49 protein-coding genes, 1 pseudogene and 1 riboswitch (1 of these 51 cut by a window edge) are annotated in these 57532 nt (G+C 71.1%); of the genes and pseudogenes, 29 read left to right on the forward strand and 21 right to left on the reverse strand.

The annotated features are described in order from the left end of the window. Positions 1-257: 257 nt before the first annotated feature. Together mmuM and OOZ19_RS22795 are read right to left on the reverse strand one after the other, a co-directional pair. Positions 258-1199 (reverse strand): homocysteine S-methyltransferase, encoded by a 942-nt coding sequence (gene mmuM / locus OOZ19_RS22790; RefSeq protein WP_266092194.1) that lies wholly within the window; start codon positions 1197-1199, stop codon positions 258-260. 73 nt (positions 1200-1272) lie between these two features. Next, entirely contained in the window at positions 1273-1497 is a 225-nt protein-coding gene (locus OOZ19_RS22795) for a hypothetical protein (RefSeq protein WP_266092195.1), read from the reverse strand. A 155-nt stretch (positions 1498-1652) separates the two neighbouring features. On the opposite strand from OOZ19_RS22795, the gene OOZ19_RS22800 reads away from it, so the two are divergent. The 5 genes from OOZ19_RS22800 (at position 1653) to OOZ19_RS22820 (ending at position 5925) form a co-directional block, all read left to right on the forward strand. Continuing rightward, a complete protein-coding gene (locus OOZ19_RS22800; RefSeq protein WP_266092196.1) occupies positions 1653-2486 on the forward strand; it encodes a helix-turn-helix domain-containing protein in 834 nt (277 codons plus the stop codon). Then, entirely contained in the window at positions 2479-2664 is a 186-nt protein-coding gene (locus tag OOZ19_RS22805; protein ID WP_266092197.1) for a DUF397 domain-containing protein, read from the forward strand. The genes OOZ19_RS22800 and OOZ19_RS22805 overlap by 8 nt, the downstream gene beginning before the upstream one ends. 143 nt (positions 2665-2807) lie before the next feature. After that, positions 2808-3803, forward strand: coding sequence for a phosphatidylinositol-specific phospholipase C (locus tag OOZ19_RS22810; RefSeq protein WP_266092198.1), 996 nt, complete (start codon positions 2808-2810; stop codon positions 3801-3803). A 185-nt stretch (positions 3804-3988) separates the two neighbouring features. Beyond that, positions 3989-4195, forward strand: coding sequence for a DUF397 domain-containing protein (locus OOZ19_RS22815; RefSeq protein ID WP_266092199.1), 207 nt, complete (start codon positions 3989-3991; stop codon positions 4193-4195). A gap of 266 nt (positions 4196-4461) precedes the next feature. Next, positions 4462-5925 (forward strand): FAD-binding oxidoreductase, encoded by a 1464-nt coding sequence (locus tag OOZ19_RS22820; RefSeq protein WP_266092200.1) that lies wholly within the window; start codon positions 4462-4464, stop codon positions 5923-5925. 71 nt (positions 5926-5996) lie between these two features. On the opposite strand, the gene OOZ19_RS22825 is transcribed toward OOZ19_RS22820, so the two are convergent. The 6 genes from OOZ19_RS22825 to OOZ19_RS22850 form a co-directional block, all read right to left on the reverse strand. After that, complete coding sequence (locus OOZ19_RS22825) at positions 5997-6542, reverse strand: GNAT family N-acetyltransferase (protein ID WP_266092201.1); 546 nt, start codon at positions 6540-6542, stop codon at positions 5997-5999. A 57-nt stretch (positions 6543-6599) separates the two neighbouring features. Then, entirely contained in the window at positions 6600-8849 is a 2250-nt protein-coding gene (locus tag OOZ19_RS22830; protein WP_266092202.1) for a thiamine pyrophosphate-dependent enzyme, read from the reverse strand. Next, positions 8846-9895, reverse strand: coding sequence for a LysR family transcriptional regulator (locus OOZ19_RS22835; RefSeq protein WP_266092203.1), 1050 nt, complete (start codon positions 9893-9895; stop codon positions 8846-8848). Before OOZ19_RS22835 ends, OOZ19_RS22830 begins: the two co-directional genes overlap by 4 nt. A gap of 4 nt (positions 9896-9899) precedes the next feature. Then, positions 9900-11075 carry a Glu/Leu/Phe/Val family dehydrogenase gene (locus tag OOZ19_RS22840; protein WP_266092204.1) on the reverse strand — a complete coding sequence of 392 codons (1176 nt, stop codon included), beginning with the start codon at positions 11073-11075 and terminating at the stop codon, positions 9900-9902. A 242-nt stretch (positions 11076-11317) separates the two neighbouring features. Further along, complete coding sequence (locus tag OOZ19_RS22845; RefSeq protein ID WP_266092205.1) at positions 11318-12460, reverse strand: NAD(P)/FAD-dependent oxidoreductase; 1143 nt, start codon at positions 12458-12460, stop codon at positions 11318-11320. Beyond that, a complete protein-coding gene (locus OOZ19_RS22850) occupies positions 12457-14055 on the reverse strand; it encodes an aldehyde dehydrogenase family protein (protein WP_266092206.1) in 1599 nt (532 codons plus the stop codon). The genes OOZ19_RS22845 and OOZ19_RS22850 overlap by 4 nt, the downstream gene beginning before the upstream one ends. A 382-nt stretch (positions 14056-14437) precedes the next feature. On the opposite strand from OOZ19_RS22850, the gene OOZ19_RS22855 reads away from it, so the two are divergent. Then, complete coding sequence (locus OOZ19_RS22855; protein WP_266092207.1) at positions 14438-15382, forward strand: ornithine cyclodeaminase family protein; 945 nt, start codon at positions 14438-14440, stop codon at positions 15380-15382. Between the two features lie 14 nt (positions 15383-15396). Then, entirely contained in the window at positions 15397-16194 is a 798-nt protein-coding gene (locus OOZ19_RS22860) for a serine hydrolase (RefSeq protein ID WP_266092208.1), read from the forward strand. Positions 16195-16289: 95 nt separating this feature from the next. Here OOZ19_RS22860 and OOZ19_RS22865 read toward each other — a convergent pair whose 3' ends face one another. Together OOZ19_RS22865 and OOZ19_RS22870 are read right to left on the reverse strand one after the other, a co-directional pair. After that, the gene (locus OOZ19_RS22865) at positions 16290-17840 is read right to left on the reverse strand and encodes an amidohydrolase (RefSeq protein WP_266092255.1); all 1551 of its coding nucleotides are present in this window, start codon (positions 17838-17840) and stop codon (positions 16290-16292) included. Positions 17841-17881: 41 nt separating this feature from the next. Further along, positions 17882-18769, reverse strand: coding sequence for a hypothetical protein (locus OOZ19_RS22870; RefSeq protein ID WP_266092209.1), 888 nt, complete (start codon positions 18767-18769; stop codon positions 17882-17884). A gap of 630 nt (positions 18770-19399) precedes the next feature. Between OOZ19_RS22870 and OOZ19_RS22875 the strand changes: the two genes are divergently transcribed. From OOZ19_RS22875 to OOZ19_RS22885, 3 genes are all read left to right on the forward strand, one after another. Beyond that, on the forward strand, positions 19400-20566 hold the full coding sequence (locus OOZ19_RS22875; protein WP_266092256.1) for a Glu/Leu/Phe/Val dehydrogenase dimerization domain-containing protein: 1167 nt from the start codon (positions 19400-19402) through the stop codon (positions 20564-20566). A 331-nt stretch (positions 20567-20897) separates the two neighbouring features. Continuing rightward, a complete protein-coding gene (locus OOZ19_RS22880; protein WP_243787886.1) occupies positions 20898-21101 on the forward strand; it encodes a cold-shock protein in 204 nt (67 codons plus the stop codon). A 123-nt stretch (positions 21102-21224) separates the two neighbouring features. Further along, positions 21225-22166, forward strand: coding sequence for an NAD-dependent epimerase/dehydratase family protein (locus OOZ19_RS22885; RefSeq protein WP_266092210.1), 942 nt, complete (start codon positions 21225-21227; stop codon positions 22164-22166). Between the two features lie 347 nt (positions 22167-22513). Here OOZ19_RS22885 and OOZ19_RS22890 read toward each other — a convergent pair whose 3' ends face one another. From OOZ19_RS22890 to OOZ19_RS22900, 3 genes are all read right to left on the reverse strand, one after another. Beyond that, positions 22514-22684, reverse strand: a complete 171-nt coding sequence (locus tag OOZ19_RS22890; RefSeq protein WP_266092211.1) for an Rv3202a family protein — start codon at positions 22682-22684, stop codon at positions 22514-22516. Positions 22685-22743: 59 nt separating this feature from the next. Beyond that, positions 22744-23517 (reverse strand): enoyl-CoA hydratase-related protein, encoded by a 774-nt coding sequence (locus OOZ19_RS22895; RefSeq protein ID WP_266092212.1) that lies wholly within the window; start codon positions 23515-23517, stop codon positions 22744-22746. 94 nt (positions 23518-23611) lie between these two features. Then, positions 23612-24538 (reverse strand): TetR family transcriptional regulator C-terminal domain-containing protein, encoded by a 927-nt coding sequence (locus tag OOZ19_RS22900; protein ID WP_266092213.1) that lies wholly within the window; start codon positions 24536-24538, stop codon positions 23612-23614. Positions 24539-24865: 327 nt separating this feature from the next. Between OOZ19_RS22900 and OOZ19_RS22905 the strand changes: the two genes are divergently transcribed. Then, the gene (locus OOZ19_RS22905; protein ID WP_266092214.1) at positions 24866-26284 is read left to right on the forward strand and encodes an MFS transporter; all 1419 of its coding nucleotides are present in this window, start codon (positions 24866-24868) and stop codon (positions 26282-26284) included. Here the strand turns inward: OOZ19_RS22905 and OOZ19_RS22910 are convergent. The 4 genes from OOZ19_RS22910 to OOZ19_RS22925 all read right to left on the reverse strand — a co-directional run bounded on the left by OOZ19_RS22910 (position 26262) and on the right by OOZ19_RS22925 (position 31728). Further along, positions 26262-27725, reverse strand: coding sequence for an amino acid permease (locus OOZ19_RS22910; protein ID WP_266092215.1), 1464 nt, complete (start codon positions 27723-27725; stop codon positions 26262-26264). The two genes, OOZ19_RS22905 and OOZ19_RS22910, sit on opposite strands and share 23 nt — an antisense overlap. A gap of 137 nt (positions 27726-27862) precedes the next feature. After that, entirely contained in the window at positions 27863-29977 is a 2115-nt protein-coding gene (locus tag OOZ19_RS22915) for a catalase (protein ID WP_266092216.1), read from the reverse strand. 309 nt (positions 29978-30286) lie between these two features. Next, positions 30287-30775, reverse strand: coding sequence for a VTT domain-containing protein (locus OOZ19_RS22920; protein WP_266092217.1), 489 nt, complete (start codon positions 30773-30775; stop codon positions 30287-30289). Between the two features lie 239 nt (positions 30776-31014). Further along, positions 31015-31728: a FadR/GntR family transcriptional regulator gene (locus OOZ19_RS22925; protein ID WP_266092218.1), complete on the reverse strand. Its 714-nt coding sequence runs from the start codon at positions 31726-31728 to the stop codon at positions 31015-31017. A gap of 182 nt (positions 31729-31910) precedes the next feature. Between OOZ19_RS22925 and OOZ19_RS22930 the strand changes: the two genes are divergently transcribed. From OOZ19_RS22930 to OOZ19_RS22965, 8 genes are all read left to right on the forward strand, one after another. Then, positions 31911-33167, forward strand: coding sequence for an SLC13 family permease (locus OOZ19_RS22930; protein ID WP_266092219.1), 1257 nt, complete (start codon positions 31911-31913; stop codon positions 33165-33167). 25 nt (positions 33168-33192) lie between these two features. Then, positions 33193-34644, forward strand: a complete 1452-nt coding sequence (locus OOZ19_RS22935; protein WP_266092220.1) for an acyl-CoA synthetase — start codon at positions 33193-33195, stop codon at positions 34642-34644. Beyond that, a complete protein-coding gene (locus OOZ19_RS22940; RefSeq protein WP_266092221.1) occupies positions 34637-36004 on the forward strand; it encodes a carboxyl transferase domain-containing protein in 1368 nt (455 codons plus the stop codon). Before OOZ19_RS22935 ends, OOZ19_RS22940 begins: the two co-directional genes overlap by 8 nt. Positions 36005-36383: 379 nt before the next feature. Next, a complete protein-coding gene (locus tag OOZ19_RS22945) occupies positions 36384-37166 on the forward strand; it encodes a 2,3-dihydro-2,3-dihydroxybenzoate dehydrogenase (protein WP_266092222.1) in 783 nt (260 codons plus the stop codon). A gap of 34 nt (positions 37167-37200) precedes the next feature. Continuing rightward, a complete protein-coding gene (gene dhbC / locus OOZ19_RS22950; protein ID WP_266092223.1) occupies positions 37201-38460 on the forward strand; it encodes an isochorismate synthase DhbC in 1260 nt (419 codons plus the stop codon). Positions 38461-38503: 43 nt separating this feature from the next. Then, positions 38504-40132 carry a (2,3-dihydroxybenzoyl)adenylate synthase gene (locus OOZ19_RS22955; protein WP_266092224.1) on the forward strand — a complete coding sequence of 543 codons (1629 nt, stop codon included), beginning with the start codon at positions 38504-38506 and terminating at the stop codon, positions 40130-40132. Positions 40133-40202: 70 nt separating this feature from the next. After that, entirely contained in the window at positions 40203-40856 is a 654-nt protein-coding gene (locus OOZ19_RS22960) for an isochorismatase family protein (RefSeq protein ID WP_266092225.1), read from the forward strand. A gap of 116 nt (positions 40857-40972) precedes the next feature. After that, positions 40973-41206 (forward strand): phosphopantetheine-binding protein, encoded by a 234-nt coding sequence (locus OOZ19_RS22965; RefSeq protein ID WP_266092226.1) that lies wholly within the window; start codon positions 40973-40975, stop codon positions 41204-41206. Positions 41207-41420: 214 nt separating this feature from the next. Here OOZ19_RS22965 and OOZ19_RS22970 read toward each other — a convergent pair whose 3' ends face one another. Beyond that, positions 41421-42923 carry a GAF domain-containing protein gene (locus OOZ19_RS22970; RefSeq protein ID WP_266092227.1) on the reverse strand — a complete coding sequence of 501 codons (1503 nt, stop codon included), beginning with the start codon at positions 42921-42923 and terminating at the stop codon, positions 41421-41423. 451 nt (positions 42924-43374) lie between these two features. Here OOZ19_RS22970 and exaC point away from each other — a divergent pair, with 451 nt between their 5' ends. After that, a complete protein-coding gene (gene exaC, locus OOZ19_RS22975; RefSeq protein WP_266092228.1) occupies positions 43375-44898 on the forward strand; it encodes an acetaldehyde dehydrogenase ExaC in 1524 nt (507 codons plus the stop codon). Then, positions 44898-45305 (forward strand): DUF779 domain-containing protein, encoded by a 408-nt coding sequence (locus tag OOZ19_RS22980; protein WP_266092229.1) that lies wholly within the window; start codon positions 44898-44900, stop codon positions 45303-45305. Before exaC ends, OOZ19_RS22980 begins: the two co-directional genes overlap by 1 nt. 78 nt (positions 45306-45383) lie before the next feature. On the opposite strand, the gene OOZ19_RS22985 is transcribed toward OOZ19_RS22980, so the two are convergent. Both OOZ19_RS22985 and OOZ19_RS22990 read right to left on the reverse strand, forming a co-directional pair. Next, the gene (locus tag OOZ19_RS22985) at positions 45384-46976 is read right to left on the reverse strand and encodes a beta-N-acetylhexosaminidase (protein ID WP_266092230.1); all 1593 of its coding nucleotides are present in this window, start codon (positions 46974-46976) and stop codon (positions 45384-45386) included. A 121-nt stretch (positions 46977-47097) separates the two neighbouring features. Beyond that, positions 47098-48981 (reverse strand): annotated as a pseudogene (locus OOZ19_RS22990) (propionyl-CoA synthetase); the annotation flags it as partial. A gap of 394 nt (positions 48982-49375) precedes the next feature. On the opposite strand from OOZ19_RS22990, the gene OOZ19_RS22995 reads away from it, so the two are divergent. From OOZ19_RS22995 to OOZ19_RS23030, 8 genes are all read left to right on the forward strand, one after another. Continuing rightward, a complete protein-coding gene (locus tag OOZ19_RS22995) occupies positions 49376-49594 on the forward strand; it encodes a hypothetical protein (protein WP_266092257.1) in 219 nt (72 codons plus the stop codon). A 368-nt stretch (positions 49595-49962) separates the two neighbouring features. Then, positions 49963-50568 carry a cardiolipin synthase ClsA gene (clsA, locus tag OOZ19_RS23000; RefSeq protein ID WP_266092258.1) on the forward strand — a complete coding sequence of 202 codons (606 nt, stop codon included), beginning with the start codon at positions 49963-49965 and terminating at the stop codon, positions 50566-50568. Between the two features lie 135 nt (positions 50569-50703). Further along, positions 50704-51138 (forward strand): glycine cleavage system protein GcvH, encoded by a 435-nt coding sequence (gene gcvH, locus OOZ19_RS23005; protein WP_416309486.1) that lies wholly within the window; start codon positions 50704-50706, stop codon positions 51136-51138. A gap of 115 nt (positions 51139-51253) precedes the next feature. Continuing rightward, positions 51254-51712, forward strand: a complete 459-nt coding sequence (garA, locus tag OOZ19_RS23010) for a glycogen accumulation regulator GarA (RefSeq protein ID WP_184479391.1) — start codon at positions 51254-51256, stop codon at positions 51710-51712. A gap of 550 nt (positions 51713-52262) precedes the next feature. Then, positions 52263-52739 (forward strand): bifunctional nuclease family protein, encoded by a 477-nt coding sequence (locus OOZ19_RS23015; RefSeq protein ID WP_184479390.1) that lies wholly within the window; start codon positions 52263-52265, stop codon positions 52737-52739. Positions 52740-53075: 336 nt separating this feature from the next. After that, positions 53076-53642, forward strand: a complete 567-nt coding sequence (locus OOZ19_RS23020; protein ID WP_266092231.1) for a MerR family transcriptional regulator — start codon at positions 53076-53078, stop codon at positions 53640-53642. A gap of 125 nt (positions 53643-53767) precedes the next feature. Continuing rightward, positions 53768-53870: riboswitch (glycine riboswitch) on the forward strand. 168 nt (positions 53871-54038) lie between these two features. Then, positions 54039-56936 (forward strand): aminomethyl-transferring glycine dehydrogenase, encoded by a 2898-nt coding sequence (gene gcvP, locus OOZ19_RS23025; RefSeq protein WP_266092232.1) that lies wholly within the window; start codon positions 54039-54041, stop codon positions 56934-56936. Positions 56937-57024: 88 nt separating this feature from the next. Beyond that, the gene (locus tag OOZ19_RS23030) at positions 57025-57309 is read left to right on the forward strand and encodes an iron-sulfur cluster assembly accessory protein (RefSeq protein WP_184479387.1); all 285 of its coding nucleotides are present in this window, start codon (positions 57025-57027) and stop codon (positions 57307-57309) included. Between the two features lie 147 nt (positions 57310-57456). Here OOZ19_RS23030 and OOZ19_RS23035 read toward each other — a convergent pair whose 3' ends face one another. Beyond that, positions 57457-57532 carry the end of a 3-methyladenine DNA glycosylase gene (locus tag OOZ19_RS23035; RefSeq protein ID WP_266092233.1) on the reverse strand. 803 nt of this gene lie beyond the right edge of the window, so only the last 76 of its 879 coding nucleotides appear in the window; its start codon lies off the right edge, out of view — the gene reads right to left on this strand; the stop codon is at positions 57457-57459.

Here is a 57532-nt window from a genome sequence, read left to right on the forward strand (position 1 = left end):
AACACGACTCCCAGCCCATCGAACCAGCCCAAGCCATCGCCAGATAACCAAGTCTCCGGCATCACGGGGGAACCTCAAACCCGCGGGTGACCAAGTTTTCGACGTGGGCTATGCGCTGGCGCGCATCCAGGCACGGCCTTCGGCCGCGAGGCAGGCGTGGCTTCGCCGCCTACTGCACGGCCTTCGGCCGCGAGGCATGGCTTTGCCGTGCGGCAGGGCTTTGCGTGTGTGGGCGGGTTGGGGCCTGGGGGAACTGGTTACTGGGCTTGGCGGGGCAGGTGGGCGGCTACTTCGGCGATGTCGGCGGGGGTGACTCGGCAGCAGCCGCCGACGAGGCCGGCGCCGTCGGTGACCCAGCGGCTGACGAGGGCGGCGTCGAAGCCGGAGCGGCCGGTCCACACCTGGTGCTCGGCGTCCCAGCCCTCACCGCTGTTGGGGTAGACGACCACCGGTTTGCCGCTGACCGCGCGCGCGATCGGCACGGCGCGCGTCGCGTCGGCGGGGGAGCAGCAGTTGATCCCGACGGCCAGCACGTCGTCCCGGTCGGCGGCGACGGCGAACGCCTCCTCCAGCGGCTGCCCGGCGCGGGTGCGCTCACCGGAGATCGTGTACGACAACCAGGCCGGAACGCCGAGCCCGTCGAGCGCATCGAGCAGCGCGGCGGCCTCGTCCACGTCGGGAACGGTCTCCAGCGCGAACAGGTCCGGCTCGGCCGCCGCGAACACCTCCAGCCGGGGCCGGTGGAACGCGACGAGTTCGCGGTGGCCGAGCCCGTAGCGCCCGCGGTACTCCGACCCGTCCGCGAGCACGGCGCCGTAGGGTCCGACGGAGGCGGCGACGAGCCGCCCGGTGCGGTGCGCCGCGGTCTTGGCGACCTGGTCCCGCACCGGCGCCAGGTGCGCCGCCTCCCCGGCGAGTTCGACGCTGCGGCGCATCAGCTCGGCCGCCTGCTCGCGGCCGACCCCGTGCTCGGCGAACCCTTCGAAGCTGGCCTGGTACCCGGCGGACTTCGCCACGTCCGCTCCCGCAGCGAAGAACGCCTCGTGCGCGTCGACGATCCTCTCCGGTGCCTCGAGCAGGTATCGGGCCGACCACAGGCCGCCGGAGAGATCTCCGCCCCGAGCCTCCAGTTCCGTGGCCAGCCCACCGTCCAGGATGCGCGGACCGTCCCGGAAGAGATCCTGCGCCGCGATGCTCATACCCGAACGGTAATCCCTCCGGAACGCTCGCTCACGCCGTCGACCGCGCACGACCGAGCAGGGCGTGGCTCGATCACCAACTCGGCTGCAGGCCTTCCGCGATGTCGGCGAGGTCGATCCGCAGCAGTTCGTGCAGGTAGAAGATCCGATCGCTGAGCTCGCCGAGCTGCTCGGTGGTCAGCTCGAGCACCGAGTCGCCTTGCCGGATCGCCACCGTCTGCGGCGTCGCCATGCCCAGCACCACTTCGCCCGTCGCCGGGTCCGCGCTCGCGGGAATGCGCCAGCCTTCCTGCCTCATGATTCCTCCAGTTCGTGATCAACCGATTGCGTGAAGCGGAGGTTAGAAGGCTTCCGGCAGGAACAGCAAGCGGTTACAAAAGCGACGGAGAAGTGCTTTGGAACGCTTGTAACGGAATCTGTGACAATTGTTCTCGGATGTTCGGAGGTCGGTGGGTGCGGCAGCGCAGCAAGGTGCGGCAGATGGGGCTCGGAGCGGATCTCCGGAAAGCCCGCGAGCAGTGCCGGATGTCCACCCGATCGGTGGCCGAACGGATCGGTGTCTCGCACACCTCGGTCGCGCGCACCGAATTGGGCACGCGGGTACCGGAGCCGGAGGAGGTCATCGCCCTGTGCGCCGTCTACGGCATCACCGGCAGGCGGCGGGACCAGATGGTCGAGCAGGTGGACGGCACGGATGCGAGCACGGCGTGGCTGGCCACCGGCCCCGCGACCGCGCAGCAGATCACGAGCCTCGTCGCCTTGGAAACGAAGGCCTCGGAGATCATCGACGTCTCACTCGGATTGGTGCCGGGATTGCTGCAAACCGCGGAATATGCCCGTGCGGTCATCGGTGCGGGCGGGGACGCGGAATGGTTGCTTTCCACGAGGTTGGCGCGCCAAGCCTTGTTGACGCGACCGGAAGCGCCGTTGGTGCGCTTCCTCATCGACGAATTCGCGTTGCGCAGGGTGATCGGCGACAGCACAGTGATGCGGCACCAGCTTGATCATCTGATCCGGATGCAAGAGCGTTCCCAGGTCAGGATCCAGGTCGTGCCCCGGTACGCCGGTGTCCACGCAGGCCTCGACGGCGCTTTCGTCGTCCTGACGTTCCCGGAGCGCGAGCCGCATGTGTACGTCGAAGCACGCCGAGTAGGACTGTTCCTGACTCGTCCCCAGGATGTTGAACCGTTCATCGAGGGCGTAGAAGATCTCGAGGTGAAGGCGCTGTGCGAAGCGCGTTCGGCGGAGCTCATCGGGCAAATCGGCGAGGAACTGGAAGATGACTGAGGTGTGGCGCAAGAGCACCCGAAGCGGGTCGAACGGCAATTGCGTGGAGGTGGCCGTCTCGACGGGTGAGGTGGACGTCCGGGACTCGAAAGCACCGCGAGAGGGTCGGCTGCGGGTCTCGCGCGAACGGTGGTGGAGCTTCCTGGACGCCGTGACCTCCGGCCGCTACGAAGGCTGATCTCGAACCACGCCGGTCCCGCCTCGGCCGTCACGAATCGGCCGGAGCGGGGCCGATCCGATGGCGGCCTGGAACATCCGGCGCCGTGGCGGGATCACGCCAGGGTGGCCCCGTCGTGACCTGCGGGTGGAGATCATGGGCGCATGACCGGAGTCGCCTCCTCCACCGCCCGGATCGCCGCCACCTTCGCCGCGGCGCTAGCGGTCACCCTCGTTCCCGCCGGGACCGCGCACGCCGCCACGGCCTACTGCGAAAGCCTCACCGAGGCCTCCAACCCGGACTGGATGGGTGGGCTGCCCGACGACACCAGCCTCGCCGCGCTGTCCATCCCAGGAACCCACGACACGTTGTCCCTGCACGGCGGGGACATCACGCAGACCCAGGAGAACCACGGCGACAGCGCGGAAACTCTCACCGCGCAGCTCGACGCGGGAGTCCGCGCGATCGACATCCGGGTTCGGAAGGTGGACAACCAGTTCACCATCCACCACGGCACCTTCTACCAGAACGCGAACTTCGCCGACGTGCTGGCGAAAGCGGACGACTTCCTCGCCGCTCACCCCGGAGAGACGATCGTGCTGCGGCTGAAGGCCGAATGCACCGGGGAGATCGGGTCCTGCACGGACGAGAACAGCGACCAGGACACCGCGACCATCCTCGACCGGTACCAGGACGAGGACCCCAACGGCGGGCGGCTGCACAACCCCGCCTCCGGCGGCATGCCGACGCTCGGCGACGCCCGCGGCAAGATCGTGCTCGGATCGCTGCAGGAGGCGAAGGGCGGCTTGGTCGACGGCTACGGGCTCTCCCAGTTCACCAACGACAACTGGGGCGACTACGTGCAGGACGAGTACGAGGTGCCCACGATCGGCGACATCGACGACAAGTGGAACCACGTGCGCGACCACTGGGACAAGACGAACTCCGCCGACTCCGGTGAGATGTTTTGGAACTTCACCAGCGGTTCGAGCCTCGGCGCCAACCCGAAGACCGTGTCCTGCGGCACCGGAGGCACCCGAGGCGTCAACGACTACGCGCTGGAGCACCTGACGGGCAACGACGTGCCCCGCACCGGTGTGGTGCTGATGGACTTCCCCGGCGGCGACCTCATCGACGAGGTGATCTCCCGGAATTCCTGACTCGGCGAGAACCCGCCGCGCGGATCACTCCGGCTCGTGGGCGAACGGGGCAGTGCGAGCGGGTGTCGATCGGACGGTCTCGCGTGCGCGTTGAGCGCAGGGTGTTACGACAGCTGACCACTGGAATCCGTTCCGGGAGCAAGAAAGATGGGCAGGGTCCCTGACGCCACGAGAGAGGGGCCGCCATGTCCGAGGAGTGGCACAGAAGCACCCGCAGCGGGTCCGTGGGCAACTGCGTCGAGGTTGCCCGGCGTGCGGGGGTGACGCTGATCCGGGATTCCAAGCAGCCGCACGGCGCTCGGCTGTGCGTGTCGCGGGAGCGGTGGCGCGGGTTCCTCCTCCTGGTCGGCTCCGACCAGTGGCGTCGGCAGCGCGACGCCTCGGCGCGCTGACCACGGCCGTGCGGCGTCGTTCGCGGCCGGTCGGCGCGACATCGATCTGAGCTCGGAGCAGGGGTGCGCCGTCGGTTCCGGTGGCCGCTGAGCTCGCCGGGCCGGCGCCAGCGGAGTCATCGCCACGCTAGGTGGGGTGGCGCTGACAGGGCGTCAGCACTCGCGAAACCCGTGGTGAAAGCCATGATCGCGTTTTCCGGAACGATGCTGGGTGCCGGCGCGGCAGCGGGTTAACGTGGTGTGCGGACAGGCGAAACGGAGGCGTGATGGACACGGAGAGCACGCTCGCGGCACTGCGGGCGCGGGTACCGGAACAGCTGTTGGTGACCGACCCGGACTCCGTCGGCCGCTACGCCCACGACGAAGCCGAATGGGCCCCGCACGGCACACCTGCCGCCGTCGTGCGACCGGTGCGCACTGAGGACGTCGTCGAGGTCGTGCGCGTCTGCGCCGAACTGGGGGTTCCGGTCGTGCCGCGCGGCGCGGGCACCGGCCTGTCCGGCGGGGCCAACGCCCTCGACGGCTGCGTGATGATCTCGTTCGAGCACATGAACTCGGTGCTGGAGATCAACCCGCGCGAACAGCTCGCCGTCACCCAGCCTGGAGTGATCAACGACGAGTTCCGGGCCGCCTGCCGGGAACACGGGGCCTGGTACCCGCCGGACCCCGCGAGCTCCCCGTGGTCGACCATTGGCGGCAACGTCGCCACGAACGCCGGTGGCGTGTGCTGCGTGAAGTACGGCGTGACCAGGGACTACGTCCTCGGGTTGGAAGCGGTGGTGGGCGACGGGGAGGTCGTGCGGCTCGGGCGGCGCACAGCGAAGGGAGTCACCGGCTACGACCTGTGCGGACTGTTCGTCGGCTCCGAAGGCACCCTCGGCATCATCACCGAGATCACGGTCAAGCTGCTGCCGGGCGTCCGCGCGCCGGAGCGGACCGTGGTCGGCTACTTCGACTCGCTGGTCGCCGCGGGCGAGGCCGTCGCCGCCGTCGCCGCGTCCGGTGTGGTGCCCTCCGCGCTGGAACTGCTCGACCGGCACTGCCTGCGGGCGGTCGACGAGTGGAAGAACATGGGGCTCAGCGACGAGGCCGAGGTGCTGCTGCTCGGTCGCTCCGACACGCCCGGCGAAGCCGGTGAGCAGGAGGTCGCGACCCTCGTCGAATGCTTCGAGAAGGCCGGCGCCACGTTCAGCGCGGCCTCCACCGACCAGCACGAAGCCGATGCGCTGTTCGCCGCGCGCAGGTTGGCCTACCCGGCCCTGGAACGGCTCGGCCCGTTGCTGACCGAGGACGTGTGCGTGCCGCGAGCACTGGTGCCGGACATGCTCGCGAAGGTCGAGGCCGCCGCGGTCCGCCACGACACGCTGATCGCCAACATCGCGCACGCGGGCGACGGCAACCTGCACCCGCTGATCATCACCCCGGCTGGGGACGACGCCGCCCGGGAACGGGCGCAGCGCGCGTTCGACGACATCGTCGCCGACGCCATCGCGCTGGGCGGCACGGTCAGCGGCGAGCACGGCATCGGCCTGCTCAAGCGGGCAGGCCTGCACGACGAGCTCGGGCCCACCGTCGTGGGCATGCACCACGCGGTGAAGAACGGGCTCGACCCGGCCGGGATCTTCAACCCGGGGAAGGTCTTCGGCACGCCCACGAGCTGCGCTGCGACAGGATCAAGTCGCAGGTCAGCGCCTCATGAACAACATGATCCGCGCGGGTTCGGCACCTAGCATGGCGAGTGCCGGCGGCGCAGGGGAGTGCGTCGTCGGCCCTTCTCTTCCGGGGTGCGGCGGGCTGCGGGTCAGGAACCGGCCGGTGGGCGGACCGCCTCGTAGACGTAGTGGTCCCGGTCGTCGAGCGGGTTGTCCGGGGTCATCTCGCCCTCGGCGACCCGGCGCAGTCCCGCTTTCTCCAGCGCGCGCCAGGACCCCCGGTTGGCGGCGGACACCGGTACCACGATCGACGGCGCGTTCGGGTAGTCGTTCCAGGTCGCCTCTACTATCGAGCGGATCACGCGGGTGCCCAGACCGGTCCCGATCAGCTGCGGATCGCCGATCAAGTAGTCGATGCACACCGCCTCCGCGGGAACCTCGATGATCGGCGCGAGCTCGGCCGCGTGATCGGGGTAGTCGGCGTACCGGCTGCGTTGCAGCAGCCCGACCGGCCGCCCGTCGAGGAGCACGAGCAGGTCGTCCGAGGGCTCCTCGCCGCGTGCCGCCGCACCGAAATCGCGCGCGACCGCCGTGGCGGAGGTCTCGTGCTGCCACCACCGGGCCACGTGCGGTTCCGCGAGCCACCGCCCCAGCATCGGGAAGTCCTGCTCGGTGAGCGTGCGCCAGCTGATCATCCGGCTACCTCGTGCCGGCGCGGCAGCCGTTCCGGCGGGGTGGCGTGGTTCATGGGGTCACCTCGCGCGTCGGCGGAGGAGTTCGCGGGCGGCGCCCTCGATGGAATCCTCGCTCAGCAGCACGTGCTGCGCCGCGCCCCCGAGTGGGATGAAGCTGTCTGCGCTGGTGACCCGGGCGATCGCGCCCGTGAAACCGGAGTCGACCAGCGCGGTCACCACCGGTTCGGACACGCCGCCGGAGCGTCGGGTCTCATCGACCACCAGCACCCGTCCGGTCGCCATCGCCGCGGCGAGCAGGTCCTCGGTCGGCAGCGGGCTCAGCCAGCGCAGGTCCAGCACCCGGACCCCGACGCCTTCGCGTTCCAGCCGCCGCGCCACCCGCAGGCAGCGCGGTACGCCGTTGCCGAATGTCACCAAGGCCAACTCGTTCCCGGTGCCGTGCGTGCGGGCGCTCCCGATCGGCACGTGCCCGTCGCCGGGCGCCGGGTAGCGCGCGGACCACGCGTTGTCGCCCGGCTCGTGGAGGTCCCGCTCGTGGTAGAGCGCGATGGGCTCCAGGAACACGCACACCCGGCCGTCCACCCGCGCCGCGGCGACGCAGGTGCGCAGCATCGCGGCGGCGTCGTCCGGGCAGGACGGGGAGGCGACCACCAGGCCGGGGATGTCGCGCAGCGCGGCCACCGAGTTGTCGTTGTGGAAGTGCCCGCCGAAGCCCTTCTGGTAGCCGTAACCGGCGATGCGCACCACCATCGGATTGCGGAACCGGCCGTTGGAGAAGAACCCCAGCGTGGCGGCCTCGCCGCGCAGCTGGTCGGCCGCGTTGTGCAGGTACGCCAGGTACTGGATCTCCGGGACGGGCACCATCCCGGCGAGACCCGCGCCGAGAGCCGTGCCGAGGATGCTCTGCTCGTCGAGCAGCGTGTCGAACACGCGGAGTCCGCCGAACGCGCGGCGCAAGCCCCGCGTCACCCCGTACACGCCGCCCTTGCCCGCGACGTCCTCGCCGAAGACCAGCGTGCCCGGATCGGTGGCCAGCGCGTCGGCCAAGCCGCGGTTGATCGACTCGGCCAGGGTGAGCGGTCCGGCCGATTCCGGTGCGTTCTCGCCGAAGTGCCGTGCGCGCTGCGCGGTCCGGTGGGCCGCCCGATCCCGCACCGCCCCGGGATCGGCGGGGGCGATGGCGGCCATCACCTCGGCCCGGTCGGCGAGCTTGGGGCGGGACAGCACCTCGTCGGCGATCCGCGTGACCTCGGCGCGGAACGACTCGTACCGTTCGAGGACGTCGGCAGGGGAGCGGATGCCGCGGTCGATCAGAGCCGCGGCGGTGGCCAGCAGCGGATCCCGGTCGTAGTCGGCGAGGATCTCCGATCGCGTCCGGTAGCCGGATTCCACATCGGATCCCGCGTGCCCCATCAGGCGGACGGTGCGCAGGTGCAGCAGCGCGGGCCTGCGGTGCTCGCGCACCCAATCCGCGAGCTCCGCCGCCATCTCCAGGCACCGAGCCGGATCGTCACCGTCCACTGCGGAATAGTTGATCCCCGGGTGCCGGGAGTGCGCCGACGTCACCCAGTCCGGCGGGGTGCGCACGCTGATGCCGAGTCCGTTGTCCTCGCAGATCAGCAGCAGCGGCATCGGCAATCCTTGGTGCGCGCAGTGCGCGGCGGCGTTGATCGCGCCGAGCGCGGTGGAGTGGTTCGCCGAGGCATCGCCGAAACTGCTCACCACGACCGCATCAGCGGGCCACTCTGACGCGACGTCCAACCGTTCGGCCCGGCCCAACGAGAACGCCAGCCCCATCGCCCGAGGCAGGTGGGAGGCGATGGTGGAGGTCTGCGGGATGATCCCGAGCTCGCCGTGGCCGAAGACCTTGTGCCTTCCCGCGGAGATCGGCTCTTCGGCTGAAGCGACCACCCCGAGCAGCACGTCCCGCAACGGATCCCGCCCCGGGACCTGCTGCGCCCGGCGCAGGTAGAACCCACCGGAGCGGTAGTGCAACAGCGCCGGATCGGTGGGGCGCAGGGCCGCGGCCACTGCCGCGTTCGACTCGTGGCCCGAGGAGCCGATGCTGTAGTAGCCCAGCTTGCGGCGACCCAACTCGCGCGCGGCGAAGTCCAGGTGCCTGCTGCCCGCTTGCGCGTCGAACAGCGCGAGCAGCTGCGCCGACGAGCTCGCGCCCGATTCGCCCGTGACGCCGGGACGAGCCGATCCTGCGCCGGACGAGACGGCGGAACTCGCCGAGGCGAGTCCGCGCACCGCCGACAGGAAGTGCTCGTCGATCTGCTCGATCCGATCGCTGCCCTGGGTCATGACCGCTCCGTTCCGCTGTGCCGAGTTCCCGAGGCGCCGGAACCGGTGCCGTGCCACCGCAGATCAGCCGTCCCGCCGGGCAGCGACGTCACCGGCAGGTCCCGCGGATCCGGTTCGGGGTGGTGCGCCGCGGTGTCCGGCCCCCAGAGCACGGCGAGCTCGGAGCCCGCCCGGTGCAGGCAGTCCAGCGCGAGGGGCAGCAGCGGGTTGGTGTTCTCCTTGCGGTACAAGGCGCGCACTCGACGCTGCGGCTGCCGCCCGGCGATGCGGGTCACCCGGACCGACCCCGCCCCGAGCGCCAATCCGGGCAGCATCGCGACCCCCATCCCGCGGGCCACCAGGTCCCGGATGACCGAGTAGTCGTTGCTGCGGAAGGTGATGCGCGGGACGAAGCCGCTGGCCGCGGCGAGCCGGACCAGCGAGCGCGCCCCGGCGGTGTCGCGGCGGGTGCAGATCCACGGCTCGTCGGCGAGCTCGTGCAGCGAGATCTCCGCGGCCCCGGCCAGCCGGTGCGCGCCCGGCAGCACGAGGCGCAGCGGCTCGGACACCACCTCGTCCACCCGCAGGTCCGTCGGCCATTGCCGCGGGTCCAGGTCGTACTCGAACACGACCGCCGCGTCGAGCACTCCGTCGAGCACGCTGTCGACGACCTCGTCCGGTTCGCCTTCGTCCAGCTGCAGCTCGGCGTGCGGGCGCTGCTCGATCACGGAGGCCAGCACGCCCGGCAGGATGCGGGCGTTGGCGGTGGCGAACCCGGCCAGCCGCAGGCTGCCTTCCTCACCGCTGACCATCGCGCGCACCTCGCGTTCCAAGGATTGCAGCGCGCCCAGCGCGTCCCGGCTGCGCTCCGCCAGCCGGGACGCGAGTGCGGTGCACCGGGCGCTTCGCGCGGAGCGCTCGAACAGCGCTGCCCCGACGGCACGTTCGAGCAGCGCCATCTGCTGCGACACCGCGGACGCGGTGTATCCCAGTGCTCGTCCCGCCTCCGCGAAGGAGCCGGTGCGCACGCATTCCTGCAAGGTGCGCAGGTGGATCGGGTTGAGCATGCGATCAGCCGCCCGCGCCGACCGGTTCGGCCTCGACCGTCGTGAGCCGTCCGCGCAGCTCCATCGCGGCGCGCACCCGGCTCTTCGCGATGTCCAGAGCCGCGGTGTGCGGATCGACCCCGTGCTCCATCGCGGAGCGCAGCACCAGCCTGGTGTTGTCGCGGCACCGCTCGGCGACCTCGTCGAGGATGCGGCCCGGTGCCGGGCGGAACGCGGAACGACGTGCGTCCATGGCGAAACCGGCGGCGATGGCTCCGCCCGCGTTGGCGATGAAGTCCGGCACGACGGTGACCCCGCGCGCCGCCAGCGCGGCACGCGCGTCCGGTGTGGTCGGGAGGTTCGCGCCTTCCACGACGACCTCGGCCCGGACCTCCGCGGCGACGCCTTCCCCGAGCACGTCTTGACCTGCCGCGGGGATCAGCACGTCGCAGTCGACCACCAGCTCCTCGCCCCGGTCGAGGCGCTTGGCCGCCGGAGCGCCCTGCACGCACGCGTCGCCGTGCTCGGCGCGCCGCGCCAGCCACGACGGCACGTCGAGCCCGTCCGGATCGTGCACACCACCGTCCACCGTGGACAAGGCGACGACCTGGGCGCCCAGCTCGTGCAACCGGCGCACCGCCGCGGCGCCCACCGCGCCGAACCCCTGGACCGCGACGCGCACCCCCGCCATCGGCCGGTCCCGCAGTTCCAGCGCGGCGGCGAGTGCGGCGACCACGCCGTGCCCGGTCACGCCGAGCTCGTCGTAGGGGACCCCGCCCAGCACCTCCGGGACTCCGACCGCGGTGCCCCGGTCACCGAGTTCGTCCTGGATGATCGCCGCGTCCCGCTCGGTCATGCCCATGTCCAGGCCCGCGACGTAGCTGGCCGGGATCTGATCGGCGAGCTTCCGGGCGAAGGCGCGCACGATCCGCTCCTTGTCGGGTGCCGCCGGGTCGGCCACGATCCCCGCCTTGGCGCCACCGTGGAACAGGTCGGCCGCCGCCCACTTCCACGTCATCACCCTGGCTAGCCTGGCGATCTCGGCGACGCTCACCGTCGGGCTCATCCGGATCCCGCCCTTGCCGGTGCCGCGAGCCGTGTTGTCGACCACCAGCACGCCCCGCATCCCGCTGCGGGAATCGGAGACGCAGACGATCTTCTCGGGTCCCCATTCGTCGATCGACTGCAACAGGTCGTTCACGACTGCCTCCTGCGTGGTCTGTCCGAAGTGAGCTGCGTAGTGGCCGGTGGCGGAACCGCAACGGCGTCCTCGTCGGGAGGTCGCTTCCACGGTGGCTCCGCCGTACGAGGAGCCGTACGAGGAATCACCGCCCTCGTGCGGAAACCGCGCGACACCGCCGGTGGTCGTGCTGCTCCGGTGGCCGCCGGTCAGCGGCGTTGCGGCTGACCGGGCGCACCGGCGAATCGTGCTGGAACGAACCGTCAGACGAGATTGCGTTCCGGGCGGTGGGCGGCGCGGGCGAAGCGGTCGACGCTGAACCCTGCGACGTCCACCTCGGGTGGTCGGCCGAGGACGAGGTCGCGGACCACCTCGCCGACCGCCGGGCTCTGCAGGAATCCGTGCCCGGAAAAGCCCGTCGCGTAGAGGAATCCGTCCACTTCGGACGATGCCCCGATCAGGGCGTTGTGGTCCGGGCTCAACTCGTACAGCCCGGCCCAGCGATGCGCCGCACCGATCGAGGCCAGTGCCGGTGCCCGCCGAGCCACGGTGTCGGCGAGACCGTCGAGCCACCGGTCGTCGGTGCGCGATTCGGTGCTCTCGACCGGATCCGGCATGCCCATCAGCAGACCGGGTCCCTCGTCGTGGAAGTAGAACCCGGTGCTGAAGTCGATCGTGAACGGCAGCCGATCAGGCAGACCAGGGACCGGTTCGGTGACCAGGATCTGCCGCCGCAGCCGCCGCACGGGTAACTCCACCCCGGCCATCGCGCCCACCTCGGCCGACCAGGCGCCGGCCGCGCAGATCACGGTGGACGTCGCAACCGTGCCGGCATCGGTGCGCACGCCGGTGATCACACCGCCGGACACCTCGATGCCCTCGACCGCGCAGTGGCGCCGGAGGTCACCGCCGAACCGTCGTGCCCCGGCGGCGTAGCCCTGCACGACCGCGTCCGGCGTGCAGTGCCCGTCAGTGGGGGAGAAGGCACCGGCCAGGACGCCGTCGACGGACACCAGCGGCGCGAGTTGGCCCGCTTCCCGCGCGGTGAGCATCCGGCTGGGCACCCCGAGTTCGTTCTGCAACCGCACGGAATTCTCGAACTCCGCCACGTCCGCCGGGTCCGAGAGCAGGAACAGGTAGCCGTGCCTGCGCAGGTCGATCTCCCCGCCCGGTCGCTCGGCGAACCGCTCGAACGCGCGGAGGCTGCGGGCGCCCAGCGCGATGTTGACCGGATCGGAGAACTGCGCCCGCACTCCGCCCGCGGCCTTGCCGGTGCTACCCGACCCGAGCTCGTCGCGTTCCAGCAGGAGCACGTGCGTCCCCGCCTCGGCGAGGTGGAAGGCGATGGACGTGCCCATCGCCCCGCCGCCGATCACGACCACCTCGGCCCGGCCAGGCAGGGTCACGAGGTGCCGCCCAGTTCGGGCGGCAGCCGGTATCCCCGGTCCGGTTCGACGGTGGCGACGTCCATCTGCGCCTTCTGCAACTTTCCGGAGAAGTCCCAGTTCAGGGACTGCCAGCGGGTGAACTGGTCGAGCACCCAGATGCCGGACTGGCGGCTCCCGTTGCCCGAGCGGCCGTTCCCGCCGAACGGGAGGTGCGCCTCGGCTCCGGAGGTCGAGTTGTTCACGCTGACCATCCCCGCGCCGGTGCCCTGGCGGAACCGGAAAGCGGTGGCCGGGTCGGAGGTGTAGACGGCAGCGGAGAGCCCATAACCGGGCGCGTTGCCCAGTTCGATCGCCTCGTCCAGGCTGTCGAAGGTGCTCACCCCGACGATCGGGCCGAAGGTCTCCTGGGTGAACACGTGATCATCGGGACGCAGCCCGTCCAGCAGCACCGGGTGGTAGAATAACCCCGCTTCCGGATCGCCCTGGAAACCGGCGCGCGGGGCGGTGGCACCGATCCGGCCCACCGCCGAGGAGCCGAGCACCTTGTGGTGATCGGCGATGGTGCCCAGCACCGATTCGAAGCCGTCGGCGAACTTCTGGTCCAGCAGCGGTCCGTAGAGCACGTCCCCGGCCGGATCGCCGATCACCGCGGCCCGGAGCGCTTGGTCCAGCCGGCCGACGAACTCGTCGTGCACGTCGCGGTGCACGATCAGGTTGCCCAGCGAGGTGCAGCGCTGTCCGGCGGTGCCCCACCCGGAGAACAGCGCGCCTTCCACGGCGAGGTCGAGATCCGCGTCCGCGGCCACGATCATCGGGTTCTTCCCGCCGAGTTCCAGGCACGGGCTCTGCGTGTACTTGCCGCACAGCTCGCCGACCCGCGAGCCGACCGCGCTGGAACCGGTGAAGCCCACCTTGTCGACGAGGCCGTCCCGCAACGCGGACTCCAAGCCCGCGAAGGTGGCCTCCCCGTCGGCGTAGACCAGGTTCAGCACGCCCTGCGGGACTCCGGCTCGCCAGGCCAGTTCGGCCACCGCCCGCGCTGCCGCCGCCGCGTACTCGGCCGGCTTCCACACCACCGCGTTCCCGCACAGCAGAGCCGGAACCAGGTACCACGACGGCACCGCCACCGGGAAGTTGCCCGCCGTGATCACCATCGCGACGCCCACCGGAACCCGGAAGGTGAACAGCTGCTTGTCCGGCATCTCCGAGGGGACCGTCTGGCCGTAGAGCCTGCGCCCCTCACCCAGGAAGAAGTCGCAGGTGTCGACGATCTCCTGGACCTCGCCGAGAGCCTCCGCGTAGGGCTTGCCGATCTCGCGCGTCACCAGCCGGGCCAGCGATTCCTTGTTCGCCTCGACCAGCCTGCCGAGCTCGGCCACGACCCGTCCGCGCACCGGAGCGGGCACCTGCGCCCACTCGCGCTGCGCGGTGCGGGCGGCGCCGGCCGCCGCGTGCACCGCTTCCGGGCCGCTCAACTCGACCCGCGCGACCACGTCGTCCAGCCGGGCGGGGTTGCGGGACGCGTACTCCGCCGATCCTGACCCGGGGGCTCCGGATCCGGGGGCCGCCTCGCGCGGGGCTGCTCCGATCACCGAACTCACCGTCGTCGACACCGTGGTCCACCTCTTCCTCATCCGTGCGGGCGTGTGCAGTGCGGTCGTGCTGCCGGTCGAGACGTCGCGGAGATCGCGACGGTCAGTGCCGATGTCAGGGCCGGGCGGCCGGGTGGCCGCAGCGGTCGCGGGCTCGGGGGCCGGGCTGGCGTCTTCCGGAACAGGGCCGGAGCGCAGTCCGGACCCGGGGCGGACCGGTCGGCTTGCGTTGTGCCGCCGGTCACGAAACCCACCGTAACCGCGCAGGCGTTCGAACATCGAGCATCAGAAGAGTGATTTCCTGATTCTCTGAGCGACAGTGCTGCTGTCGCTCAGAACGATCACCACCGCTGCCCGCCTACCGTGTGCCGGTGGCGGGGGAGCGGCGAGCTTGGAGGCACGGATGACGGACATGATGTGGACCGACGCGGACGTGGCCGCCGCGCTGGACCTCGACACGGCGATCCGCTCGCAGCGCACGGCCTTCACGGCGCTGGGCGACGGCCGGGCGCGGCTCGCCCAGAAGGTCTCGGTCCCCAGCGGCACCGGTACCGCGCTGGGCTACCTCGGCACGGTCTCCGCGGAGCACGGCGCGGTGAGCAAGCTCGTCGCGGCGCACCCGGGCAACGCCGAGCGGGGACTGCCCGTGATCTCGGCGACCGTGCTGGTGCTCGACGCCGACGACGGCCGGGTCCGGGCGGTCATGGCGGGCACCGCACTGACCGAGCTGCGCACCGCCGCGGGCAGCGCGGTGGCCGTCGACGTGCTGGCACCGGAAGCGGCCGACGAGCTGGCGGTGCTCGGTTCCGGGGTGCAGGCCCGCGCGCACGTGCGCGCGATCGCCCGGGTGCGCGCGTTGCGGACGGTCCGAATCCACGGCCGGGACCGGGAGCGGCGGGAGGCCCTCGCGCGCGAACTCGCCGCCGAACTGGATTTGGACGTGCGCGCGGTGGACACCGCGCAGCAGGCGGTGCGCGGCGCTTCGCTCGTCGCAACCTGCACGCTCAGCGCCGAGCCGGTGATCACCGCGGACCAGGTCGAGCCCGGCGCGACGGTGGTGTCGGTGGGCAGCTTCGAACCGCACCGGCGGGAGGTCGACGAGGAACTCGTGCGGCGGGCCGGTCTGGTCGTCGTCGACGACGTGGACACCGCCGTCCACCACGCCGGACCGATCATGCGTGCGCTGGAACGCGGTGACCGCACCCGCGAGCGGCTGCACTCGCTGGGCGAGGTGCTGACCGGGCGTGCGCCGGGCAGGACCGACCCGGGGCAGCTGGTGTTCTACAACAGCGTCGGAATCGGCGTCCAGGACGCCGCCGCCGCGCACGCCGTGCTCGGAACGTTGTGAGGGGGAGCGGCCGGATGGGTTTCGCGGAACGGCTGGAGGCGTCGCTCGACGAGGCTTGGCGGGAATTCCCCGGCCGTGTCGGGTTCGCCGCGTGGGACTTGGACGAGCGCGTTCCGGTGCTGGTCGGAGCGCAGCGCGAAGTGCACCCGGCGAGCACCATCAAGGTGCTCGTCATGATCGCCGCTCTGCGGGAGGTCCAGGCTGGACGGTTCGCTTTGGACACCGAGGTCCCCCTCCCCGCGCAGCGGGCGGGCGGTTTCGGGGTGCTGCGCGAACTGTCCGGCGTGCACCGGCTCACGATCGCCGACCTGATCACGCTCATGATCGTCATCAGCGACAACGCGGCGACGAACGCGTTGGTCGACAACGTCGGATTCCCCGCGATCGCGAGCTGCGCCGCCGATCTCGGCTGCGTCGCCACCAAGGTCGAACGGCGGTTGATGGACGTGGACGCGCCAGGGTGCAACACCACCTGCGCGCTGGACCAGGCGCGGATCTTGGACCGGCTCGCGACCGGCCGGGCGCTGCCGGTGGAGCTCACCGTGCACGCACTGGGCGTGCTGTCCCGCCAGCAGATCAGGGACCGGCTGCCCGCCGCGCTGCCGGGGGAGGCGCGGTGCTGGAACAAGACCGGTGAGATCCAGGGATCCCGCCACGACGTGGCGTTGATCGGGGACGATCGGCCGCGCGCGGTGGTCGCGGTGCTGGTGGACGAGCTCACCGACGAACCGTCCCGCCGAGGCGCCGGACGCAGTCCGGTGTACGACCGGATCGCGGACCTGGGCCTGCGGGTGTTCCGCGCGCTCGGCTGAGAAAGTCCCCGCGGGGAAGGGGTCCCCGTCCGATCAGCGCCGGCGCCGACCACGATGCCTTGCGCGCCAGGGGCGAACGCGTCCGCGGTACCGGATCAGCGTCGGTGCACGACGGCTCCGTCCACGATGGTCAGATCGACCTTGGCGCGCCCGATTTCCGAGCGGGGCGCGGAGAACGGGTCGCGATCGAGCACCACGAGATCGGCGGCCTTGCCCACTTCCAGCGACCCCGTCTCGGCGGCGAACCCGTTCGCCCGGGCGCTGCCCCGCGTGTGCGCCGCGAGCGCCGTGCCGAGTTCGAGCGACTGCTCCGGCAGGAACGGAACCGTCCCGCCCGGTTCGCAGCGGTTGACCGCGGCGTGCACCGCGCCCAGCGGCGCCACATCGGAGACCGGCCAGTCGCTGCCCGCGGCCAGCGGCGCTCCCGCGTCGTGCAACGACCGGAACGGGTACTGCCGCGCGGCGCGTTCGGCGCCCAGCCGGGGAATCGTCAGCTCGGTCATGGCCGCGTCGTTGATCGCCCAGGCCTCCTGGACGTTCGCCGTGACCCCGAGCTCCCGGAAGCGGGGGAGGTCCTCGTCCCGGATCACCTGGAGGTGCGCGATCTGGTGGCGCAGGCCGGAGCCCGGCGCGGCGGCCACCGCGTCCAGCGCGTCGCGCACCGCGCGATCCCCCACGGCGTGGAAGTGCACCGCGAATCCCTCGGCGCTGAGCAGGCCGACCACCTCGCGAAGCGCGGTGGCCGACAGGTGCGAGAGCCCGCTGCGGTGCTCGCCGAGGTAGGGCCGCACCATCGACGCCGTCCGGTTCTCGCAGACGCCGTCGATCATGAGCTTCACGTGGTCCGCGCGGAACCGGGGACCGCGTGCCCGCGCCCGGCGTTCGACGAGCTCCGGCAGTTGTTCCCGACCGCGGCGGCGATCCCACCAGAGTGCTCCCTGCACCCGCCCGGTCAGCAGCCCCTGCTCGTCGAGCGCCCGGTAGGTGTCCAGGACGTCGGAGTGCCCTAGGTAGGCGCCGACGATCGCGTCCTGCCACCCGGTCACGCCGTGGGCGTGCAGCAGCCGCTGCCCCTCCAACAGCGCCGCCCGGTACTCGCCGGGATCCGGGGCGGGCAGCACGCGGCCGACGAGATCGGCGGCGCCCTCGTGCAAGGTTCCGGCGGGACGACCGCGGGAGTCCCGTTCGATCCACCCGTCCGGCGGGTCAGGGGTTCCCGCGTCCACTCCCGCGAGCCGCAGGGCTGCGGTGTTCACCCAGGCGCTGTGGTGATCGCGGTTGATCAGGTACGCCGGACGGGCACCTGTGACCTCGTCCAGCGCGGCGGCGGTCGGCGCGCCTCCGGGGAAGTGCGCCGAGTCCCAGCCGCCGCCCAGGAGCCACCCGCCGCCGGAGGCGTGTCCGGCGATCGTCCGGAGGCAGTCCGCGGCGTCCGCCGCCTCCATGAGGTCGCAGCGCAACCGGAGCAGCCCGCCGAACAGCGGATGCGCGTGCGCGTCCTGGAAACCGGGCAGCAGCAACCGCCCCCGCAGCGGGACGAGCTCGGTCCGGTCGGTGATCAGCGCACGCACGCCCGCCGACCCCAGCGCGGCGATGCGGCCCCCGCGCACGGCGACCGCGTCCGTCCGCGAACCGGCGGCGTCCATGGTGGCCACCGGGCCGTCCACGAACGCCAACTCGGCCCCCGTCAGCGATGCTCCTCTCCGGTGATCACCGATACCGCGAGTTCCCGCAGGTGCTCGTCGACCTCGGGCACCCGGAACCCCGCCCGGCGGATGTGCGAGACGAGCTCCGCGTCCGGCGCGACACCGTGGGTGCGCAGGTAGTAGCCCACCGCGCCGGGCCAGATCCACTGGCCGTCGGTGTGGAAGGTCAGCGGGACCGACGCGGGCGACGCGGGGTCGAGCTGATCGGTGTCGTAGCTGCGCGCGGCGAGCACGATCGGCGCGCGGTCGAGGTAGTCGACGAGACCGGTGAGCTCGTCCGCGGCGACCTCCGGGCGGTCCACCTGCGGGCGACCGTCCTCGTCGACGGCGTCGAAGACCTCCGCGGTGCGCAGTGCGGGCGCGCGCGTGGCGGTGCCGGTCGCGTCCGGCACCCCAGCGTTGCGCGCGAGCCAACCGGGGATGTTCACGCCCGCACGGGGGTAGGTGCGCAGCTCCGCGGCGAAGGCCTCGGCGGGCGGCGGGTGCTGCCAGGTCGGTTCGTAGTCGCCGTTGAAGTCCACGCTGTAGCTGCTGGGGCGCTGCAATCGGTACAGCGCGCTGATCCAGGTGCCCCGGTCCGGTTCGTGCATGCCGTGGCGGAGCCGGGCGAACAGCTCCCCGGACTCCGCGGGCACGGCCAGCGGGATCGGCGTGCCGTTGGGGGCCAGCAGCTGCGCGGAGATCTCCGAGTGCGCGCCGACCGCGCGGTACTCGACGGTCACCTCGCTCCACGCCGGCGGCATTGAGCGCAGCAGCACCCGGCCGACGTCTTGGATGAGGTTCTGCTGCGCCGCTTGGTCCAGCGCGCCCGGTGGACCAAGCGGGTCCGGTCGGTGGGGTCCCTGCTCGGGGAGTCCCGGTTGGCTCATGCCTGCATCCTCCCAGTCGCGCGCGGGGAGCGGAGCCGATTCCCCGAACTCATACCCGCGCGACGCCCTGCCCTTACCCGCGCGAAGCCTGGCCCCGACGCGGTGAACAACTGCCGCGCTCAGAGCTTAAGACCCCGGACGAGTGAGTGTCGGCGGCCAGTTGCCGGTATCCGCCGGATCTTCGATTAGCCTGGTCAGAGGCTTGTCGACAGATCACGCCGAGGTTTCGCCGTGAACTTCGGATGACGGCGTGAATGTCGGATACGACGATTGTTGACAATAAATCCAGCGCGGGTTTAGCTTCGATCCATCGCCAGCGAGACACGGAGGTGACCATGCGGGCCAACGAGTACGGCCTTCCCCGTCCCCTCCGCTGGCTGTCGTCTTCATCGCTCTGGCTGCGACATTAGAGGCTGGCCACCGCCTGCCGGCGGTGGTCACTCCGCAGCGCGTGCGGTCGGCCGAACCCGGGCCCCGTGGGTCTTCGACCCTGAGCGGTGCCTGGAATCCCTCGGCCGGAACACGCCCCTTCTGTAGGTAACTCTGGTGGGCGCCGACCTGTGCGCCCATTTCATGCACTGCACTTGGGAGGAGGTTCGGCCGGTGGCACTTGTCGACTGTGACCCGATGATGAGGGTGACCTGGACAGACCCGGTGACGGGAAAGCACGGATACCTCGTCGTGCACACTCTGGTGTCCGGCCTGGCGACCGGCGGAACCCGGATGCGCGCCGGATGCACGATGTCGGAAGTGGAGGACTTGGCGCGGGGCATGGCTCGCAAGACCGCTGTGTTCGACCTGCCCGTCGGTGGCGCCAAGGGCGGCATCGACTGCGACCCCAAGGACCCCCAGGCGCATGGTGTGCTGCGCCGGTTCGTCGAGGCCATGCGCCCGTGGATCGACGCGCACTGGGTCACGGCCGAAGACCTGGGCGTGCCGCAGCACCTGATCGACGAAGTCTTCGTCGAGGCCGGGCTGGAGCAGTCCTACCACGCCGCGATCCGCCGGGCGCCGGACGTCGAGCACACGCTGCGCCGGGTCCGCGCCGGGCTCAACGCCCCGGTTCCCGGCGGGTTGCTGCTCGGTGATGTCGTCGGCGGCTACGGCGTGGCGCAGTGCTGCCTCGGCGTGTTGCACGCCCGCGGCTGGGGCCACGACAGCACGACCGTCGCGGTGCAGGGCGTGGGCACCATGGGCGGTGGTGCCGCCTGGTACCTGCACGAGGCCGGGTTGAAGGTCGTCGCCGTCGCGGACGCGGCCGGCTCCCTCTACCACCCGGACGGGCTCGACATCCCGGCGCTGCTGGACGCCAGGGACCGGTTCGGGGAGATCGACCGCGATCAGGTTCCGGCCGACGTGCAGCGGTTGCCCAGGGACGCGGTGCTGGCGGTCGACGTCGACGTGCTGATCCCGGCTGCGGTGTCCTACGCGATCACTCCGGAGCGGGTGCCGCAGGTGGCCGCCAAGGTGATCATCGAGGCGGCGAACACGCCGATCACCCCGGAGGCCGAGCAGCTGCTGGCGGAGCGGGGCATCCCGGTGATCCCCGACTTCGTGGCCAACTCCGGTGCCGTCGCCTGGGCCTGGTGGCTGCTGCTGGGCCGGGTGGACGCGGACCCGGTGCTCTCGTTCAGCGTGCTCCGCGAGGAGATGCTGGCGAAGATCCCGCCGCTGATCGCGGCCTGGGACGCGGAGGGGACCACTCCGCGGGTCGCCGCGCTGCGGCTCGCGGACTGGCAGACCGAGCAGAACAAGGTGGCCGAGGCGGAAGGGCGGTTGCTGGTCAGCATTCCGTAGCCCGCCGCAGTCGAAGCCGAAACGTGCGTGCCATCCGTCAAGGGGTGGCACGCACGGGCATTTCAGGGAAATCGTCGAAATGGGGATCGGCGTTACATCGATCTCAGCTCGCCACGACTTCGGGTGACAAGTGTGTGACAACCCGCGTTCGGGGTGCTAGCGTTAGCCGTGGTTGCAGTTTTGGTTCCCAGAAGTACTTGAAAGTGCCTGCGATACAAGTGTGGCGCAGGCGCTTTGTTGTGCCGGAGGCCGTTCGGCCCGGGTGATCATCTCGGCGACTCGGGGGTTGACGCAGTGTCGACCCTGGCCATCAGAAGTAGGAGTAAAGAGAATGGCTACCGGTACCGTTAAGTGGTTCAACGCTGAAAAGGGCTTCGGGTTCATCACCCCCGATGGGGGCGGTTCCGATGTGTTCGCCCACTACAGTGCGATTGACGCCTCCGGTTTCCGCACGTTGGACGAGAACCAGCGGGTGGAGTTCGAGATCGCCCAGGGCCCGAAGGGGCCGCAGGCTTCTCAGATTCGCGGCATCTGAGTTCAGTCGACACCGAGGGGCCCACGCCTGCCAGGCGTGGGCCCCTCGCATGTTCGTCGTGGCTGTCGAGGTCCTCGCGGTAGGCTTCGCTCCCCGCTGATGTCGATCTCTGCGAGGTTCCGGGTGCCCCTTCGTGTGTTCGTCGCCGGTGCCACCGGTGTGGTCGGGAGGACCTTGCTGCCCAGGCTGCGGCAGCGAGGTCATCACGTGACGGCGCTGCTGCGCACCGCGGGTCGCGCGCAGGGCGTTCCCGGTGCAGATGAGGTCGTGGTGGGCGATGTGCTCGACCTGCCGCGGCTGCGCCAGGTGGTGCGCCACGCCGAGCCGGACGTGGTCGTGGCCCAGGTCTCCGGGTTCCGGGGGCCCGACTACGACGACGCGCTCGCCCGCACGTCGCGGCTGTGGGAGGACGGCACCCGCAACCTCGTGGCGGCTGCCGCGGAGGCGGGCGTGCGCCGGGTGGTGGCGCAGAGCATGGTCGCCGCGTACTGCCCGAACGGGCACGACGTGCTGGACGAGGACTCCCCGCTGTGGATCGACGCGCCGGGCCGGTGGGGCGAGGCGGTGCGCGCGGTCGCCGGCATGGAGAGCGCGGTCGTGGACCGGACCGACCTGGAGGGCGTGGTGCTGCGCTACGGGTCGCTGTACGGCCCGAACACCTGGTACGCGCCCGGCGGGCTGGTGCACGAGCAGGTCCGCGGCAGCGCGCTGCCACTGGTCACCGACGGCGTGGGGCTGACCTCGTTCACGCACGTGGAGGACGCGGCGAGCGCGGTCCTCGAAGTCCTCACCGCGGGCGAGACGGGCACCTACAACGTGGTGGACAACGAACCGGCGGAATGCGCGGAGTGGTTACCGGCCTACGCCCGGATGATCGGCGGCCCGGCGCCGTTGTCGCTGACCCTGGACCAGGCCAGGGCCCAGCTGGATTGGCTCACCGTGCACCGGCTCACCGAGCAGCGGGGAGCGACGAATTTCCGCCTTCGCGAGACGCTCGGCTGGCGCCCGGGATGGCCCAGTTGGCGGGAGGGATTCGCGACGATGTTCGGCTTGTGGCCGGGCTGAGGCGTCGCACGACTTCGTGCTGGAAATGACGAGTCCTTATCTGCTCGAACGCGCTGCCCGGTTCGGCCGGAACGTGCTAGGGGCTCGGGTGATCCGATAGGTCCGAATGTCGTCTGCTGATCACGGTTAAGTGAAATCGGTTCCCGCTTTCATGAATTCCTCTGGCGGCGTACGAGCCGCTTGGTTCGTGGAAAGTTCCGGAAGGAACTTGTCTCAGGGATTCGGATGCGGTAAGCGTTCCGCATTCGGCGGATCGACCGCACCCGGCATCACCGCGAATGCCGCATCGGTGCGGGTGCTCCGAATCGATGCGGCGCGGTGCGAGATCCGAGCGGGGAACCGGAGCGCTACTCCCGGTCGTAGTCCTCGTCGACGGGTACGTCGCTGTGCTGATCCGCGAGATCCGCCGGGTCGGCCTCGTTGACCGGGTCGGCTTCGACCGTGACGTCCTCGGTGACCGGGTCCTCGGCGTGCCTCGCCTGTTCGGCGGCGTCGGCTTCGGGTGTTTCGGAATCCATGGCGCGCTCCTTCCCACGATTGGGCGGCCCTGCGGCCACCGTATCGGGCGCGGCGCGGTTCAGCTCCCGAGCGGCGGGAAGTCTGGTCGGCGGCGCTCGTGGAAGCTGCGCACGCCCTCGCGGACGTCGGGGCGGTCGAACGCGGCGATCATGCGGTTGTTCGCGTCCGCGCTCGCCGTCTCCAGCCCGCTGTCCAGGCCCGCGTAGATCTGCTCCTTGATCTCGGCCATCGAAGCCGGGGAGCACTCGGTGGCCAGCGTGTGCGCGTACTCCAGCGCGGCGGTCAGCACCTCGGCCGCGGGCAGCACCCGATCGACCAGGCCCAGCGCGTGCGCCTCGCCGCCCAGCAGGGTGCGAGCGGAGAGCATCAGGTCCAGCGCGGTGCCCGCGCCGACGAGCTTGGGCAGCAGCCAGGAGATGCCGTGCTCCGCGACGAGGCCGCGACGGCTGAACGCGGTGGTGAACTTGGCGTCCTCCGCCGCGAAGCGCACGTCGGCGAACAAGGCCGCGACCAGGCCGATCCCGGCTACGGGGCCGTTGATCGCGGCGATGATCGGTTTTCGGATCCGGATCGACAGCGAGACCGCTCGGTCGTCGCCGTCGCGCTCAGGAGCGGCGTCCAGCGCGGAGAGGTCCGTTCCGGCGCAGAAGCCGCGGCCCGCACCGGTGACCACCACCGCCCGCACCGACGGATCGTCATCGGCCTTCTCCAACAGGTCGAAGTAGCGCCGCCGCATGCTCGGAGTCCACGCGTTGAGCCGCTCCGGTCGGTGGAACGTCAGCAGCAGGACCGCGTCGCGGTGCTCGACCAGGATCTCATCGTCCTCCGGCACCTGATCACCTCCGTGGCGATTGCCCTCGGAAACTACCGAGCGGGACCGAGTGGTTCAACCGGGCAAACGAGCGACCCGAGCTCCCTGCGAGCGATCACGACCAGTGATCGTCAGGTGCGTGCGGGGAGGTGCCGGACGCGTTCTCGCCGACGACGTCGCGGCCGATGAAGTCGTGCAGGACCTGGCGCATCCGCTGAACCGACCGCTCCGGGCGGCCGGTGAGCACGCCGATGCCGAGCCCGTCGATCAGCGCCGTCAACCGCACCGCGAGCTCCTCCGCGTCACCCTCGGTGAACACGCCTTGGTGCTGGCCCTGGCGGATCGTCCGCTCGATCGTGTCGTGCCAGCGGGTGTAGGAATCGCCGTGCAGGCCGCGAAGCTCGGGGCGCAGCGCGCTCTCGTTCCACACCTGCAGCCAGATGGACCACTCGCGGCGCAGCCCCGGCGATTCCGGCAGTTGCAGCTCGACGAGCCGCAGCAGCCGCTGGTGGGCGTCGTCGATGCTGTGCAGTTCGGCGACCTGCCTGTCGAAGGCCTGCCGGACCGAGTGCCGCAGCGCTTCGGTGAGCAGGTCGTCGCGGCCGGGGAAGTGGTAGTGGATGGCCGCGGCGCTCACCCCGCAGGCCTCGGCGATGTCGGCGACCCGGACCGCGTGGAACCCGCGTTCGGCGATGAGCTCCCAGGCCGCGTCGAGGATCTGCTGGTAGCGGTCCCCGCCCGTGCGTTCCGGGGGCCGCGCGGCGCGGCGCGGCGCGGCGGCGACCGTTTCCGCGTCGTCCCTGCCGTTGATCAACCAGTTCACCGTCACCTGGCCGATCTCCGCGATGCGCGTCAGCTCGACCGGGGTGAAGCGCCGGACGCCGGTGAGCGACTTGGAGAGCTTGGTGGCGTCTAGACCGATTCGGTCGGCGAACGCCCGGTGGCTGTGCGGATACCCCGCCACCACCTCGCGGACCCTCGCGCGCAGCGCGGCGGGGCCGGAATCGGCGTCGTGGTCGGCAGGTGTGGATTCGGAGGTCATGGTGGTGAGCGGCTCGTCCGGGCGTCGCGGGATCGGGAGTGTGCGCGGATCGGGCGCTTCATCCCCACGACCGCCGGATCGGCCGTCCAGCGCCGTGACCACGCACGATCAGGACGCTACCAGCGCACCCGACCGCTCCGAACGGCATCGGTCGACCGCGCGGTCGTCGGCGGGCGGGCTCGGCGGGTTCCACCGAGCGCTTCCGGCGCCACCACGGGCGTCGCGAAGCCCGAACATCCGCGCGAAGTCCTTAGCACCAGCGGTGTTCGGCGGCGCCGCCCCCTCAGCTGCGCCGCCGCTGCTGGACACCGTCAGGATGTGAGGGTGATGGGAACAAGTGCCTCGCGGCTCGCACGGCGGCCGACGCAGCGCTGGCAGGCGTTGGTGGTGTGCCTGCTGGCGGGGTTCATGACCCTGCTCGACGTCAGCATCGTCAACGTCGCGCTGCCGTCCATGCAGCAGGGCCTGAACGCCCCGCCGGTCGCGCTGGGCTGGGTGGTGTCCGGCTACGCGCTCACCTTCGGACTGGTGCTGGTGCCCGCGGGCAGGCTCGGCGACGATCGCGGTCGCGGCCGGATGTTCCTCCTGGCGCTGCTGCTGTTCACCGCGGCCAGCGCCGCCGCCGGGTTCGCGCCGTCGGCGACCTGGCTGGTCATCGCCCGGCTCGTGCAGGGCGTGGCGGGCGGCATGCTCAACCCGCAGGTGCTGGGGCTGATCCAGCAGCTGTTCCAGGGCAGTGAGCGAGCGAAGGCGTTCGGACTGTTCGGCGCGGTGATCGGGTTGTCCACCGCGATCGGCCCGCTGCTCGGCGGGCTCATCATCGAACTCGCCGGGGACGAGCAGGGCTGGCGCTGGGTGTTCTTCGTCAACGTGCCGATCGGCGTGGCCGCGCTGGTGTTCGCCGCCAGGGTCCTGCCGAAGGCCGGGTCGGCGGAAGGCGCTCGCAGCCTCGACCTGGTGGGCGTGCTGCTGCTCGGCGCCGCGCTGCTGGCGTTGCTGCTGCCCCTGATCGAACGGGAGAGCGGCAGCGGCGCGCCGTGGTACCTGCTGCCGGCGGCACCGGTGCTGCTGGTGCTGTTCGTGCTGTGGGAACGCGGCTACCGCGCCAGTGGGCGGGAACCGCTGATCGACCTCGGCCTGTTCGGCATCCGCAGCTACAGCTTCGGCACCGCGCTGGGCATGCTGTACTTCGCCGGGTTCACCAGCATCTTCTTCGTGCTGGCGCTGTACTTCCAGCGCGGGCTGGGGTACTCGCCGTTGCAGGCGGGCCTGGCGATGACGCCGTTCGCCATCGGCTCGGCGGCGTCCTCCGCGCTCAGCGGCAGGCTGGTGAACCGGTTCGGCCGCTCCCTGGTCGTGCTGGGCCTGGTCGGCGCGCTGGCCGGGCTGGTCGTGACGGACCTGCTGCTCGCGGGCGGGCCCGGACACGTCGCCGGACTGCTCGTCGCGGGCCCGCTGCTGCTGGCCGGGATCGGCAGCGGCCTGGTCATCTCGCCGAACCAGACCGTCACCCTCGCCAAGGTCGACTCGGCTCGAGGTGGCACCGCCGCCGGGATCCAGCAGACCGGGCAGCGCCTCGGCACCGCGATCGGCACGGCGACCGCGTCGGGACTGTTCTTCAGCGCGCTCGCCGTCGGCGGCTACGACGCCGCGATCTCCACGGGCCTGCTGGTCGCTGTCGGGTTCGTCGCGCTGGCCCTGCTGCTGGCCGTCACCGAGCAGCTCATCCTGACGCGTCGTCGGTGACCGGGGCACCCGTGGCCAAGCGGGACTTGCGGTAGCCGTAGGCCAGGTAGATCACCAGGCCCAGCGCGAGCCAGACCGCGAACCGCGCCCAGGTGAGCACGCTCAGGTTCGTCATCAGGTACAGGCAGGCGAGGGCCGTGAGCACGGGCAGCACCGGCGACCACGGCATCCGGAACGGGCGCGGCAGGTCCGGTTTGCGGTGGCGCAGCACCGGAATCGCGATGGCCACGATGACGAACCCGGACAGCGCGCCGATGCTCACCATGTCCGCGAGCTCCGCGATCGGCACGAAACCGCCGAGCAGCATCACGAGCACGGCACCGCCGATCGTCACCCGGTGCGGAGTGCCCCACTTCCGGTGCACCTGCGACAGCTTCGGCGGCAGCAGCCCGTCCCGGCTCATGGCGAATCCGATGCGGCCGATGGTCACCAGCTCCACCAGCATCACCGAGGTCAGCCCGGTCACCGCGCCCAGCGCGATGAGCGCCGCCACCCAGTGGGCTCCGACGGAGTGGAACGCGGCCGCCAGCGGAGCCGCCTCGTCGATCTGCGTGTAGTCGACCATCGCGCTGAGCACCAGGGCCACCAGCACGTACAGCACGGTGCACACCACCAGGCTGCCCAGCAGGCCCACCGGCAGGTCGCGGCGCGGGCGCTTGGTCTCCTCGCCGAGGTTGGCCAGCGCCTCGAAACCGGTGTAGGCGAAGAACACGATCGCGGCGGCCGTGAGCACGCCGCCGAACCCGTACATCGACTGCTCCATGCCCAGCGCCGCCGACACCAGCGGCTGTTCCAGGATGCTCGCGCCCTGCTCCGCGGGCTGCGCCGGCGGGACGAACGGCGTGAGGTGCGCGCCGTTGAAGAAGAACAGCCCGGCGACGATCACGAGCACGCACACCGACACCTTGACCACGACCAGCGCGTTGGTCAGCCAGGACGACTCGCGGATTCCCAGGACGGCGACGACGGTGAGCACGCCGATGATCAGGATGGCGCCGACGTTGACCGTCGCGTCCTCGCTGAACCACTCCGGCGGCAGCCCGAGCAGGCTGGACACGTATCCCGACCAGCTCCGGGACACGACCGCGGCGCCGAGGGCGAACTCCAGCAGCAGGTCCCACCCGATGATCCAGGCGAAGATCTCGCCGAGCGTCGTGTAGCCGTAGGTGTAGGCGCTGCCGGCGGTCGGCACCGCGGAGGCCAGTTCCGCGTAGCACAGCGCCGCGAGTGCGGCGACGACGCCGCCCACGAGGAACGCGAGGACCACCGCGGGCCCGGCGTGCTCCTTGGCCTCGATCCCCGCCAAGGTGAACACGCCGGTCCCGATGATGATGCCGATGCCGAAGCCGACGAGGTCGACACCGGAGAGCCGCCGAGCCAAGCTGCTGCGCTCGGTGCGTTCCAGCACGTCCTCGACGGGAAGGGTTCGCAGAACACTCACGGGACGGCACGTTAGAACGTCCCGGAGCTGAAAGCGAAACATCGTCCGCGGCGTGACCGACCCGGTATCCGATCCTCACCCGCGCGCCGCCGATCGGGGCAACGATCGCGGCGACCGGCGGACGGGCGCCGCGATCGTCAGGCGACCACGTGCTCGGTGTCCCGGTTCCACACGCGGTGCCCGGCCAGGACCGCGATGAACTCGGCCATGAAACCGTCGGGCAGCGCCCCGCCCGTGGCCGCGGCGGTCACGACACCCTTGTCGGACACCACGCCGTCGCCGTCGCCGGCGTGGCGGACCTTGTCCACTCCGGCGCGCTGCAGCATCGCCAGCCCCTCGTCGCTGGCCGCGACGGGTTTCGCGTGCTTGAAGGCCTCCGCCACGAAGTGCACCGCGTAGCCGTCGGCCGACAGCGCCCGCACGCTGCCGCTGCCGCCGGGCACGATGACCCCGTCGTAGAGCGCCGAGGACATCGTGTTGATGGCACGGTCCACCGGGACGTCGCTCTCGTCGGCACCGCGCACGCTGCCGTCCCGGCTGCCGAGGACCTCGGCGGTCGCGCCGCGTTCGGCGAGCGCTTCGCGGATCTGGGCGACCTCGGCCTGATCGACGCCATCGGAGACCAGCACGGCGACGGTGCGGGTGGCGATGGTGTCGCTGACCGAGTGCGACTGGCTCAGCGCGGGGGAGTGCTTGCCGTGGTTGGGCCCCGCCGCGGCTGACGGGGGCGTGACGCCGACGCCTTCGGCGACGGCGATCGCGAGATCGTGGTCGACCCGGTTGATCTGCTCCACGGCCGCTTCGCGCACGTGGTGGTGCTCGACCTTGCCGAGCTCGAACCGGAACGCGGCGATGATGTGGTCGCGTTCCCACGGCGCCATGCTGTTCCAGAACAGGGTGGCCTGCTGGTAGTGGTCCTGGAAGCTGTCGCTGCGCTGGCGGATCTTCGCGCCTTCCACCTTCTCCTGGTAATGCTGGAAGGCGCCGTTGCCGGCGCCCGCGATGACCGGGCAGCCGCCGCCGAGGCTGTTGTTGGAGTAGCTGGTCTGCCCCTGGTGGATGCGTTGCTGCTGGAAGCCGTCGCGCTGGTTGGTGGAGACCTCGGCGACCGGGCGGTTGACCGGGATGTGCGCGAAGTTCGGCCCGCCGAGCCGGATCAGCTGGGTGTCCAAGTAGGAGAAGTTGCGCGCCTGCAGCAGCGGATCGTTGGTGAAGTCGATGCCCGGCACCAGGTTCGCGGTGTGGAAGGCGACCTGTTCGGTCTCGGCGAAGAAGTTGTCCGGGTTGCGGTCGAGCACCATGCGCCCGACCGGGCGAACCGGGACCTCCTCCTCCGGGATGATCTTGGTGGCGTCGAGCAGGTCGAAGTCGAAGTCGTGCTCCTTGGACTCCTCGACGAGCTGCACGCCGAGCTCCCACTCCGGTCCGTGCCCGGCTTCGATGGCGTCCCACAGGTCCCGACGGTTGAAGTCCGGGTCCTTGCCCTGCACCTGCTGGCATTCCTCCCAGACCAGCGAATGCGTGCCCAGCCGCGGCTTCCAGTGGAACTTCACGAACGTGCCGGTGCCCTCGGCGTTGACGAAGCGGAAGGTGTGCACCCCGAAGCCCTGCATCATGCGGTAGCTGCGCGGCAGCGCCCGGTCCGACATCAGCCACATGATCATGTGCATCGTTTCCGGTTGCAGCGACACGAAGTCCCACAACGTGTCGTGCGCCGACTGCGCCTGCGGGATCTCGTTGTGCGGCTCGGGCTTCACCGCGTGCACGAAGTCGGGGAACTTGATGCCGTCCTGGATGAAGAACACCGGCATGTTGTTGCCGACCAGGTCGTAGTTGCCCTCCGCGGTGTAGAACTTCGTCGCGAACCCGCGCACGTCGCGCACCGTGTCCGCCGAACCGCGCGACCCCGCCACCGTGGAGAACCGGACGAACACCGGGGTGCGTCGACCCGGGTCGGTCAGGAACTTCGCCGCCGTGTAGTCGGCGAGGCGATCGTCATAGGCCTCGAAGTAGCCGTAGGCGCCCGCGCCGCGGGCGTGCACGACCCGCTCCGGAATGCGTTCGTGGTCGAAGTGGGTGATCTTCTCGCGGGCGTGGAAGTCCTCCAGCAGCGTGGGGCCGCGTGCTCCCACGGTCAAGGAATCATCGGTGTGGTCGACCCGCACGCCCTGCTGGGTGGTCAGGTAGGTGCCGTCCGGATCCTGGCGCACACCGTCGAGTTGTTCCTGCTTGTCGCCGTGCTGAGAAGCCATGCCGACCTCCGGGAGCGGGTTCGCCTGCCCCCGGTGGGTGCCCGCCCCGGCGGGTCGTTACGCCTCACTGCCTGTTTGAGCTTGGCGTGAGCAGTGGTCGCTCAGCGGAACCTCAGCGGCTTCCTCGCTGCGGGATCAATTTTTCGAGTGGCTCCGCCACACGCAAAATTGCTGTCCTCGCGAGAAAGCCGCTGAGAACCCGCCGGTGGTCGTCTTGCTCTGGCTGGTCACTGCTCAGCGGCTCCGCCGCTGACAACACAACGACCAACAACGTCGCTCACCTGGGTAGGCAAGATCAGAGATAGGCGGTCAGCCGAAGAAGGGCAGCTGGTAAATCAGTTCCGGTGCGCCCGCGATGATCAGGAAGTGGATCGCCCGTCCGGCGAGGCTCACCGCCAGGAAACCGAGCAGCGGGAGGCCCGCCGCGCCGGAGAGGAAGCACAGGACGGTGAACGGGGGGAAGCTCGCGACGGCGCTGACGAACAGGACGCCGAGGCCCCACCACGGGTGCTGCTGAGTGCGGTCCTGGAACTTCTCCAGCCACGCCGCCCAGCGCCCGCCCTTGCGCGCTTCGGTCATGCGGCCGAGCCGGGTGCCGAGGCTGAAACCGCCCCGGCCCGCCAAGTAGAACAGCGTCTTGCCCGTCATCTGCCCGATCGCGGCGGCCAGCGCCAGTGCCCACCAGTTCAGCCCGTCGACGCTGGTGAGGACGCCGACCAGGTAGAGCTCGATGTTGGCGAGCGGGAAGACGCTGCCCAGCAGGGCGGTTCCGGCGGTGGCCAGCAGCCATCCGATCATCGTGCGAGTCCCGGCCGCGTGTCGTCGGGGCGGGGGCGAGCGGACATCAGGCGATACTCCACGGAACTCGAACGGGGGAACGGGGCGACCTTACCGGGGCGTCCGGGCAGGTCATCGGGGGAGTGGGGCGGTGCGCGAGTTGTTCCGGTACGTCCTGTTCCGCGCGGTGACGGCCGGTCGGAACATCCGGAGCCGGTTGGGAATTCGTGGTGACACCGTGCGGCCGGATCGTGGTCCGCTCAGTGCTGCTCGTCGGCGTCCGGGTTCCAGGCCAGCAAGCGGACCCTGCTGACGGTGCGCAGGTGGCGGCGCATCGCGGTGCTAGCGGTGCGGGGATTGCCCGCGCGGATCGCCTCCGCGATGCGCTCGTGCTGGGCCAGCGACTTCGGTGGCCGGTTCGGCTGGCGCAGCGACTCCTGGCGGCTCTCGGCGATCTCCTCGGCGATGGTGCGCATGAACTCCGCGAGCATCGCGCTGTGCGCGGCGGCGGTGATCGCGGCGTGGAAGCGGCGGTCGCCGTCACCGCCCAGTTCGCCGCGTTCGACCTGGGCGCGCATGTCGGCGAGCGCCGCGTCGATCTCCGCGAGGTCGGCCTCGGTGCGGCGTTCGGCGGCGAGCTCGGCGAGCTTGGTCTCCAGGCCTTCGCGGGCGTCGAGCACGTCGGGGAGCCGGTTGCGGCGGGCCACCAGCTCGTCGACGGGCTCGCTGTCCAGCGTGCGGCGCAGCAGGTAGGTGCCGCCGCCGTGGCGGACCTCGACCAGTCCCTGCACCTCCAGCACCACGATCGCCTGGCGCACCGATGCCCGGCTGACGCCGAGCCGCTCCGCGAGCTCGCGCTCCGGCGGCAGCCGATCGCCGACTTCGAGGCCGGACGCCGCGACGTGCTCGCGCAACCGCAGCACGACCTGCTCGTAGAGCCTCGGTCGGGTCAACGGCCGCAGCGCGTCGGACACTCCATCCCCCGTTCCTCCGGAGATCGCGGAAGCCAAGACTAGCAGCGGTGCAGCGGAGCAGTGGTTCGAGCACTGGACCACTTCGGGTCTTGACGCTCCAGTTCTGGCGGCGCAAAGTGGTCCAGCCAGTAAACCACTGTGTCCGGTCTCCTCCGAGGCGCATGGACGGTGAGGAGACAACGGTGTCGCCCGAGCTGATTTCCATCTTCGCGCTCGTGGCCTGCTTCGTGCTGGCCACGACGATGTCGGTGAACATGGGGGTGTTGTCGTTCGCCGCGGCTTTCGCGGTCGGCAAGCTCGCCGGAGGGCTCTCCGACGACGACATCTTCGCCGGCTTCCCCGGGGACATCTTCGTGGTCCTGGTCGGGGTGACGTACCTGTTCGCCATCGCCCGCGCCAACGGCACCACGGACTGGCTGGTGCACTGGGCGGTGCGGCTAGTCGGCGGCAGGCTCGTGGTGATCCCGTGGGTGATGTTCGGGATCGCGGCGCTGCTCACCGCCATCGGCGCGGTCAGCCCCGCCGCCTGCGCGATCATCGCGCCGATCGCGCTGAACCTCGCCGCCCGACATGGGATCAACCCGCTGCTGATGGGCGCGATGGTCGTGCACGGCGCGCAAGCGGGCGGGTTCTCGCCGATCAGCGTGTACGGCGTGATCGTCAACGGGGTTGTCGCCGACAACGGACTGGCGGGCAGCCCGCTCCTGCTGTTCCTGGGCAGCTTCGCGGTGAACCTGATGATCGCGGCGGTCGTGTTCGTCGTGTTCGGCGGACTGCGCACCGCCCGCGCCGACGCCACCGCAGCACCGGACGACTCCGCCGATGAGCCCGAGCGCCTGCGGCTCACCCGCGACCGGGTGCTGACGTTGCTCGGCCTGGCCGCGCTCGTCGTGTGCACCCTCGTGTTCGAACTCGATGCCGGGCTGGTGGCGATGAGCGTCGCGGTGGTGCTCACCGTGGTCTCGCCGAAGACCGCGGCGAACGCGCCCGCCGAGGTCACCTGGCCGACGGTGCTGCTCATCTGCGGTGTGCTGACCTACGTCAGCGTGCTGCAGGAGATGGGCACGATCGACTACGTCGGGAACGCGGTCGCCGGGGTCGGTCTGCCGCTGCTGGCCGCGTTGCTGCTGTGCTACATCGGCGGCGTCGTGTCGGCGTTCGCCTCCTCCGTGGGGTTGATGGGGGCGTTGATCCCGCTGGCGGTGCCCTTCCTCGCCACCGGCACGATCGGCCCGATCGGCATGGTGACCGCGCTGGCGGTCGCCGCCACGCTGGTGGACGTCAGCCCGTTCTCCACCAACGGCGCCATCGTGCTGGCCAACGCGAAGGGCGTGGACCGCGAAGTCTTCTTCCGCCGTCTGATGATCTACGGCGGGGTGGTCGTGGCCGTGGGCCCGCTTGTGGCGTGGCTCATTTTCGTCCTCCCCGGACTGGGGTGACATGGAACCGAGCTCGGAGGTACGCATGGATCGCGCGATGGAGTTGTTCCCGAAGCTGCGCCGGCCCGAGGGCAAGGAGGCCCTCCGGTTCGGTTCCCGCGCTCTGACCTATCCGGAGCTGGCCGCCGCCGCGGCCGGGATCGCCGAACGGGTCGGTTCCGCTCGGCGCGTCGCGGTCTGGGCGACCTCGGAGCTGGAGACCTGCGTGGCGGTGCTCGGCGCGCTCGCCGCCGGTGCGGCCGTGGTGCCGGTGAACCCGAAGGTGGGGGAGCGGGAACTCGCCCACATCATCGGGGACAGCGAACCGGAACTGCTGCTGGCCGCGCCCGGGTTCCAGCCGCCGGAGGCGCTGGGGTGGGTTCCGGTGCAGGAGGTCGACCTCGCGCGCACCGGCGGCGAGCTGCCCGCCGAACCGAGCGAGGACGCGCCCGCGCTGATCGTCTACACCTCGGGCACGACCGGTCCGCCGAAGGGCGTGGTGCTGCCGCGCCGCGCGATCCGGGCCAACTTGGACGCGCTGGCCGACGCGTGGGAGTGGACCGAGCAGGACGTGCTGGTGCACGCCCTGCCGCTGTTCCACGTGCACGGGCTGATCCTCGGCACGCTCGGGCCGGTGCGGCTCGGCGGCACCGTGCGCCACCTGGGCAAGTTTTCCTCGCAGGCCGCGGCGGAGGAGTTGGCCGGGTCGGCGACGATGCTGTTCGGGGTGCCGACCATGTACCACCGGCTCGCCGACGACGCGGAACGCGATCCGGAGCTCGCGAAGGCGGTGGGCCGCGCGCGGTTGCTGGTCTCGGGGTCCGCGGCGTTGCCCGCGGTGGAGCACGAGCGGATCTCGCGGCTGACCGGGCAGCGGGTGGTGGAGCGCTACGGCATGAGCGAAACGATCATGAATTCTGGCGTGCGGGCCTCGGGTGACCGCAGGCCAGGCTACGTGGGGCTGCCGTTCGACGGTGTGGAGATCAAGCTCGTCGACGACGCGGGCCGGGACATCGAGATCAGCGACGACGAGACGGTCGGGGAGATCCTGGTGCGCGGGCGGAACCTGTTCACCGGCTACCTCAACCGCCCCGACGCCACCGCAGAGGCGTTCGTGGACGGCTGGTTCCGCACCGGCGACGTCGCCACCCGAGCTCCCGACGGGTATCTGCGCATCGTCGGGCGCAAGGCCACCGACATCATCAAGAGCGGTGGGTACAAGATCGGCGCGGGCGAGATCGAGAACGCCTTGTTGGAGCACCCTTCGGTCGCTGAGGTCGCCGTGACCGGTCAGGCCGATCCAGACTTGGGCGAGCGCATCCTGGCGTGGGTGGTGCCCGCAGCGGACCTCACCGACTCGGAGGCGACGGCGCGCGAACTCGTCGAGCACGTGGCCCGGCTGCTCACCCCGCACAAGCGTCCGCGCGAGGTGCGGTTCGTGGACTCCTTGCCGCGCAACGAGATGGGCAAGGTCATGAAGAAGGCGTTGCATGGATGAGGTGACCGGCGTGCGCGAGCTGATCAGCACCGTGTGCGAGGACTTCGAGGAGTTCGAGTCCCCGCGCGGCGGCACCGGGCGCACCTCGGACGCGGACGGGCCGTTGGCCTGGCCCGGCTACGACGATCAGCGCCGCCGCGCCGCCGAACGCACGGGTTCCGAGGAGTCGGTGCTGTGCGGGCACGGCAGGGTCGGTGCGGGCCGGGCGGTGTTCATCGCCTTCGAGTTCGGTTTCCTCGGCGGTTCGGTGGGCGAGGAGGCGGGTGCGCGGGTCGTCGCCGCGTTCGAGCAGGCGCGCGAGCGCAGGCTGCCGGTGGTGTCCCTGGTCGCCTCCGGTGGCAGCCGGATGCAGGAGGGGATCCGCGCGCTGGTCCAGTTGCAGGCGATCGCGCGGGCCTGCCTGCTGACCAGGCAGGCCCGGATTCCGCACATCACGGTGCTGCGCGACCCGACGACCGGCGGCATGTGGGCGTCGCTGGCGGCGGGCGCGGACATCGTGCTCGCCGCACCGGAGGCCGCGGTGGCCTTCGGCGGTAGCCGGGTGCGCAGCGCCACCGAGACCGGTGAGCCGTTCACCGCGGAGGGCAAGCTCGCCGACGGCCAGGTGGATCGCCTGGTGTCGGACGCCGAACTCCCCGCCGTGCTGGCCGAGCTGGTCGGCCTGCTGCATCCGCAACGCCTGGTGCGCCCGCCTGATCCCGCCGACGTCCCGGCACCGATGCTCGATCCGGATCAGGGGCGATCGGGAGCGGACAGCGGTTGGGACGCGGTCCGGCGGGCGCGGGCCGCCGACCGCCCACATGCCGCGGACTACCTGGATCGCTACTTCACCTCCCGGTTCGAGCTCAGCGGGGACCGTGCCGGCGGCACGGACTCGGGAATGTTGTGCGGGATCGGCGAGCACGACGGCCGCCCCGTCGCCTACGCGGCGCAGGCAGGAACGGCGAACACCCCGGCCGGTTTCCGCACAGCGGCCAGGCTGGTCCGGCTGGCCGATCAACTGGGCCTGCCGGTGCTCACCCTGGTCGACACGCCGGGCGCGGCCAACGACGCCGAGGCCGAGCGCGCGGGTGCCGGAGCCGCCATCGGGCAGCTGTTCACCGCCGTGGCCGAAGCCCGCGTGCCGATCACGACGCTGGTCATCGGCGAAGGCGGATCCGGAGGAGCGTTGGCCCTGGCGGCGCCGGAGTTCACGTGGATCACCGCGGACGCGTACTTCGCCGTCATCGCTCCGGAGTCGAGCGCGGCGATCCTCAAGCAGCCGCCGGAGCAGGTGCCTGAGCTCGCCGAGCGGCTGAAGCTGCGCCCGCGGGACCTGCTCGAACTCGGGTTCGTCCGAGGAGTGGTCCCGCCGAGCTGAGGCCTGACGCGCCCGATGGCGCGGCGTGGCGGCGAGGCCGATGCCGCGTCCAGGAGCCCGGTGGCCGATCCCCCTGGCCGGGGCCGTGCGACGTCGTCGTGCGGGCCGATGCTGTGCCGGTCGGTCGATCGGCGCGGGTGAAGGGGCGGGAAGTGCGCTGAGCGGAGGTCCATGCCTTCGACTCTGCCGGTTCGAACACCTGTGCGCCATCGCTGGATCGTGTGATCGCGAAGGGCGCCGGGTTCAAGGCCCTGGCGGGCCGCCGGGTGCGAGATGTGATGGTCATCCCCTACCGGATCGCTCAATGGTCAGGTTAGCCTAACCATACAGGCGCGAGTCGATCTCAGGTACGGCTCGCGCCGCCGAGGGGAAGGGCAAGATGGACCGCAGGGGGATCAGCGGCCGAACCGCGGTGGTGACCGGTGCCGCCCACGGTATCGGTTCCGCGGTGGTGCACGCGCTGGGTGAGCTGGGCGCGACCGTCGCAGCCGTGGACGTGGACGCCGACGCGCTCGCCGAGGTGGTCGGGACCGGGGCGGACGAGGGGCGCCACGTCCTGGCGTGCCCCGCCGACGTCGCCGACGCAGCTGCGGTCGAGGCCGCGGTCGAGCGGGTCGAGGCCGAGGCGGGACCGGTTGACCTGCTGGTCAACGTCGCGGGCATCCTGCGCCCCGGCACCGTGCAGGACATCGCCGAGGACGACTGGCACCGGACGTTCGCGGTCAACACGACCGGCGTGTTCCACCTGTGCCGCTCGGTGTCGAAGCGGATGATCCCGCGCCGGCGGGGCTCGATCGTCACGGTCGGCTCCAACGCTGCGGGAGTGCCGCGGCACGGGATGGCCGCCTACGGCGCCTCGAAGGCCGCTTCGACGCTGTTCACCAAATCACTGGGCCTGGAGCTCGCCGAACACGGCATCCGCTGCAACGTGGTCTCGCCCGGTTCGACCGACACGCCGATGCAGCACCGGCTGTGGGACGAGCGCGGCGCCGAACCGGTCATCGCCGGCTCGCCGGAGACCTACAAGACCGGCATCCCGCTGCGCAAGCTGGCCACGGCCGAGGACATCGCGGAGGCGGTCGCGTTCCTGCTCTCCGACCAGGCCGGGCACATCACGATGCACGACCTGTACGTCGACGGCGGCGCGACCCTGCGCGCCTGAGCCGCCCCGACACCCGCCCGCACGGAAGGCACACATGACCACCGACAGCGATACCACCCTGCGCGGAGAATCCGACGACCTCGGCGAGCATCTGAGCCCGGCCGAACTGCTCGCCGGATATCGAGCCGGTTCGTCCTTCTTCTTCGCCTCGCCGCGCGGCTCGATGCTGGCGCGCGGCGTCGACGCAGTGGTGCCGAAGACGACGTGCTCGGGCGGACGCGGGCGGCTACCGGAGCAGGTCGCAGAATTCCTGCGCCACGCCGAGGATTTCGGCCGGGTGAACCCGCTGGTGGTCGGCGCCGTGCCCTTCGGCGAGAACCTGCCCGCGCACCTGGTGCTGCCGAGCGAGGTGCGCCGCGCCGCGCCGCTGACCGCCCCGCAGACCCCACCCGACATGCCCCGGCTGGACTACCGGCTCAAGCAGGTCCCGGCACCGGCCGAGTACGAGCGGGCGGTGGAACGGGTCCTCAAGCGCCTGCGCGACGACGAGATGAGCAAGGTCGTGCTGGCGCGCTCCCTGGAGCTGACCACGCCGGACCCGGTCGATCCCGGCGTGATGCTGCGCAACCTCGCGGGCGCCGACCCCGGCGGCTACACGTACGCCGTCGACCTGCCGCGCCGCGGTCAGGACGGCTCGCGGGACGCCTTCGGCGAGCAACCCGCCCTCGGCCGCACGCTGCTCGGGGCGAGCCCCGAACTGCTCGTGTCCCGCGACGGCGTGCGGGTGCGGGCGAACCCGCTGGCCGGTTCCCGGCCGCGCAGCGAAGACCCCGTCGAGGACCGCCGCCGCGCCGACGAACTGCTGCACTCCGGCAAGGACCTCCGCGAGCACGCCGCGGTCGTCGAGGCCGTCGTGGCCGCGCTGCGCCCGCTGTGCCGCGACCTCGTGGTGCCGGAGCACCCCTCGGTGGTGCACACCGCCGCGATGTGGCACCTGTCCACCGACATCACCGGTGAGCTGGCGGACCCCGAGACCTCGTCGCTGCAGCTCGCCGTGGCGATGCACCCGACGCCTGCGGTGTGCGGCACGCCGCCGCAGGACGCGCGGGCCGCCATCGCCGAGGCCGAACCGTTCGAGCGGGGCTTCTACACCGGCATGGTCGGCTGGTGCGACGCCTCCGGCGACGGCGAGTGGGTGGTCACGATCCGCTGCGCCGAGATCGAGGACACCTCACTGCGGTTGTACGCGGGCGCCGGGATCGTCGAGGGCTCCGAACCGGCCGACGAACTGGCCGAGACCTCCGCGAAGTTCCGCACCGCGCTGTCGGCCATGGGCTGGTCCGACGCGCTGTGACGTCCGCCCGCCACCGGTGATCCCCGAACGAACAGGAACGACGATGCTGCCCGGATGTCCTACCTGGCCGGAAGAGGCCGCCGCCCGCTACCGCGAAGCCGGTTACTGGCGCGGTGAGACCTTCGGCGAGATGCTGCGCGCTCGCACCGACGAGCGCGGCGAGCGGATCGCGATCGTGGACGCCGCGCGCTCGGTCACCTACGCCGAGCTCGACGCCCGCGCCGACCGGCTGGCCGCCGGGTTGCGGGAGCTCGGCATCGGTGCCCAGGACCGGGTCGTGGTGCAGCTGCCGAACATCGCCGAGTTCTTCGAGGTGTGCTTCGCCCTGTTCCGCATCGGGGCGGTGCCGGTGTTCGCCCTGCCGTCGCACCGGCTCACCGAGGTCGCGTACTTCTGCGAGTTCAGCGAGGCGGCGGCCTACATCACCTGCGACGTGGAGGCCGGATTCGACCACCGCGCGCTGGCAGCGGAGGTCGCGGCGAAGGTGCCGGGGCTGCGGCACGTGCTGATCGCGGGCGATCCGGGGGAGTCCGGTTTCCGGCCGCTGTCCGGGATCGACGCGGAACCATCCGATGTGGGCGGACCAGGGCCGGGCGACATCGCGTTCCTGCAGCTGTCCGGCGGCAGCACCGGGGTGCCGAAGCTGATCCCGCGGACCCACGACGACTACGCCTACTCGTTCCGCGCCAGCAACGAGATCTGCGGCGTCACCGCCGACACCGCGTACCTGGTGGCGCTGCCCGCCGCGCACAACTTCCCGATGAGCTCGCCGGGCGCGTTCGGCGTGCTGCAGGCGGGTGGCCGGATCGTGCTGGCCCGCAGGCCCAGTCCCGACGAGGTCTTCCCGCTGATCGAGCGGGAACGCGTGACGCTGCTGGCCGCGGTGCCGCCGCTGGCGCTGGTGTGGCTCGACGCGGCGGCGAACACCGGGCACGACCTCTCCAGCTTGGAAGTGCTGCAGGTCGGCGGCGCCAAGTGCAGCGAGGAGGTGGCGCGGCGCGTGCGCCCGGTGCTGGGCGCCACGCTGCAGCAGGTGTTCGGGATGGCCGAAGGGCTCGTCAACTACACGAGGCTCGACGATCCCGAGGACGTCATCGTCAGCACCCAGGGACGGCCGATCTCGCCCGACGACGAAGTGCTGGTCGTCGACGACGCGGACGAACCCGTGGCACCCGGCGGCACCGGGCACCTGCTCACCCGCGGGCCCTACACGATCCGCGGCTACTACCGGGCCGAGGAGCACAACGCGAAGGCGTTCACCGCGGAGGGCTTCTACCGCACCGGCGACGTCGTCCGGTTCACCGCGGAGGGCAACATCGTGGTGGAGGGGCGCGCGAAGGACCAGATCAACCGGGGCGGCGAGAAGGTCGCCGCCGAAGAGGTGGAGAACCACCTGCTGGCGCATCCGGCCGTGCACGACGCCGCGGTGGTGTCCATGCCGGACGACTACCTCGGCGAGCGCACCTGCGCGTTCGTGGTGCCGCGCGGGACACCGCCGAAGCCCCGAGAGCTGATCAAGTTCGTCCGGGAGCGGGGGCTCGCCGGCTACAAGGTGCCCGACCGCGTCGAGTTCGTCGATCAGTTCCCGCAGACCGGGGTGGGCAAGGTCAGCAAGCGCGACCTGCGAGAGGCGGTGCAGCGCGAACTGGTGCCGGAACTCGAACGTCGTTGACCACCGATCGATCTCGGTGAACCCGGCCGGGGAGCGGTCGGGAGAGGAAGCAGGACAGGAGGACGTGCAGGTGGGGTTGCCGACGATCGCGCCGTACCAGGTCCCGCGGCAGGACGAGCTGCCCGCGAACCGGGTGGACTGGCGGCCGGACGCGAGCCGCGCCGTGCTGCTGGTGCACGACATGGAACGCCACTTCGTGGGCGTGTTCGAGCCCGACGCCGAACCGCTGACGGAGGTCGTGCCGAACATCCGCACGCTGGCGCGGCAGGCCCGCGCGGCAGGTGTGCCGGTGGTGTACTGCGCGCAGCCGAGCGGCCAGACGCCCCAGCAGCGCGGGCTGCAGCTGGAGTGGTGGGGGCCGGGCGTGTCCGACGCCTCGCAGGAGGCGATCATCGACGAGCTCGCGCCCGAGCCGGGCGACGTGCACCTGACGAAGTGGCGCTACAGCGCGTTCCAGCGCACCGACCTGCGCGAGATGTTGCGGGGCTGGGGCCGGGACCAGCTGATCATCACCGGCATCTACGCGCACATCGGGTGCCTGATGACGGCCGCGGAGGCGTTCCAGCAGGAGGTGCAGGCGTTCCTGGCCGCCGACGCCGTCGCGGACTTCTCCGCCGACGACCACCGGATGGCGGTGCAGTACGCGGCGAAGCGGTGCGCGGTGGTCGATTCGACGCAACGGCTCGCTGCTGACCTGGCGTCGCAGCCGTCCGCGGTCGCGTGACCCGCTCGGACGGACGGGCCGCCGAGGCGGATCGGCTTCGCCGCTGACGATCGGTGGCGGGTCGGGCAGGACCGGGCTTCGCCGAAGCCGGGGAAGATCGGGTGCAGGAGGAGAAGATGAGCGCGAAGCTGACCTTGGAGGGCGTGCGGGCCGACGTGGCCGAACTGCTCTACGAGGACCCGGAGGAACTCACCGACGAGGAGAACCTGCTGGACTGGGGACTCGACTCGGTGCGGATCATGAGCCTGGTGGAGCGCTGGCGCACCAAGGGCGTGGAGGTCACGTTCGCCGACCTCGCCGAACGGCCCACCTTGGCGGAGTGGTGGACGGTCCTCGAACCCAAGTCTTGATCGTCGCTCGCTCTGCGCGGTGGGGCGGGTGGCGGGTTCTCAGCGTTCTTCTCGCTGCGGGAGCGATCTTCCGAGTGGCTCCGCCACGTGCGAAATCGCGGACCTCGCGAGAAGAACGCTGAGAACCCGCGGCGGTGCCGGTTGCTCTGGTGGTCGCTGCACGGCGGCTTCGCCGCCGACGAGGCACTGATCCAGGAGCGGGCGCGGGTGCGCGTCAGGCCGGGTCGTGGAGGAGTCGTTTCAGGCGGGCCGTGATCGTGGGGCGGCGCCAGTCGTGGGTGGCCAGCAGGGTCAGCAGCACCTCGTGGACCTCGATGTCGTCGCTGCCCGCCGCGCCGTCGGCCAATCGCCACAGCAGTTCCGGGTCGCGCGCCGCCAGCACCGCGCCGCGCAACCCGGTGATGAGGTCCTCCCGCTCGTCGCGGACCGCCGGTGCCTCCGACGAGGGCAGCAGCGCGCCGCGGTGCAGCTCCAGCGCCGAATTGAGCCGTCCCGCTCGCAACGCGGCGCGCAGGTCCAGGAAGTCGGCGTCGACGTCAGCGGCGAGCCGGTACGGCTTCGTGTGCACCACGTCGTGGCCCAGCTGCGTGCGCAGCCGGTGGATCTCCGCGCGCACCGTCACCGGATTGCCCTGCTCGCCGTGCAGCGCGAGGGCCAGCTGCTCGGCGTTCACCCCGTCCGGGCGCAACGCCAGCACCGCCAGCAGCTCGGCCCGGCGGGGGCTCAGCGACACCTCCCGGCCGCGCAGCTCGGCGACCGGGCGCGAGGTGAGGAAGCGCAGCCGCAACGTCGGAGCCCGCACCGGCGGCTCCGGTGCGGTGACCGCGGTGGCCTGCCGTGGCGCGCGCAGCAGGTAGCCGTCGTCCAGCGGCTCGATCAGGGCCTCCCGGCCACCGAGCAGCAGCATCCCGTCCGGCCGGTCCAACTCGACCCGCTCCGGGAGCCCCAGGTCGCCCGGCTCGGCGGCGATCACCCTGCCCGACGAGCTCAGCAACGCCCCCGGCTCACCGCGCAGCGAGCGCAGCACGTCGCGGTGCCGCTCCCGCAGGCGGTCGTCGCGCCGCGCCATCCAGTCCCGCAGGGTGCCCTCGACGAGCGTCGCCGCGGCCGAGACCAGCGCGGGCAGCGCGGGATGCATGGTGTGCAGCGGGCCGCTGAGATCGATCGCACCGAGGATCCGCCCCGTCTCCGGATCGTGCACCGGGGACGCGGCGCAGGTCCACGAGTGGTAGCGGCGGACCAGGTGCTCGGCGGAGTGGATCTGCACCGCGCGGCCGGTGGCCAGCGTGGTGCCCATGGCGTTCGTGCCGATCGAGGACTCCGACCAGGTGGTTCCCTCGGCCAAGTGGACCCGGTCGGCCGCCCGGCACACGTTCGGATGGCCCTCGCGCCACAGGATGTTCCCCTCGGCGTCGGTGACGATCATGATGTGCGTGGTGCCGTCCGCCGCGTCGAGCAGGGTGCGCCGCAGCAGCGGCACGCAGGCCGCCAGCGGGTGCGCCGCGCGGACCTCGGCGAGTCGGTCGGAGCCGAACACCACCGGTGGCTCCCACCGCTCCGGATCGACGCTGGCCGCCAGCGATCGGCGCCACGACTCGAACACCACCGGGCGCGGCGCTTGCGGAGCGCGCTGGCCGGAGAGCACGGCGCTGTGCACCCGCCGGAGCAGGCGGGCGCGTTCCACCGGGTCGGCCGGTGCGTCGTCGGTGCGCTTCATGACTCCGTACTCGCTGCGAGGACTGGGCGGCGCCACCCGCCGCCGGTGCGGGGCGGACGCGGAGTCCGCCGGAGACCTGCCGCAGCACTGCGTCGAACCGCCCTGACCAGGTGCGCGCATGCCCGGACGCCACGGTGAACCAGCGTCTTCTCCTCTCCAGCCGAGCGCGGAGCCTCGGCATCGCCGCGAAGCGGCAACGGCCCGGGTTCAAGATCCGGATCCGTTACGGTACCGAACGGTGCTGAAGCGCTCGCGTTCGGAAAGCCGCTCGGCCGGTGCAGCCGAGCGCGCCCGATCGGACCATCCTGGACCGTGACGCAGGCGACAGGCAAGCATGGTCACCCCGTTGTCGTCCGATCCCGCTCGCGTGCGGCGCACCGGCAACGTCACTGCAACGTCGCCGTCCGTAGCTTCCCGACGACACCGCACAACGTCGTACGGGAGGCACCAGATGACCCTCTACGCAGCACCGGGAACCGCCGGATCGGTGGTCGAGTTCCGCTCGCGTTACGACCACTTCATCGGCGGCGAGTACGTTGCGCCCGCGAAGGGCGGTTACTTCGAGAACCCCTCGCCGATCAACGGCAAGGCCTTCACCGAGATCGCTCGCGGCACCGCCGAGGACGTCGAGAAGGCGGTGGACGCCGCCGAAGGCGCCGCGGTGGCCTGGGGGCGCACCGCGCCCGCCGAACGCGCCGGTGTTCTGCTGGCCATCGCCGACCGCATGGAGCAGAACCTGGAGAAGCTCGCGGTCGCCGAGAGCTGGGAGAACGGCAAGCCCGTCCGGGAGACGCTGGCCGCCGACATCCCGCTGGCCATCGACCACTTCCGCTACTTCGCGGGCGCGCTGCGGGCGCAGGAGGGCACGCTGTCGCAGATCGACGCCGACACCGTCGCCTACCACTTCCACGAGCCGCTCGGCGTCGTCGCCCAGATCATCCCGTGGAACTTCCCGCTGCTGATGGCGACCTGGAAGCTGGCGCCCGCGCTGGCGGGGGGCAACGCGATCGTGCTCAAACCCGCCGAGCAGACGCCCGCGTCGATCCACGTGCTGCTGGAGCTGATCGGCGACCTGCTTCCACCGGGCGTGCTCAACGTCGTCAACGGGTTCGGCGTCGAAGCGGGCAAGCCGCTGGCCTCGAACTCCCGGATCCGCAAGGTCGCCTTCACCGGCGAGACCACCACGGGCCGGCTGATCCTGCAGTACGCCAGCGAGAACATCATCCCGGTCACCGTGGAGCTCGGCGGCAAGAGCCCGAACATCTTCTTCGACGACGTCGCCGCGCAGCGCGACGCCTTCTACGACAAGGCGCTCGAAGGCTTCACGATGTTCGCGCTCAACCAGGGCGAGGTGTGCACCTGCCCGTCGCGGGCACTGGTCCAGCAGGGCATCTACCGGGACTTCCTGGCTGACGCGGTGGCCCGCACGGAGACGATCAAACAGGGCCACCCGCTGGACACCGAGACCCAGATCGGCGCCCAGGCCAGCAACGACCAGCTGGAGAAGATCCTCTCCTACATCGACATCGGCAAGCAGGAAGGCGCCAAGGTGCTCACCGGCGGGGAGCGCATCGAGCACGGCGGCGATCTCGCGGGCGGGTACTACGTGCAGCCCACGATCTTCGAGGGGCACAACAAGCAGCGGATCTTCCAGGAGGAGATCTTCGGCCCGGTGCTGTCGGTGGCGTCGTTCTCGGACTACGACGAAGCGCTCAAGACCGCCAACGACACCCTCTACGGCCTCGGTGCCGGGGTCTGGGCCCGAGATGGCAACACCGCCTACCGGGCGGGCCGCGACATCCAGTCCGGCCGGGTGTGGGTGAACAACTACCACGCCTACCCGGCGCACGCGGCCTTCGGCGGCTACAAGCAGTCCGGCATCGGCCGCGAGACCCACAAGATGATGCTCGACCACTACCAGCAGACGAAGAACCTGCTGGTGAGCTACGCCGAGAGCGGCCCGGGGCTGTTCTGATGGGCGACACGGACACGGGCACTCCCGCACGGGTGGCCGTGACGCCGGAGGCGGCGGAGCTGATCCGCCGCCTCCGCGCGCAACATGGCCCGGTGATGTTCCACCAGTCCGGCGGGTGCTGCGACGGGAGCGCCCCGATGTGCTACCCGCAAGGCGAATTCCGCACCGGTGTCTCGGACGTGCACCTCGGCGATCTGGCCGTGGACGACGAGACGGGCACGCCGGACCCGGTGCCGATGTGGATGTCCGGTGCCCAGTTCGAGTACTGGAAGCACACCCACCTCACCATCGACGTGGTACCGGGGCGGGGGAGCGGTTTCTCCTTGGAGGCGCCCGAAGGCGTGCGCTTCCTGATCCGCTCCCGGCTGCTCACCGACGAGGAGTGGGCGGCGCTCGGCGGAAGCTGATGCGACGCCGAACGATCTGCGTGCTGAACGGACCGTTCGTCCCGTCCGGTGGGACGAACGGTCCGTTCGCTCATGCGATCACGGCCAGGGGATCTGCGGTGAGCGGGTGAATCCGATGCCCGCCGCCGTCCAGCGCGGTCCCTGCTCGGCGAGCCGGGTGCGGAACGACTCCCAGTCGTGCGTGGCCGCGGGCGACCAGCCCAGCTCGGCGATGGCCGGGAGCCGCGGGAACGCCATCGTCTCCAGGTGCGCGGAGTTCTCCAGCGTCTCCGTCCACATCGGAGCCTCGACGCCGAGCACCGACTCGGCGGGCACGCCGGGGAGGTGGCTCGCCGGGTCCCAGCCGTACGCGTCGGCCACCTCGATGAAGGCCGCCCAGCTCAGGCCGAGCTCGGTGGACTCGTCGTACTTCATGTCCAGGTAAGACCGGTCCGCGGGCGACATCAGGATCTTGTTGCCGCGGGCGGCGGCAGCGGCGATCTCGGCGGCCTCCGCACCCTCGACGCCCCAGTACTGCACGACCGAACCCGCCTGCGGCTCGGCCTTGGCGTACTCGTGCCAGCCCACGGCGGTCTTGCCGTACTTCTGCACGATCGGCAGCGCCCGGTCCATGAACGCCCGGTACTGCTCGTCGGTCGTCGCGTCCGCCTCGTCACCGCCGATGTGCAGGTACGGGCCGGGGGTGAGCTCCGCGATCTGGCGGATCACGTCGTCCAGGAACTCGTAGGTGATGTCCTTGTCCACGCACAGCGAGCTGAATCCGACCTCGATGCCCGTGTACATCGGCGGCGCGACGCCGTCGCAGTTGAGCTCCGCGTAGGAGGACAGCGCCGCGTTGGTGTGCCCGGGCGTGTCGATCTCCGGGATGATCGTGACGTGCCGGGACTCCGCGTAGGCGACGATCTCGGAGTACTCCTGCTGGGTGTAGAACCCGCCCGGTCCGCCGCCGACGGAGGTGCTGCCGCCGTGCTCGGTGAGGCGCGGCCAGTCGTTGATCTGGATCCGCCAGCCCTGGTCGTCGCTCAGGTGCAGGCGCAGGAAGTTCATCTTGTAGAGCGCGATCTGATCGATGTAGCGCTTGACCTGCTCGACGTCGAAGAAGTGCCGGGCCACGTCGAGCCCGGCGGCGCGATGCTCGTAGCGGGGCCGGTCGGTGATCTCGCCGCCGGGCACCGTCCACGGCCCCGGCTGGGCCTGCGGGCTCTCGATCGCCGCGGGCAGCAGCTGGCGCAGCGTCTGCACGCCGTGGAACAACCCTTCGGCCGCACCGGCGTGCAGGGTCAGGGCATCGCCGGTGACCTCGAGCCGGTATCCGGCGGGCCCGAGCGCGGCATCGTCGAGGCGCAGCGCGACATCGCCTTCGCCGCCTTCGGCGACGGGCAGCGGGAATCCGGTCGAGGGGCGCAGCACTCCGGCCAGGTAGTCGGCCACTTCGTTCGCGCCCGGATCAGCGGTGATCGCGCTCTCGGCCGTCAGCGCGAACTCGACGCCGGGCGCTTCCCGGACGGTTTCCGGCGCTGGGATGACCTGGTGCAGCGGCGATTCCGGTGCGGCGGTCGCCGCGGGCGCGATCGTGCTCAGCGCTCCGGCGGTGAGCACACCGGTCAGCAGTGCGGCCGTCGCGGCGCGGACCCGGCGCGCGCGTGCAGGCCGTGCGGAGGTGAGGGGCATGGGGCTCGCTCCCGGTAGGGGACGTGGTCATAAAGGTATAGACCACGCGTCCCGCTCAGGCAGCGCCCGAACGGACGTATCGGGCGCCGCTCGCAGATCCCGCCCCGCCCCGCGGCGGCCGTCAGCGGTCGCCGCGCAGCGCCGCTCGCAGGTCCTCCAGCACCGCCGGGTCCTCGATCGTCGACGGCACCTTAGTCTCCCCGGAATCGGCGATCTCCCGCATCGACTTGCGCAACACCTTGCCGGAGCGGGTCTTCGGGAGGCCGTCGACCACGTCGACGTCGCGGAACGCCGCGACCGGTCCGATCTGGTCCCGCACCGCGGCGACCAGCTCCGCGCGCAACGCGTCCGGATCCGCCTCCACCCCGGACTTGAGCACCACGAAACCGCGCGGCACCTGGCCCTTGAGCTCGTCGTGCACACCGATCACGGCGCACTCCGCGACCGCCGGGTGCGTCGCCAGCACCGCCTCCATCGACCCCGTCGAGAGCCGGTGGCCGGCCACGTTGATCACGTCGTCGGTGCGGCCCATGACGAACACGTAGCCGTCCTCGTCGACGTGCCCGCTGTCGCCGGTGAGGTAGTAACCCGGATAGCGGGACAGGTACGACTCGCGGAACCGCTCGTGATCGCCCCACAGCGTCGGCAGCATGCCCGGCGGCAGCGGCTGCTTGATGCAGATCGCGCCGTCGGATCCGGGCGGCAGCTCCTCACCGGCCTGGTCCAGCACCCGCACGTCGAACCCCGGTACCGGGACCGTCGGTGAACCCGGCTTGATCGGCATCGGCTCCAGCCCGCGCAGGTTCGCGCAGATCGGCCACCCCGTCTCGGTCTGCCACCAGTGGTCCACCACCGGCACCTCCAGCGTGCGCACCGCCCACTGGTAGGTCTCCGGATCGAGCCGCTCGCCCGCCAGGAACAACGTCCGCAGGCCGGAGATGTCGTAGCGGGCGAGCTCGGCCGCCTCGTGGTCCACCCGCTTGATCGCCCGGAAGGCGGTGGGGGCGGTGAACAGCGCCTTCACGCCGTGCTCGGCGATGACCCGCCAGAACGCGCCCGCGTCCGGGGTGCCCACCGGTTTGCCTTCGTAGACCACCGTCGTGGCCCCGGCCAGCAGCGGCCCGTAGACGATGTAGGAGTGCCCGACGACCCAGCCCACGTCGGAGGCGGTCCAGAACACCTCGCCGGGGCCGATGTCGTAGATCGCGCTCATCGACCAGCGCAACGCCACGGCGTGGCCGCCGTTGTCGCGCACCACGCCCTTCGGGCGGCCGGTCGTGCCGGAGGTGTAGAGCACGTACAGCGGATCGGTCGCCGCGACCGGCACGCAATCGGTGGGCTCCGCCGCGGCGAGCTCCTCGGCCGCGTCCGCCTCGCCGGGGCCGAGCTCGGCGCGGACCTGGTCCCGCTGGAAGATCAGCACGCCGCCTTCCGGCCGGTGCTCGGCGAGCCGCAGCGCCTCGTCGACGATCGGCTTGTACTCGACCACCCGGTTCGGTTCGAGGCCGCAGGACGCGGCCACCAGCACCGTCGGCCGGGCGTCGTCGATCCGCGCGGCGAGCTCCTTGGGCGCGAAGCCGCCGAAGACCACCGAGTGCACCGCGCCGATCCGCGCGCACGCCAGCATCACCACCAGCGCTTCCGGGATCATCGGCAGGTACACGATCACCCGGTCGCCCTTGCCCACCCCGCGTGCCCGCAGCGCTCCCGCGAACCGGGACACCCGGTCCAGCAGTTCGCGGTAGGTCCACCGGGACACCTGCCCGGTCATCGCCGAATCCCAGATCACCGCGTCCTGGTCGCCGCGCCCGTCGCGGACGTGCCGGTCGAGCGCGTTGAAGCAGGTGTTGAGCACTCCGTCCGGGAACCACCGGCCGGAGTCGTCCAGGGCCCTGGACGGGGCTCGGTCCCAGTCGACGGCCGCCGCGGCGTCCAGCCAGAACCCCTCGGGGTCCGTGCGGCTGCGCTGGTAGGCGTCGGCGTAGGCACCCATGGTCATGACCTCCCGCTGGCGGTGTCGACGAGCCTCAGAGTCCTACCTGACGGCGGGCGTTCGCGCCAGCATCCGCGCCGCGCGGGCCCGGGGGCGTGCTCCGTCCCGCGCCGAACCGTACGACAGTCCACAATGGGCGATCGGCGGGCCGGCCGGTTTCCGCCGCAACAACACGATGATCGTCGGATTCGCGACGAGCGGTCGGTTCGGTTTCTGCCGCGCCGAACCCGCGCACTTTCAAGATCATCCGCTCGTCGGTGCGGTCCTTCCGCTGGGCGCACCCCCGTCGAATTCGGGGGAACGTGCGGTCATGGGGCGAACACAATGCGTGGGTGGGGAGGCGGCCGGATAACGCGCACCGCGGCCCGGCCGACAACCGTGATGGAGGTGTCAAGCATTGATCAGCGTGGAAACGACCTACCGGGACGGCATCGTGGACGATGATGCCGAGACGGCGGAACTGCCCACCACTCCGTGCAGCGTGGTGTGGAGCGGCGGTCACTCGTTCGTCCTCGAAGGCGCGGGCGGGCGCGCCCGCTGGGCGGGCGTCGACGACCGCGGCCGGGCCCGCTTCCTCACCGACGCGGAACTGCAGCGCCGTGGCTGGAGCCACAACCGCGGCTGACCGGTCCGCCCACCCCCGGCCGCTCCGGCCACCGCAAGGGGGGTGTGGCACCCTGATCCGAGTGGGCGCCCGAGGCGCCCGAAACCCGCAGGCGCAGGTGAGCGCTTCGCGGTGGATCGACAACCGTGTCAGGGAGGGCTGTGGTGCAGGACGCCGACGGCACCACGGCCGGAGCCAAAGGCCGAGGTGGAGCGGGCGATCCCACGTCCCCGGAACCGGCGGGCTCCAGCAAGGCCGAACACGACGAACCGGACCGGGGCGCGGATGCCCCGGATCGGTCGTCGCAGTCCGCGGAACCCGCCCGGGCCGCTGAGCAACCGGAGCCCGGCGCGGAGAGCCCGGCAGCGGGCTCGTCGCCGGATCCCGGCATGGCCCGGATCAAGGAAGTCGCCGCCAGCGTCTGGGACGATCCTTGGCTGACGTGGCCGAACCTGCTGAGCCTGGTGCGGCTCGCCGGCGTCCCCCTGTTCCTGTGGCTGCTGCTCGGGCCGCAATCCGACCTGCTCGCGCTGCTCGTGCTGGTCGTCAGCGGCGCCACCGACTGGCTCGACGGCAAGCTCGCCCGCTGGCTCGACCAGTACAGCCGCGTGGGCGAACTGCTGGACCCCGCGGCCGACCGGCTCTACATCGTCGCGACGCTGGTCGCCTTCGTGCTCCGCGACGTGATCCCCTGGTGGGCCGCCGCGGCGCTGATCGGCCGCGACGTCGTGCTCACGCTGTGCCTGCCGGTGCTGCGCTGGCACGGTTTCGAACCGCCGGAGGTGCACTACCTCGGCAAGGCCGCGACGTTCTGCCTGATGTACGCGTTCCCGCTGTTGCTGCTGGTGCAGGAGGACTTCGCCTTCGAGGGCGTCGTGCGTCCGGTGGCCTACGCCTTCACCTGCTGGGGCGGTGTGCTGTACGTGTGGGCGGGTGTGCTGTACCTGATGCAGGTCATCGCCGCCGTGCGCGCCGCGCGGTCCCGCCCGGCCTGACGCCCGCGCCTTCCTCGCCGAGCGGTCCGGCGGGGGAGTCCGGTGCCGTGTCGATCACGGCGTGCCCATCTTGCGGCCGAAAGCGGCCGCGACCTACGCTCGCTTGGCCCGTCGCGATCACCGCGCGCGGGTGCGGTGGCGCACTCGGCCCCCGCTCCACGGCTCGACGAGGAAGGCGGGACCCCAGTGGCCCCGGACGGGATCAAGTACACCCAGGAGCACGAGTGGGTGCTGCGCACCGGCGCGGACACGGTGCGCGTCGGGATCACCGACTACGCCCAGCAGCAGCTCGGCGACGTCGTGTTCGTGCAGCTGCCCGACGTGGGGGAGACCGTCGAAGCCGGGGGTGGCATCGGCGAGGTCGAGTCGACCAAGAGCGTCTCCGACATCTACGCGCCCGTGGCCGGTGAGATCGTGGCCCGCAACGAGCAGCTCGACGAGCAGCCCGAGCTGGTCAACTCGGCACCGTTCGGCGACGGCTGGATGATCGAGATCAAGCTCGCCGACCCGGCCGCGCCCGACGGCCTGCTCGAGGAAAGCGACTACCAAGGCCTCATCGACCAGGGATGATCGTTGATCTCGGGTTCGCAGGCGGCTTGAGGTGGGAGTCCCGCGTCTGCGACCTGGGGCGGCACGGTACGTTTGAACGCACTTGCACGACCCATCCGCGCAGAGGAGAGCTCAGGTGAGCCAGAACGACGGGCCCGGCGGCGTTCCGCCGGAGCAGTCACCGGAGACCACCTCGGTCTTCAGGCCGTTCCTCTCGGAGCCGGAGAGCACCGAGAGTGCGACCCCGGAGCCAGCGGCCTCCGGGGTCGATGCGCTGCCCGCCGGGGCTGCCCTGCTGGTGGTCAAGCGCGGCCCGAACGCCGGGTCGCGGTTCCTGCTCGATCGGGAGACCACCAGCTCCGGACGCCACCCGGACAGCGACATCTTCCTCGACGACGTGACGGTGTCCCGTCGGCACGCCGAGTTCAGGCGAGAGGGCAATGACTTCGTCGTCGTCGACGTCGGCAGCCTCAACGGCACCTACGTCAACCGGGAACCGGTGGACACCTCGGTGCTCGCCAACGGTGACGAGGTTCAGATCGGGAAGTTCCGGTTGGTGTTCCTGACCGGTCCGATCGAGGGCCAGGGCCGCTGAGCCGAGCGTTCCGCGTACCGAGCGCATCGGGGCGGCGCCTTGCGGCGTCGCCCCGATCGTGCTCGGCGGGGATCGCAACCCGGTCCGCCGCACGGCCGATGATCTTCACGGCCGCTCGGCGCCGCCGGAGCGCGGTGATGTTGCGAGGTGCTTTCCGCAGCGCGCAACGGCTTCTGCGGATGGCGGTGCGGTGTATCGTGGCGTTGGGCATCGTTCGCGTCGGGAGCGGTCGGAGTCCCTCATCGGACGGGCCGGTCGGCGCAGCCGCGCGGGCCCTCTCCGTGAGGAACCTCCGGGCGTTCGCGGAAGGCAGCGGCGGCGTCAGAAATCGCCTCGGACCGATGTGCGGACCGAGTCGGACAAGGGAATGCCGGGTATCGGCGATCGGTCGGTACGAGGCCGTGAACGGGCCGGAAGAGCCGTCCACCGAGCGGGAAATCCGGGCGGAGGCGATGGCCACCGCCGTATCGCGGGTAGCGTCAGAGGCGTCGGTGCGCGATCCTCGACCAAGGATGTCACGCTTCGGCGCGCTGGAGGAGGCGATGAGACGATGAGCAGCGAAATGCGCGTCGTCGGCGTGCGAGTGGAACTACCAGCCAACCAGCCGATTCTGCTGCTGCGCGAGACCGAAGGCGAGCGGTACCTGCCGATCTGGATCGGATCGGTGGAGGCCACCGCGATCGCGTTGGAGCAGCAGGGCGTGCGACCCGCCAGACCGCTCACCCATGATCTGCTCAAGGACGTCATCGGCGCCCTGGGGCGGGACCTGGAAGAGGTGCGGATCACCGATCTGCAGGAGGGCACGTTCTTCGCCGAACTCATCTTCGACGGAGATGTGCGGGTCTCGGCACGCCCGAGCGATTCGGTGGCGCTGGCGTTGCGGGTCGGAGTGCCGATCCACGCTGACGAGTCGGTGCTGGACGAAGCCGGGTTGATCATCCCGGACGAGCAGGAGGACGAGGTCGAGAAGTTCCGGGAATTCCTGGACTCGGTCTCTCCGGAGGACTTCCGCGGCGCCGACACGTGATCAGGTGGGCGGGCGTGCGGTCCGCTCACCCCCGGCGCTGTACCCGGCTCCCGGTGCGAGTTCGCGCCGGGAGCCTTTTCGCACGCTCGGAGTGCGGCGCGAACCGGATCGGGGTTGCGTCACACCCGGGGGTGGGCGGGCGGCTCCGCGCGTCGCGTTGACCCGCCCACGGGCCGGGCTTACCGTCGGAGTGCGCGAATCGCCCCGATGTGATTTTCCAGGTCGGGGAAGGTCGAAGCCCCGGTTCCATGATCGTTCATCCGTTCGGCGGTTGATCATGCGTCGAGCCGGGTTCTGGTGGTTCGCCGGCCTCGGGCCGGGCGAGGGGAGGCAGGCGTGGTGGAGCGAGCACCTGGCGAGGATTCCGCCGCGGAGCAGTCGGCGCCGTTCCCCGACACCGCGCTCCCGGACGAGCTCGTCGGCTACCGCGGACCCGCGGCGTGCCAGATCGCCGGCATCACCTACCGGCAGCTGGACTACTGGGCGCGCACCAAGCTGGTCGGCCCGTCGATCCGCGGCGCGGCGGGATCCGGGTCGCAGCGGCTGTACTCGTTCAAGGACGTCCTGGTGCTCAAGGTCGTGAAGCGGCTGCTGGACACCGGGGTCTCGCTGCACAACATCCGGGTCGCCGTGGAGCACCTGCGCCACCGCGGGGTGCAGGACCTGGCCAAGATCACGCTGTTCAGCGACGGCACGACCGTGTACGAGTGCACCTCCGCGGAGGAGGTCGTGGACCTGCTGCAAGGCGGTCAGGGCGTGTTCGGCATCGCCGTCAGCGGTGCGATGCGCGAGATCACCGGGACCATCCACGAGTTCCCCGCCGAGCGGGCCGATGGCGGCGAGCACGAGGAGCCGGTCAACGACGAGCTGTCCCGGCGGCGCCGGGATCGCCAGACCGGTTGAGCCCCTCGCCCCGTGACGGGGGCGTCACCGCCGGTCAGCGCCGTGACCGGCGCATCGGGGTGATCGAACGGGATGAAGATCGCACTTTCGGTCGTCACTGGATCGGGTAGGCTGCTGAGCATCGCTGACCCCGCGCGGGAGAGTTCGCCGGTGACCTGGTCACCGGCGGCGCCGAAGGAGCAAACCCTCCCCGACAACCTCTCAGGCCTGCTGGACCGCACGGGCGAGATACCTCTGGAAAGAGGGACCACCGGTAGGTGGTTCCCCGCCGACGGTGCAAGCCCGATCGCCGTACCGGGTGAAGCTCTCAGGCGTTCGTATCGCGGACGGTGACAGAGGGGGAGAGCAGCATTCGTGCTGCCGCCCTATGTCCGTCGCGATGAATGAGGTGTGGCGATGACGACCGAAGACCGTATCCCGCTGGCCGCCCTGGAACACGGCACTCCGTTCGCCGACCGCCATGTCGGGCCGTTGCCCGCCGAGCTGGCGCGCATGCTGGACGTGATCGGTGTCGGCTCGCTGGAGGAGCTGGGCCAGGCCGCGGTGCCCGAAGGCATCCGCGAGCGGGACCTGCAGCTGGCGCTGCCGGAGCCGGCGACCGAGGCCGAGGCGCTCAAGCAGCTCCGCGACTTGGCGCGGCTCAACAGCCCGCACACCGAGATGATCGGGTTGGGCTACTACTCGACGATCACACCGCCGGTCATCCTGCGCAACGTGCTGGAGAGCCCGGCCTGGTACACGGCGTACACGCCGTACCAGCCGGAGATCTCGCAGGGCAGGCTCGAGGCGCTGCTGAACTTCCAGACGATGGTCGCCGACCTGACCGGGGTCCCGGTGGCGAACTCGTCGATGCTGGACGAGGCCACCGCCGCCGCCGAGGGCATGACGCTGGTGCGCCGCGCGGGCCGGACGAAGTCGCCGCGCTTCGTGGTGGACGCGGACGTGATGCCGCAGACCCTGGAGGTGCTGCGGACCCGGGCCGAACCGCTGGGCATCGAGGTGATCGTTACCGACCTCGCGGCGGGTCCCGAGGCGCTGCCGGAAGACGAGTTCTTCGGCGTGCTGCTGGCCTACCCCGGTGCCTCCGGCGCGCTCCGCGACCACGAGGCGATCATCGAGCGGGTCCACGAGCGCGGCGGGATGGCCGTGGTCAGCGCCGACCTGCTGGCGCTGACGCTGCTGCGCGCTCCCGGTGAGATCGGTGCCGACGTCGTGGTCGGCACGACGCAGCGCTTCGGCGTGCCGATGGGCTTCGGCGGCCCGCACGCCGGGTACATGGCGGTGCGCAAGGGCATCGAGCGGCAGCTGCCCGGCCGGTTGGTCGGCGTGAGCGTCGACGCCGACGGCGACCAGGCCTACCGGCTCGCCCTGCAGACCAGGGAGCAGCACATCCGCCGGGAGAAGGCGACGAGCAACATCTGCACCGCGCAGGTGCTGCTGGCGGTCGTCGCGTCGATGTACGGCGTCTACCACGGCCCGAGCGGGCTGCGGGCCATCGCGCGCCGGGCGCACCGGATGGCCGCGGTGCTGGCCGAGCGGTTGCGCCGGGGCGGTGTGCGCATCGAGCACGCGGAGTTCTTCGACACGATCGTCGCGCGGGTTCCGGGCAAGGCCGCCGAGGTCGTGCGGGCGGCCCGCGAGGGCGGCATCAACCTGCGCCACATCGACGACGACCTCGTCGGAATCAGCTGCGACGAGACCACCACCAGGGAGGCGCTGGTGCGGGTGGTCGCCGCGTTCGGGATCGAAGGCGGATCGGTGGCCGACGTCGACGCGCTGGACGCGGAGACCGCCGACGCGCTGCCCGGCGTGCTGCTGCGCACCTCGGAGTACATGACGCACCCGGTGTTCCACACCCACCGCTCGGAGACCTCGCTGCTGCGCTACCTGCGCAGGCTGTCGGACTCCGACGTCGCGCTGGACCGGAGCATGATCCCGCTGGGGTCCTGCACGATGAAGCTGAACGCGACCGCGGAGATGGAGCCGATCACCTGGCCGGAGTTCGCCGAGGTGCACCCGTTCGCGCCCGCGCAGGACGCGACGGGGCTGCTGGAGATCGTGCGCGACCTGGAGCGCTGGCTCGCGGAGATCACCGGCTACGACGCGGTGAGCCTGCAGCCGAACTCGGGCAGCCAGGGCGAGTTCGCCGGGTTGCTGGCGATCCGCGCCTACCACCACAGCCGTGGTGAGTCGGCCCGCGACGTGTGCCTGATCCCGGCGAGCGCGCACGGCACGAACGCCGCCAGCGCCGTGATGGCCGGGCTGCGCGTGGTCGTGGTGCGCTGCGACGACAAGGGCAACATCGAGCTCGACCACCTGCGCGAAGTGGTGGACCAGCACCGCGACGACCTCGCCGCGATCATGATCACGTACCCGTCCACGCACGGCGTCTACGAGGACACCGTGGAGCAGGTGTGCGGCCTGGTGCACGACGCGGGCGGCCAGGTCTACGTCGACGGCGCGAACCTCAACGCGCTGATCGGCCTGGCGCGGATGGGCAAGTTCGGGTCGGACGTCTCGCACCTGAACCTGCACAAGACGTTCTGCATCCCGCACGGCGGTGGCGGTCCCGGCGTGGGCCCGATCGGGGTCCGCGAGCACCTGGCGCCGTTCCTGCCGAACCACCCGTTGCAGCCCGCGGCCGGTCCGGAGTCCGGTGTGGGGCCGATCAGCGCGGCGCCGTGGGGCAGCGCGTCGATCCTGCCGATCTCCTGGGCCTACGTCCGCATGATGGGTTCCGACGGGCTGCGGCGGGCGACGCTGACGGCGGTGGCCGCGGCGAACTACGTGGCCCGGCGGCTCGACGAGTACTTCCCGGTGCTCTACACGGGCACCGGCGGTTTCGTCGCCCACGAGTGCATCCTCGACCTGCGGCCGATCACCAAGGCTTCCGGCGTGACGGTGGACGACGTGGCGAAGCGGCTCGCCGACTACGGCCTGCACGCGCCGACCATGTCGTTCCCGGTGGCCGGGACGCTGATGGTCGAGCCGACGGAGAGCGAGAACCTCGCCGAGCTCGACCGGTTCTGCGAGGCGATGATCGCGATCAAGGGTGAGATCGACAAGGTGGCGAGCGGTCAGTGGCCGGCGGACGACAACCCGCTGAGCCAGGCCCCGCACACCGCCGCGTCGCTCGCCGGTCCCTGGGATCACGCCTACAGTCGAGCGGAGGCCGCCTACCCGCTGGGTACCGGGACGCAGAAGGTGTGGCCCGCGGTGCGCAGGATCGACGGCGCGCGGGGCGATCGGAACCTGGTGTGCTCGTGCCCTCCGCTTTCGGCGTACGAAGGCTGAGCCTCCTGCGGGGGTGAGCGGGTGCCGTGGGCGATGCACTACGGTGGGCGGCTCCATCATCCGAATCGCCTCCGAGAGGAGTGCAGCAATGCTCACGATCAGCGAGAGTGCAGCTGAGGTCATCAAGGTCGTCCTGGCCGGTGGTGACTCGCCCGAGGGTTCGGGGCTGCGCATCGCCCCGGTCGCCGACGAGGCCGGTCAGGCCGAGTTGCAGGCGGCGATCGCCAGCGAGCCGCAGGGAGACGACCAGGTGGTGGAGGAATCCGGTGCTCGGGTCTTCCTCGAGCCGCAGGCCGCGGAGTTGTTGGGCGACAAGGTGCTCGACGCCGAGCGCGACGACAACGGTGAGCTGAACCTGGCCGTTCGGGACTGAACGTGATCGGCCCGCCGCTTCGGTGGCGGGCCGGTACGTTCGTCCCGGGTGGGGGTGCGGCGGTGACCGCCGCGATGAACGTGTCGGCCAGGCCCGGTCGGGGCCTGGCCATCGTGCTGTCCGGGGCTCCCGTGACGGGGTCCGGTCTCACGACGCGGCTTGCGGCTCCACGGCGAGCAGGTCCTCGCAGGCCTGGATCAGGCGGGCGCGCAGCGGCGCGGCC

Source organism: Saccharopolyspora sp. NFXS83 (genome assembly GCF_026241095.1).
In the GTDB taxonomy this organism is placed as follows: Bacteria; Actinomycetota; Actinomycetes; order Mycobacteriales; family Pseudonocardiaceae; genus Saccharopolyspora_C.

Coding starts and splice junctions, on each gene's coding strand:
- mmuM (WP_266092194.1), bottom strand. CDS start 1,199: ATGAGCATCGCGGCGCAGGATCTCTTCCGGGACGGTCCGCGCATCCTG.
- OOZ19_RS22795 (WP_266092195.1), bottom strand. CDS start 1,497: ATGAGGCAGGAAGGCTGGCGCATTCCCGCGAGCGCGGACCCGGCGACG.
- OOZ19_RS22805 (WP_266092197.1), top strand. CDS start 2,479: ATGACTGAGGTGTGGCGCAAGAGCACCCGAAGCGGGTCGAACGGCAAT.
- OOZ19_RS22810 (WP_266092198.1), top strand. CDS start 2,808: ATGACCGGAGTCGCCTCCTCCACCGCCCGGATCGCCGCCACCTTCGCC.
- OOZ19_RS22815 (WP_266092199.1), top strand. CDS start 3,989: ATGTCCGAGGAGTGGCACAGAAGCACCCGCAGCGGGTCCGTGGGCAAC.
- OOZ19_RS22820 (WP_266092200.1), top strand. CDS start 4,462: ATGGACACGGAGAGCACGCTCGCGGCACTGCGGGCGCGGGTACCGGAA.
- OOZ19_RS22825 (WP_266092201.1), bottom strand. CDS start 6,542: ATGATCAGCTGGCGCACGCTCACCGAGCAGGACTTCCCGATGCTGGGG.
- OOZ19_RS22830 (WP_266092202.1), bottom strand. CDS start 8,849: ATGACCCAGGGCAGCGATCGGATCGAGCAGATCGACGAGCACTTCCTG.
- OOZ19_RS22835 (WP_266092203.1), bottom strand. CDS start 9,895: ATGCTCAACCCGATCCACCTGCGCACCTTGCAGGAATGCGTGCGCACC.
- OOZ19_RS22855 (WP_266092207.1), top strand. CDS start 14,438: ATGACGGACATGATGTGGACCGACGCGGACGTGGCCGCCGCGCTGGAC.
- OOZ19_RS22860 (WP_266092208.1), top strand. CDS start 15,397: ATGGGTTTCGCGGAACGGCTGGAGGCGTCGCTCGACGAGGCTTGGCGG.
- OOZ19_RS22865 (WP_266092255.1), bottom strand. CDS start 17,840: ATGGACGCCGCCGGTTCGCGGACGGACGCGGTCGCCGTGCGCGGGGGC.
- OOZ19_RS22870 (WP_266092209.1), bottom strand. CDS start 18,769: ATGAGCCAACCGGGACTCCCCGAGCAGGGACCCCACCGACCGGACCCG.
- OOZ19_RS22875 (WP_266092256.1), top strand. CDS start 19,400: ATGAGGGTGACCTGGACAGACCCGGTGACGGGAAAGCACGGATACCTC.
- OOZ19_RS22880 (WP_243787886.1), top strand. CDS start 20,898: ATGGCTACCGGTACCGTTAAGTGGTTCAACGCTGAAAAGGGCTTCGGG.
- OOZ19_RS22890 (WP_266092211.1), bottom strand. CDS start 22,684: ATGGATTCCGAAACACCCGAAGCCGACGCCGCCGAACAGGCGAGGCAC.
- OOZ19_RS22900 (WP_266092213.1), bottom strand. CDS start 24,538: ATGACCTCCGAATCCACACCTGCCGACCACGACGCCGATTCCGGCCCC.
- OOZ19_RS22905 (WP_266092214.1), top strand. CDS start 24,866: ATGGGAACAAGTGCCTCGCGGCTCGCACGGCGGCCGACGCAGCGCTGG.
- OOZ19_RS22915 (WP_266092216.1), bottom strand. CDS start 29,977: ATGGCTTCTCAGCACGGCGACAAGCAGGAACAACTCGACGGTGTGCGC.
- OOZ19_RS22920 (WP_266092217.1), bottom strand. CDS start 30,775: ATGATCGGATGGCTGCTGGCCACCGCCGGAACCGCCCTGCTGGGCAGC.
- OOZ19_RS22935 (WP_266092220.1), top strand. CDS start 33,193: ATGGATCGCGCGATGGAGTTGTTCCCGAAGCTGCGCCGGCCCGAGGGC.
- OOZ19_RS22940 (WP_266092221.1), top strand. CDS start 34,637: ATGGATGAGGTGACCGGCGTGCGCGAGCTGATCAGCACCGTGTGCGAG.
- OOZ19_RS22945 (WP_266092222.1), top strand. CDS start 36,384: ATGGACCGCAGGGGGATCAGCGGCCGAACCGCGGTGGTGACCGGTGCC.
- dhbC (WP_266092223.1), top strand. CDS start 37,201: ATGACCACCGACAGCGATACCACCCTGCGCGGAGAATCCGACGACCTC.
- OOZ19_RS22955 (WP_266092224.1), top strand. CDS start 38,504: ATGCTGCCCGGATGTCCTACCTGGCCGGAAGAGGCCGCCGCCCGCTAC.
- OOZ19_RS22965 (WP_266092226.1), top strand. CDS start 40,973: ATGAGCGCGAAGCTGACCTTGGAGGGCGTGCGGGCCGACGTGGCCGAA.
- OOZ19_RS22970 (WP_266092227.1), bottom strand. CDS start 42,923: ATGAAGCGCACCGACGACGCACCGGCCGACCCGGTGGAACGCGCCCGC.
- exaC (WP_266092228.1), top strand. CDS start 43,375: ATGACCCTCTACGCAGCACCGGGAACCGCCGGATCGGTGGTCGAGTTC.
- OOZ19_RS22980 (WP_266092229.1), top strand. CDS start 44,898: ATGGGCGACACGGACACGGGCACTCCCGCACGGGTGGCCGTGACGCCG.
- OOZ19_RS22985 (WP_266092230.1), bottom strand. CDS start 46,976: ATGCCCCTCACCTCCGCACGGCCTGCACGCGCGCGCCGGGTCCGCGCC.
- clsA (WP_266092258.1), top strand. CDS start 49,963: ATGGCCCGGATCAAGGAAGTCGCCGCCAGCGTCTGGGACGATCCTTGG.
- OOZ19_RS23015 (WP_184479390.1), top strand. CDS start 52,263: ATGAGCAGCGAAATGCGCGTCGTCGGCGTGCGAGTGGAACTACCAGCC.
- gcvP (WP_266092232.1), top strand. CDS start 54,039: ATGACGACCGAAGACCGTATCCCGCTGGCCGCCCTGGAACACGGCACT.
- OOZ19_RS23030 (WP_184479387.1), top strand. CDS start 57,025: ATGCTCACGATCAGCGAGAGTGCAGCTGAGGTCATCAAGGTCGTCCTG.